This is a genomic window from Streptomyces sp. yr375 (assembly GCF_900110755.1).
Lineage (GTDB): Bacteria > Actinomycetota > Actinomycetes > Streptomycetales > Streptomycetaceae > Streptomyces.
In genome coordinates, this window is the sequence record NZ_FOFF01000041.1 from 1 (window position 1) to 56,746 (window position 56,746).

The following is a 56,746-nucleotide window of genomic DNA, read 5'->3' on the forward strand; positions in this document are numbered from 1 at the left end:
CTGGGTTTAGAACGTCGTGAGACAGTTCGGTCCCTATCCGCTGCGCGCGCAGGAATATTGAGAAGGGCTGTCCCTAGTACGAGAGGACCGGGACGGACGAACCTCTGGTGTGCCAGTTGTTCTGCCAAGGGCATGGCTGGTTGGCTACGTTCGGGAGGGATAACCGCTGAAAGCATCTAAGCGGGAAGCCTGCTTCGAGATGAGTATTCCCACCCCCTTTGAGGGGTTAAGGCTCCCAGTAGACGACTGGGTTGATAGGCCGGATGTGGAAGCCCAGTAATGGGTGAAGCTGACTGGTACTAATAGGCCGAGGGCTTGTCCTCAGTTGCTCGCGTCCACTGTGTTAGTTCTGAGGCAACGACTGTTGCCGGCTAGAGCTGGAAACAAGTAAAAAGTGTGCTTGTTCGCTCGAAACCATTAGGGTTTCGGTGGTCATAGCGTGAGGGAAACGCCCGGTTACATTCCGAACCCGGAAGCTAAGCCTTACAGCGCCGATGGTACTGCAGGGGGGACCCTGTGGGAGAGTAGGACGCCGCCGAACAATATTTGGAAAAGGACCCTCGGTCCCAGCGTTCAGCTGGGGCCGAGGGTCCTTTTTGTTTTTCCGGAGCGCGCCGGGTACCCGGGTGCGCGAGTATGTTTGCGGTACCGAAGACAGGAGTCACCCGATGTCCACCAACTCTCCCGACGACCGACCGGAGCGCGACCAGCGGCGACGGGACAATGGGGACCGCGGTGATCGCGGCGATCGCGGTGCCAGCCGCGGGGACCGTGGCGACCGTCCCGCCTTCCGGCGTGATGACAACCGTGGTGGTGGGGGCGGCGGTTACGGCCGGCGTGACGATCGTCGTGACGACCGTGGCCGTGACGACCGTGGGGACCGTCCCGCGTTCCGCCGCGACGACCGACGCGATGACCGTCGGGACGATCGGCGTGACGACAACCGTGGCGGTGGCGGCGGTGGGTTCCGGCGCGATGACAATCGTGGTGGAGAGCGTCCCGCTTTCCGGCGGGACGACAACCGTGGTGGTTCCGGTGACCGTGGTGGTTTCCGTCGGGACGATCGTCGTGATGACCGTCGTGAGGGTGATCGGGGTTCTCGTCCGGCGTTCCAGCGGGACGACCGCGACCGTGCGCCCCGTCGGGACGACCGGGGAGACCGGCCCCCCTTCCGCCGCGATGACAACCGTGGTGGTTCCGGTGACCGGGGTGGCTTCCGGCGTGACGATCGTCGTGACGACCGGGGCCGTGACGACCGTGGGGACCGTCCCACGTTCCGCCGTGACGACCGACGCGACGACAACCGTGGTGGAGAGCGTCCCGCCTTCCGCCGCGATGACAACCGTGGTGGGGACCGTCCCGCTTTCCGTCGGGACGACAACCGTGGTGGTTCCGGTGACCGTGGTGGTTTCCGTCGGGACGATCGTCGTGATGACCGTCGTGAGGGTGATCGGGGTTCTCGTCCGGCGTTCCAGCGGGACGACCGCGACCGTGGACCCCGTCGGGACGACCGGGGAGACCGGCCGCCCTTCCGACGCGACGACCGTGGCGAGCGGCCGCCCTTCCGGCGGGATGACAGGCGGGACGACCGACGCGATGACCGTCGGGATGATCGGCGTGACGACAGCCGTGGTGGGGAGCGTCCCGCTTTCCGTCGGGACGACAACCGTGGTGGCGGTGGGTTCCGTGGTCGGGATGACCGGGGTGCTCGTGGGCCGCGTCGGGATGACCGGGGTGGGCGGCCCGGTGGATTCCGGGGCCGGGATGGGCGCGATGACCGTCGGGACGACCGGCAGGGCGGTGGCGGCCGGTTCCGTGACGAGCGGGACCGTGACCGTGAGCCGATCAAGCGGCTGCCGATCCCGGAGGACGTCACCGGTGAGGAGATCGACAAGGACGTGCGGCAGGAGCTGATGAGCCTGCCCAAGACGCTTGCCGACGACGTCGCCAGGAACCTGGTGATGGTCGCCCGGCTGATCGACGAGGAGCCCGAGCAGGCGTACGCCTACTCCAAGATCGCCCTGCGGCTGGCCTCGCGCGTCGCCGCCGTGCGTGAGGCCGGTGGGTTCGCCGCGTACGCCAACCAGAAGTACAGCGAGGCGCTCGCCGAGTTCCGGGCCGCGCGGCGGATGAGCGGCGGTGTCGAGCTGTGGCCCGTCATGGCCGACTGCGAGCGTGGGCTCGGGCGGCCGGAGAAGGCGCTCGAGATGGCCGGCGCTCCCGAGGTGAACAAGCTGGACAAGGCCGGCCAGGTGGAGATGCGGCTCGTCGCCGCCGGGGCCCGGCGTGACCTGGGGCAACTGGACGCGGCCATCGTGACGCTGCAGAGCCCCGAGCTGGCCGCCAGCTCCGTCCAGCCGTGGACCGCGCGGCTGCGGTACGCGTACGCCGACGCGCTGCTCGCCGCCGGGCGCGAGGGCGAGGCGCGGGAGTGGTTCGCGAAGGCCATCGAGTCCGACAAGGACGGCAGCACGGACGCCTCCGACCGGCTCGCCGAACTCGACGGGGTGGACTTCGTCGACGCCCTCGACGAGAGCGAGACCGAGGCCGAGACCGAGGCCGAGGCCGAGGCCGAGAGCGACACCGAGAGCGACATCGAGACCGAGAGTGACGCGACCGTGGCTGAGGAGGCCGAGGTCGTGGTCAAGGTCGAGCGTGACGAGGACTGACCTGGTCTGACGCAGGTCTAGGGGCGGGATCCGGTGTCACCGGGTCCCGCCCCCCTTTTTTTTGTGCGTCGGGAGGTCAGATGTCGAGTGCGCGCAGGACCAGGCCCGAGGCCGGTTTCGGGCCGAACGACGTCGACTTGCGGGGCATCGTGACGCCCTGGCGGGCGAGGTCGCGGACGACGTCCTCGCGGACCGGGTGGAGCAGGACCGCCGTACCGCCGTCGCGTTCCGCCTTCGCCACCGTCGCGGCCGTGTCGTGGATGTAGGCGACGCGGGCGGGGTCGTCCTCGGGGATGTGCCACACGTGGTCGAGGAGCGTGGCGTGCAGGACCGTCGCGTCCAGGGTGCGCCAGGCCGCCGGGCGGTCGGCGGGGATCGTGCGGTCCAGGAGCGCCGGGTCCGGGCGGTCCACGAGGTGGAACGCGCCGTCGCCCGCCAGGAGGAACGCGTTGCCCGCGCAGGCCGCGTCCGCCAGGGCGTCGAGGGCCTCCGGGAGGGGGACCGTCAGGCGTTGGACGCGGAACCGGCCGTCGAGCGCGGCCAGGGCCTGGGCGACCGGCAGGCCGTGCAGGAGGCGGTGGATGGCGCGGACGCGCAGGGGGTAGCGGGCGGTGTCGACCAGGAGGACCAGGCCGTGGTCCCAGGGGCTGGGGGAGGGGTGCTCCGCGTGGAGGCGGAGATAGGTCGCCCAGCGGTGGTGGCCGTCGGCGATGAGGGCCTGGTGGCGGGCGAGGTCTGCCTGCACGCGGGCCGTCTCGGCGGGGTCGGTGATCGCCCAGAGGCGGTGGCCGTAGCCGTTCTCCGTGGTGGTGGACAGGAGCGGGGAGCGCTGCGCCGTGCGGTCCACGATCTCGGCCGCCGTGCCATTGCCGCGGTAAGTGAGCAGCAGGGGTTCGAGGTTGGCGTGCGTGGCGCGCATCAGGGCCGCGCGGTCGGCGACGATGTGCGGTATGACGTCCTCGTGCGGGAGGACGATCCCCTCCGACGGCTCCGAGACGCGCAGGGTGCCGATGAGGCCGCGTTGCAGCATGCCGTCCGCGTGCCGCTGCTCGTAGACGTACAGGGCGGGTTCGGCGTCGGCCGTCAGGATGCCCTCGGACAGCCAGCGGCGCAGGGTGCCGGCGGCCTGTTCGGTGCGGGCGGTGGAGGTCGTCGCCTGGGGGAGGATCAGGCGGACGATGTTGTACGGGTCCGCGTCCTGGAGTTGGTGCAGGCCGTCGGGGCGGACGACGACGTCGTACGGCGGGGAGGTGACGGCGGCGAGGCTGCCGACCCGGTCGGGGTCGTAGCGCAGGCCTCGGAACGGGGTGAGTTCCAGGCCTCGGCGCGCCGTTGCTTCCGAGTGACCTGCTGTGTTCATCCCGGCATCGTACGTGCGACCCGGGTGTCAGTGGCATGCGGGATGATCGGGGGAAAGCGGACCGAACGAGGAGCGATGTGCAATGAGCCGGACCGTCAGGACGCGGCCCGAGGCCAGTGGGCAGGCCCTGAGCGAGGCGTACGACACGGCGCTGCTCGACCTGGACGGGGTGGTCTACGCGGGCGGTGACGCGATCGCGTACGCCGTCGAGTCGCTGGCCACCGCCCGCGCGGGCGGGATGCGGCTCGCGTACGTCACCAACAACGCGCTGCGGACGCCGGACACCGTGGCCGGGCACCTCACCGAGCTGGGGATACCGACGGCGGCCGGAGAGGTCATCACGTCGGCGCAGGCGGTCGCGCGGCTGATCAGTGAGCAGGTGCCGGCGGGTGCGCGGGTGCTGGTGATCGGCGGGGAGGGGCTGCGGGTCGCGCTGCGCGAGCGCGGGCTCGAGCCGGTCGAGTCGGCGGACGACGATCCGGCGGCCGTCGTGCAGGGGTTCGGCGGGCCCGACCTGCCGTGGGGGCGGTTCGCCGAGGCGTCCTACGCGGTCGCGCGCGGGGTGCCGTGGTTCGCGTCCAACACCGACCTGACGATTCCCAGCGGGCGGGGCATCGCGCCGGGCAACGGGGCGGCGGTGCAGGTCGTACGGATCGCGACCGGCGCAGAGCCGCAGGTCGCGGGCAAGCCGCTGCCGCCCATGCACCGGGAGACGATCCTGCGGACGGGCGCGGAGCGGCCGTTGGTCGTCGGAGACCGGCTGGACACGGACATCGAGGGGGCGTTCAACGGGGAGGTCGACTCGCTGCTCGTGCTCACGGGGGTCACGGACGGCGCTCAACTGCTCGCCGCGCCGCCGCAGCACCGGCCGACGTACGTCGACCACGACCTGCGCGGGATGCTCACCGGGCAGCCGGAGGTCGGCCCGGCGGGCGACGGGTTCCGGTGCGGGGGCTGGACGGCGACCGCGCGGGCGGACCGGCTGGAGCTGGAGGGCGAGGGCGAGGCGCTGGACGGGCTGCGGGCGTTGTGCGCGGCGGCCTGGACGGCGGCGGGGGACGGGAGTTGCGGGCTGGACGGGGGGAAGGCGCTGGCGCGGCTGGGGTTGTGAGGCCGTCAGCCGTCAGCCGCCGGGCTCCGTGCGGTCCTGAACCTGTGAGCCCGGCGGCGGGCGTGACCAGGGAACGAGGAGAGATGGCAGGGTAGGCTAACCTAACTACGTGTTGGTCGACAGTGTTCCCGAGCAGTGCGCGGAGACCGCCCCCGCGCCCCCGAATCGCCAGGCGATACGGGTTGTTGGACTGTTCGCCGCCGTGGCGGTCCTGGCGTTGGTGGCGGTGGCGAGCATCGCCGTCGGGGCCAAGGAGCTGGCCGTCGGGCAGGTCTGGCACGGGCTGTTCGAGGACTCGGGGACGTACGCGGACGTCGTCGTCGACGAGCGGCTGTCGCGGACCGTGCTCGGGCTGCTCGTCGGGGCCGCGCTCGGGCTGTCCGGGGCCGTGCTCCAGGCGCTGACGCGCAATCCGCTGGCCGATCCCGGGCTGCTCGGGATCAACGCGGGCGCTTCGGCCGCCGTCGTCACCGCCATCACCTACTTCGGCGTCACGAGCCTGACCGGCTATGTGTGGTTCGCGTTCTTCGGGGCGGCCGCGGTCGGCGCGCTGGTCTGGTTCCTCGGCGGCAGCCGGGGGGCCACGCCGGTGCGGCTCGCGCTCGCCGGCACCGCGATCAGCGCCGCGCTCTACGGCTACCTCCAGGCCGTGATGATCATGGATGAGGCGGCGCTGTCCAGGATGCGCTTCTGGACGGTCGGTTCGCTGTCCTCGGCGACCGACGAGATCATCTGGCAGGTGCTGCCCTTCCTGGCGGTCGGCACGTTCCTCGCGTTCGCCCTCGCCCGGCCGCTGAACGCCGTGGCCATGGGCGACGACACCGCCAAGGCGCTCGGCGCGAACCTCAAGCGGACGCGCGCGCTGTCGATGCTCGCCGCGACCGTGCTGTGCGGAGCGGCGACCGCCGCCTGCGGGCCGATCGTGTTCGTCGGGCTGATGGTCCCGCACGTCGTGCGCTCGTTCACCGGCCCCGACCTGCGCTGGATCATGCCGTACGCGGCCCTCCTGTCGCCGGTGCTGCTGCTTGGCTCCGACGTCATCGGCCGGGTCGTCGCACGGCCGTCCGAGGTACAGGTCGGCATCATCACCGCGATCATCGGCGGGCCGGTCTTCATCTTTCTCGTACGACGGCGGAGGACGGCCCAGCTATGAAGACCGTGGACATTGCGGACAGTGGGCGGAAGACCTCTGGTCGTCCCCGTGCGCTGCGCATGCCGGGTGGGCTGTCCGTGCGGCTGGATCCCCGGGCGCTGGTCGTCGTCGTGCTGCTGGTGGTGGCCGCGCTCGCCGCGAGCGTGGTGCTGATCGGCACCGGCGACTTCCCGATCTCGTCCGGTGACGTCGTCCGGACACTGCTGGGCGACGGCAACGCCGGGCAGGAGTTCATCGTCAACGAACTGCGGCTGCCGCGCGTCCTGGTGGGGCTGCTCGTCGGCGCGTCGCTCGGGCTCGGCGGGGCGCTGTTCCAGGCCGTGTCGCGCAACCCGCTGGGCAGTCCGGACGTGCTGGGGCTCGGGCAGGGGGCGACCGCCGGGGCGCTCGTGATGATCGTGCTGTTCTCCGGGAGCGCCGCCCAGGTGACCCTCGGCGCGCTGGTGGGCGGGCTGGTGACCGGCGCGCTGATCTACCTGCTGGCGTGGCAGCGGGGCGTCCACGGGTACCGGCTGGTGCTCGTCGGCATCGGCGTCTCGGCCGTCGCGACGGCGGTCAACGGATACCTGCTCACCAAGGCCGACTTCGTGGACGCGGCCCGCGCGGTCGTCTGGATGACCGGCACCCTCGACGGCCGGGACTGGAAGCAGGTCTGGCCGCTGCTCGCCCTGGCCGGCGTGCTCGTACCGCTGGTCCTCGCCAACGCGCGCGGGCTGCGGATGATGGAGATGGGCGACGACGTCTCCCACGCGCTGGGCGTGCGCGTGGAGCGCGTACGGCTGCTGCTGATGGTGGCCGCCGTCCTGCTCACCGCCGCCGCCACCGCCGCCGCGGGCCCCGTCAGCTTCGTGGCGCTCACCGCGCCGCAGCTCGCCCGGCGGCTGACCCGGTCGCCCGGGCCGAACCTCGTGCCGTCCCTGTGCATGGGCGCGGCCCTGCTGGTCACCGCCGACTGGGCCTCGCAACGGCTCTTCGGCGACGGACAACTGCCCGTGGGCGTGGTCACCGGCGTGCTCGGCGGGGTCTACCTGCTGTGGCTGCTGGTCACCGAACGCAAGGCGGGCCGGATATGAGCACCACCGATCCGGACCTGAGCACCACCCCTGTCGAAAACCGCGGGTCGGACAACCGAAGGAGCACCGTGAACCGCCTCTCCGCCGAGAACGTCACCCTCGCCTACGACCAGCGGGTCATCGCCGAACAGCTCTCGGTGGAGATACCCGACAACTCCTTCACCGTGATCGTCGGCCCGAACGCCTGCGGCAAGTCGACGCTGCTGCGGGCGCTGTCGCGGATGCTGAAGCCGAGCCACGGCCGGGTGCTGCTCGACGGGCAGGTCATCCAGTCGATGCCGGCGAAGAAGGTCGCGCGGACGCTGGGGCTGCTGCCGCAGTCTTCCATCGCGCCCGACGGGATCACCGTCGCCGACCTCGTGGGCCGTGGCCGCTACCCGCACCAGGGCATCCTGCGGCAGTGGTCCTCCGAGGACGAGCGGGTCGTGCGGGAGTCCATGGCGCAGACCGGGGTCGCCGAGCTCGCCGACCGGTACGTCGACGAGCTGTCCGGCGGGCAGCGGCAGCGCGTGTGGATCGCGATGGCGCTGGCCCAGCAGACCCCGCTGCTGCTGCTCGACGAGCCGACGACCTACCTCGACATCCAGCACCAGATCGACGTCCTGGACCTGTGCGCGGAGCTGCACGAGGAGCAGGGGCGCACGCTCGTCGCCGTGCTGCACGACCTCAACCACGCCGCCCGCTACGCCACCCACCTGATCGCGCTGAAGGGCGGCGAGGTCATCGCGCAGGGCGCGCCGAACGACGTCGTGACGGCCGCTCTGGTGGAGGAGGTCTTCGGGCTGCGCTGCCAGGTCATCGACGACCCGGAGACGGGGACGCCGCTGGTGGTGCCGGCGGCCCGGAAGGCCCGCGCGCGCGAGACGGTCACGGCCGCTTCCTGAGGGCCGTCTACAGCAGCTTTCTGAGCTGGAACAGGTCCCGCAGACCGGCCTCCAGCTTCACCCGGCCCGAGCCCCACGCCTTCGCGAAGTTCAGCCCGCCGTCGACCAGCGCGACCAGGTCGTCGCCGCTCATGGTCAGCCTGATCTGGGCCTTCTCCCGAGGCGGCCCTTGCAGGGTGTCGTGCACGACGATCCGGCCGTCCGCCATGCGGCCGACGAACGTCACGTCCAGGTCGGTGATCCGGCAGCTCACCGAACGGTCCAGGGCCGCGGCCGCCCGGACGTCCCCTTCGGTGCTCTGCATGTTGTCCGAGAGCTTCTCGAGTGCGGCGCGGCACTCCTCGATCGTGGCCATCGTGATCGACGGTACCCCAGCGGTTCGAGGTAGCGTCTGGGCATGAGCGACACAGTGCCGGGGGAGGACGTGCCGGGGGCGGACGTGCCGGAGCACGACCCCGCCGCGCCCGCCCCGCTGGCCGTCCCCCGCGTCCCCACCGGCGACGCCGGGGTCGACGCGCAGGTGGCACGGCTCGCCGACGCCGACCACCTCGCCACCGAGGGGCACCTCGAGGTGTACGAGGATGTACACCGGGGGCTGCGCGACGCGCTCACCGCGCTCGACGCCCGCCCGGGAACTCCGGGGCTCCCGCCGTCGTATGGCAATTAGGCACTAGCAGCACGCAGCCCCCAACGGGCAACACGCAACAGGCAACACGCAATAGGCAATAGGAGCTGAACCGAACGTGGCAGGAGTCGCACGGCGCCGTCTGGACGCGGAGCTGGTCCGCAGGAAGCTCGCGCGGTCGCGTGAGCATGCCGGGCAGCTCATCGCCGCCGGGCGGGTCTCCGTCGGCAAGACCGTCGCGACCAAGCCGGCCACACAGGTGGAGACGGCGGCCGCGATCGTCGTCGCCGTCGACGGCGACGACCCCGACTACGTGTCCCGCGGCGGGCACAAGCTGGCCGGCGCGCTGGCCGTCTTCGTACCGCTGGGGCTCGCGGTGGAGGGGCGGCGGGCGCTGGACGCCGGGGCGTCCACCGGGGGGTTCACCGACGTGCTGCTGAGGGCGGGCGCCGCACATGTCGTCGCGGTCGACGTCGGATACGGACAACTCGCGTGGTCTCTCCAGAGCGATGAACGCGTCACCGTCAAAGACCGTACGAACGTACGCGAGTTGACGCTTGAAGCGATCGATGGGGAGTCTGTGGATCTTGTCGTGGGGGACTTGTCCTTCATCCCGCTCGGGTTGGTCCTGCCCGCCCTTGCGCGGTGCACCAAACCGGACGCGGACCTGGTGATGATGGTCAAGCCGCAGTTCGAGGTGGGGAAGGAACGGCTCGGCAGCGGAGGCGTCGTACGGAGTCCGCAGTTGCGGGCGGAAGCCGTGCGGGGCGTGGCCGGGAAGGCGTGGGAGCTCGGGCTCGGGGTGAAGGGTGTCACCGCCAGTCCGCTGCCCGGACCTTCGGGCAATGTCGAGTACTTTCTGTGGCTCCGGGCCGGGGCGCCTGCCCTGGACCCGGCCGATGTTGACCGTGCAGTGGCGGAGGGGCCGCGTTGACTCAGAACCGAGCTCGTACTGTTTTCCTGCTCGCCCACACCGGGCGGCCAGCGGCCATCCGCAGCGCCGAGCTGGTGGTCAAGGGGCTGCTGCGCGAGGGCATCGGGGTGCGCGTCCTGGAGTACGAGGCCGCCGACCTGCCGCTGCCGGACGAGGTGGAGCTCGTCTCCGAGGCCACCCCGCAGTGCCTGGAGGGGTGCGAGCTGCTCATCGTCCTGGGCGGTGACGGCACGCTGCTGCGCGGCGCGGAGTTCGCGCGGGCGTCGGGGGTGCCGATGCTCGGCGTCAACCTCGGCAGCGTCGGCTTCCTCGCCGAGGCCGAGCGCGACGACCTCGACAAGGTCGTCGACCGGGTGGTGACGAAGGCGTACGAGGTCGAGGAGCGGATGACCGTCGACGTCGTCGTGCATCGCAACGGGGACATCGTGCACACCGACTGGGCGCTGAACGAGGCGGCCGTGCAGAAGGCGGGCGCCGAGAAGCTGCTCGAAGTGGTGCTGGAGATCGACGGGCGGCCGGTCACCGGGTTCGGGTGCGACGGGATCGTCCTGTCGACGCCGACCGGGTCCACCGCGTACGCGTTCTCCGCCGGTGGGCCCGTGGTGTGGCCCGAGGTGGAGGCGTTGCTGATGGTGCCGATCAGTGCGCACGCGCTGTTCGCGAAGCCGCTGGTGACATCGCCGGACTCGGTGCTCGCGGTGGAGGTGCTGCCGCATATTCCGCCGGGCGTGCTGTGGTGTGACGGGCGGCGGACCGTCGAGCTGCCGGCCGGGGCGCGGGTCGAGGTGCGGCGAGGGGCGGTGCCGGTTCGGCTTGCCCGGTTGCATCACGCTTCGTTCACGGATCGGCTGGTGGCGAAGTTCGCGCTGCCCGTTTCCGGGTGGCGTGGGGCTCGGCACTAGCCTTCTGCGCTGTTTGCAGGGGGTGGTGGGGACTCGTGGCGGCTGCGGGTTAGTCGTGGCTTGTCGCGCCCACGCGGCGGAGCCGCATATCGATGCGGCCCGCGCCCCTCAGGCGAGTCCACTCGCCCGGGTGACAGGGCGCCTCGCACTTTGCCTCCCCGACCTCGTAAGGTTCGGGTCGTGTTGGAGGAGATGCGGATACGGTCGCTCGGGGTCATCGACGACGCGGTGGTCGAGCTGTCGCCCGGGTTCACCGCCGTCACGGGTGAGACGGGCGCGGGCAAGACCATGGTGGTCACCAGTCTCGGGCTGCTGCTGGGCGGGCGCGCCGATCCCGCGCTCGTGCGGATAGGCGCCGAGAAGGCGGTCGTGGAGGGGCGCATCGCGCTGCCCGCGGGCGCTTCGGTGGTCGTACGGGCCGAGGAGGCCGGGGCCGAGCTCGACGACGGCGCGCTGCTCATCAGCCGTACCGTTTCCGCCGAGGGGCGGTCGCGGGCGCACGTGGGCGGGCGGAGTGTGCCCATGGGCGTGCTCGCCGAACTCGCCGACGAGCTGGTGGCCGTGCACGGGCAGACCGACCAGCAGGGGCTGCTGAAGCAGTCCCGGCAGCGGCAGGCGCTCGACCGGTACGCGGGGGACGCGGTGGCCGTGCCGCTCGCCAAGTACACCGAGGCCTACCGGCGGCTGCGGGCCGTGGCCGTCGAGCTGGCGGAGATCGTCACCCGCGCGCGTGAACGGGCTCAGGAAGCCGACCTGCTGCGCTTCGGCCTCGACGAGATCGCCGCGGTCGAACCGCGCGCCGGGGAGGACGTCGAGCTGGCCGAGGAGGCCGAGCGGCTCGGGCACGCGGAGGCGCTGTCGTCCGCCGCGACGGTCGCGCACGCCGCGCTGGCCGGCAACCCGGAGGATCCCGAGGGCATCGACGCCGCCACGCTCGTCGCGGGCGCGCAGCGGGCCCTGGAGGCCGTCAGGTCGCACGATCCGGCGCTGGCCGCGCTCGCCGGGCGGATCGGGGAGATCGCGATCCTGCTGGGCGACGCGGCGGGCGACCTCGCGGGGTACGCCGACGACCTCGACGCCGATCCGCTGCGGCTGTCGGCCGTCGAGGAGCGGCGGGCCGCGCTCACCGGGCTCACCCGCAAGTACGGGCAGGACGTGAACTCCGTTCTCGCCTGGGCCGAGCAGAGCGCCGCCCGGCTCACCGAACTGGACGGCGACGACGAGCGCATCGACGAACTGACCGCCGAACGGGACGGTCTGCGGGCCGAACTCGGCGGGCTGGCGCAGGCGCTGACGGACGCGCGCACGGAGGCCGCCGAGCGGTTCGCCGCCGCCGTGACCGCCGAACTGGCCTCCCTTGCGATGCCGCACGCGCGCGTGTCGTTCGACATCCGGCAGACCGAGGACCCGGAGGGCGTCGAGGTCGGCGGCCGTACCGTGGTCTACGGACCGGCCGGCGCGGACGAGGTCGAGCTGCTGCTCGCCCCGCACCCGGGCGCTCCGGCGCGGCCCATCGCCAAGGGCGCGTCCGGCGGTGAGCTGTCGCGCGTGATGCTCGCCGTCGAGGTCGTGTTCGCTGGGACGGATCCGGTGCCGACGTATCTCTTCGACGAGGTCGACGCGGGCGTGGGCGGCAAGGCGGCCGTGGAGATCGGGCGGCGGCTGGCGCGGCTCGCCAAGACCGCGCAGGTCGTGGTCGTCACCCACCTTCCGCAGGTCGCCGCGTTCGCCGACCGGCAGTTGCTGGTGGAGAAGACCGACGACGGGTCGGTGACCCGGTCCGGCGTGAAGATCCTGGAGGGCGAGGACCGCATCCGCGAACTGTCCCGGATGCTCGCGGGCCAGGAGGACTCCGAGACGGCCCGCGCCCACGCGGAAGAGCTGCTGGCCACGGCCCGGGCGGACGGCTAGCGGCACCCATGCGAAGCGGACGGGGCACGGCTTTCGCGGCGGCGGCCGGGCTGACGCGGGCGACGGCGGCCGTGTTGCGCGGGGCGGCTCCTGGTGGGCGGGCGCGCTGGGAGCGCGAGAACCATGCGGGGCGGACGGTCGGGCTGTACGCCGGCCCCGCCGCCGCGCTGGCCGGCGCGGTCGTGGCCGGGCGGGTGGCTCCGGCCGCCGCGCTCGCCGTGGGCGTCGCCGGGATCTGCGGGGCGTACGACGACGTCGTCGGCGTCGGCGATCCGCGCCGGGGTTTCCGGGCGCATCTGGGCGCACTGCGGCACGGCGAGGTCACCAGCGGGGCCGTGAAGCTGTTCGGCATCTCGGCGGCCGGGCTGGTCGCGGGGGCGCTGCTCAAGGAACGGCCGCTGGACAAGGTGCTCGCCGGGGTGGTGATCGCCGGGGCCGCGCACTTCGTCAACCTCCTGGACGTACGCCCCGGGCGGGCCGCCGGCGCCGTACTCGCCCTCGGCGCGCCCGGTTTGCTGCGGGCGGGGATCGCCGGGGAACTGTCCGCGGCGGCGGTCGGCGCCGGTGCGGCCGTCCTGCCCGAGGACCTGGCCGGGCAGGAGATGCTCGGCGACACCGGGGCACACGCACTGGGCGCGCTGCTCGGGGCGGCGGTGGCGGCCGGCAACGGGCGCGCGGGGCTCGTCGCGCACGCGGCTGCTGTGGTGGCCGCCGCGGTGTGCGGGGAGCGGGTGAGTGGGGTGGCGAGGTCCGGGTTCGGGCGGTCGGCAACGGGCGCGCGGGGCTTGTCGCACACGCGGCGGCCGTCGTCGTGGCTGCCGTGGTGTGTGGGGAGCGGGTGAGCGGGCGGTGAGGGCTGGGTTCGGGCGGACGGGGCTCGGGTGGTCGGGACGCGGTCCATCGAGACTCGGGTGACCGAGAGTCGGGTGATGTAGGCCCGGGTAATGCAGGCCCGAGTGGTCCAGGCCCGGTCATTCAGGCTTGGGTAATCGAACGGAACCCTGTTTTTCTCACCCGTGTGGGTGATGCAGGGGGGCCTGTTGCCGGGTGCCGGGGTGCTCGGCGGCACGGAACACCCGTACGTGCTGGCATCCTTGGGCGGAGAACGTGGAGGAACGTCAGCGGTCCACCCCTCCGCCCGGCCCTTCAGTACGTTTCACCGTGACCGTCCGACGCCGAACCAGGAGCCCCGGCCACGTGAGCAGCCACTCACCGCACGGCCAGTCCGCGCTGCGCACCGTGCAGGTGCTGGGCGGCGGCAACGCCGGCAGCAGCGCACATGTGCGCTCCCTGGCCGCGGGGCTCGTCGCGCGGGGCGTGCGAGTGACCGTGTGCGCCCCCGTCGAGGCCGATCACGCCTACGACTTCACGGGCGCCGGCGCCGAACACGTGCACGTGCCGCGCAGCAGCGATCCGGGGTCCGTGGCGGCGCTCCGGGCGGCCTGCGCGGACGCCGACCTGGTCCATGCGCACGGGCTGCACGCCTCCTTCCGGGCCGTCCTCGCGCTCAGCGGCCGGCACACCCCGCTCGTCGTCACCTGGCACAGCCGGGCGCACGCCGAAGGGGCCCGCGCCCATCTGCTGCGGCTGCTGGAACGGCGGGTCGCGCGGACCGCCGCCGTGGTCCTCGGCACCACCTCCGACCTGGTGGACCGGGCCCGCCGCACGGGCGCCCGCGATGCCCGCCTCGCCGCCGTGGCGCTGCCCGAACCCCGCCGGGGCGAGGGCGAGGGACCCGAGGAGTCCGAGCAGCCGGGGTCCAAGCTGCGGGCCGAACTCGGCGCCATCGGACGCCCGTTGCTCGTGGCGGTCGGCTCCCTGGACCGCCACCGCGGCTACGACCTCCTGCTGGACGCCTCGCGCGCGTGGCGCGGGCTGGACGCCGTACCCCTGGTCGTGGTCGCGGGGGAGGGGCCGCAGCGGGCGGAGCTCCAGCGCCGTATCGAGGACGAGGAGTTGCCGGTCCGGCTGCTCGGGCGGCGGGACGACGTGAGCGAACTGCTCGCCGCCGCCGACCTCGCGCTGCTGCCGGGCGGCGAGGAGTCACGGTCGGTCCTGGCGCAGGAGGCGCTGCACGCGCGCGTGCCGCTCGTCGCGGTCCAAGCCGGCGGCATCCGCGAACTCGTCGGCGACGCCGCCGAATTGGTACCGCCCGGCGACGCGGAGACCTTCGCCGCCGCCGTCGTACGACTTCTCGGCGACCCCGAACGCTGCGAAGTCCTCCGGGACTTGGGCACCCGGCAGGCCGCCACCTGGCCCACCGAGGACGAGACCGTCGCCCAAGTCCTCAGCGTCTACGATGAGTTGACGCAGCTCCGGCCGATGATCTGACTCCTCAGAGCACATGCCGTCGGGCCTGGAGTGCCAGGCTCAACGCCAGGACCGTCTGCGGGTCGTCGAGGTCGGTGCCGAGCAACTCGCCGATGCGGGCGAGGCGGTTGTACAGCGTCTGGCGGTTCAGGTGCAGTTCGCGGGCCGTCTCCGCCTTGCGGCCCGCGTGCGCGAGGTAGGTCTCCAGGGTGGGCAGCAGGGCCGGCTTGGCACGGCGGTCGTGGTCGCGGACCGGGCCGATCGCACGGTCCACGAAGGCCGCCAGGTCGGGGTGTTCGCGCAGCCGCCACAGCAGCAGGTCGATGTCGAGGCGGCGGGCGTCGTACCAGGGGCGGTCCGGCAGGCCCTGCGCGGCGGTCGCCGTCTCCGCCGCGTGCCGCAGGCCCGCCGAGGCGGCCGCCCAGCCGCCCGCGACCCCGACGACCACCACCGGCGGCGCGGCCCCCGGCCGCCGCATCCCGGCCCGCTCCACGCCCGCCCGCAGCGCCGCCGCGACCCGGTCGGCCACCGCCGGCCGCTCCGCCTCCGCCCGCAGCCCCAGCAGCAGCGGCACCCGGCCCTCCACCGGCCGGACGCCCAGCAGCACCGGCACGCCCACCGACGCCAGCTCCTCGGCCACCGCCCGCGCGAGCACCGCCCAGCCGCCGCCGGGGGAGAGGCCCTCGCCCAGCCGCATCACGACCGGCAGCAGCGGGCCGTCCCCCGGTCTGAAGCCGAGGACGCGCGCCTGCGCCGGGGCGTCCTCGGCGGCGATCCGGCCCTCGCCGAGGTCGGTCAGGAAGTCGCCCCGGCCGCGCGCCGCGAGCTCCTCCTCCTGGCGGGCCTGCATCAGCACCACGGCCAGGATCCCGGCCGCCCGCTCGGCGGCGATCCGGTGCACCGGCGCGAGCGGGGCGCGCACGGGCAGCAGTACGAGCCGGGCGCGTACCGAACCCGCCCCCGGCCCGCCCCCGGGCACGTCCACCAGGACCGAACCGGCGGGCGGCGGCGCGTCCTTGTGCGGGCCGCGCAGCCCCTCCCACACCTGGAGCGGGTCCGCGCCCTCGGGTCCGGCCCCGGCCGCGTACAGGAGTTGGCCGTCGGTCGTCTCCAGGAACACCGGGTTGCCGCTGAAGTCGGCCAGGATGCCCAGTACGTGAGGGATCCCGCCGCCGCCGAGCAGGGCCTCCGTGCAGCGCCGGTGCACTTCCTCTGCCCGTTGGAGCAGCGCGTAGTGGCCGTTGACGATCTCGGTGTGGATCTCCTCGGTGACCGTCACGAAGGGCACCTCGCGGTGCAGTTGGACCAGCGGGAGGCCGCTCGCGCGGGCCGTCTCGACGAGGGCGGCGGGCAGCCGGGTGAAGCGCGGGCCCAGCTCGATCACCAGGGCCGTGATGCCCCGCTCGGCCAGTGTGCGGACGAACGCCCGCTGCTCGGCCGGCCGGGTGCCGAGGCCGTAGCCCGTGGTCAGCAGCAGTTCGCCGCCCTTGAGCAGTGAGGCGATGTGCGGGACCTCGCCCGCGTGCACCCAGCGCACGGCGCGCTCCAGCCGGTCGGCGCCCGCGAGGATCTCGGGCAGGCCGCTGCGCAGGCCGGGCAGCTCCAGCGCGCGCCGCACGGTGATGCCGGCGCCGTGGCTGTCGAGACGGTGGTCGGTGGGGCTGTCCATGCAGCGGACGGTACCCGCGCGGCCGCCCCGGCAGCATCAGCGGACCGGGTCGGACGGCCCGGCCACCGTCCTCGACGAGGGCGCGGCAGCCGGGTGGGCGATCAGATGGGCTTGATGTTGTGGTTGAAGCGGAAGACGTTGTCCGGGTCGTACCGTCGTTTCACCTGTCCGAGCCGTTGGGCGTTGTCGGCGCCCACGCCGGCCACCACCCGGTCGGTGCCCTCGTCGCCGATGAAGTTGAGGTAGACCGCGCCCGTGCTCCAGGGCCGTACGGCGGTGCGGACGTCCCGCACCCACTGGACGCACCGCTCGTCGTCCGCCGGGTCCTCCCACAGCCCGAAGGGGTGCACGGCCCACGGCGCGTCGCGGTAGGGGACGGGGTACTCGTGCGGCCCGGCGGCGATCGCGCCGCCCTGCGGGAACAGGGCGTGCATGGTGCCCGTCGGCACCGGCACCGACTCGCCGCTGGCGCAGAAGGCGTCCACCAGGTCGTCGGGGGCGTCCGTCAGGTACTCCGCCGACCAGTAGTTCCGCATCCCGGGCGGGTCGTCGAGCATGCACTGCACGTCGGCGTACGGCATCGCCCCGACGACCTCCGACTCGTGCGGCAGCGCCAGCAGCGGTTCGGCGAGCTTGCGCAGGTCCGCCTCGGTGCCGGCGTACGTCAGCAGCGCCGCGACCAGCCGGGTGCCGACCAGGTGCGGCGGGACGAACTCCGCGGGCGGCGCGGTCATGTAGAGGGCGGCGCCGCTCGCCTCGTCCGGGCCTGCCGCGATCACGTCACGGTAGGTGCGGGTGACCTCCCGGCCGTACTCCGGGAGGTACAGCAGCAGGGCGATGGAGAACTCGGGCAGCTCGTGCAGCTTCAGGGTGAGCGCGGTGGCGACGCCGAAGTTTCCGCCGCCGCCGTGCAGCGCCCAGAACAGGTCGGGGTTCTCGTCGCCGCTCGCGTGGATCCGCTCGCCGTCGGCGGTGACCAGCTCGACGCCCAGCAGGTTGTCGACCGCCAGCCCGCAGCAGCGGTCCAGCCAGCCGCTGCCGCCGCCGAGGACGAAGCCGCCGACGCCGGTCGTGGAGGCCCGCCCGCCGGTCGTGGCCAGCCGGTGCGGCTGGCAGGCGCGGTCCAGGTCGCTCATCGTGGCCCCGCCCGCGATCCGTACCGCCTCGGCCGCCGGATCGACGCCGACCGCGCGCATGTGACGCAGGTCCACGACCACGGCCCCGTCGCCCAGCGCCATGCCCGCCACACTGTGCCCGCCGCCGCGCACCGCGACGGGCAGGTCCAGATCACGGGCGAAGCGCACCGACCGGACGACGTCCGACTCGTCCACGCACTGGGCGATCACGGCGGGACGGCGGTCGATCATCGCGTTGAAGACCGCCCGGGCCTCGTCGTAGCCCGGATCCCCCGGGGCGAACACGTCGCCGACCAGATCCTCGCGCAACGCGGCAAGCGCCGCGCCCGCCTTCGACGGGGAGGCCATACGGCGCCCCCTTCCATGCAGGGGCTGCTGACCTTCCCAGCCTAGGCGTGCGCGGCGCCGCGGTCCTGTTCAGCGTCAGCCGCCGTATGCCCCCGACGCCGTCAGGCGCAGGGCCGTGTCGATCAGGGGGACGTGGCTGAAGGCCTGCGGGAAGTTGCCGACCTGGCGTTGCAGGCGCGGGTCCCACTCCTCGGCGAGCAGACCGAGGTCGTTGCGCAGGGCGAGCAGCTTCTCGAACAGCTTGCGGGCCTCGTCGACGCGGCCGATCATCGCGAGGTCGTCCGCCATCCAGAACGAGCAGGCCAGGAACGCGCCCTCGTCGCCGGGGAGGCCGTCGACGCCCTCGTCGCCGCCCGAGGTCGGGTAGCGCAGGATGAAGCCGTCCGTGGTGGACAGCTCGCGCTGGATCGCCTCGATGGTGCCGATGACCCGCTTGTCGTCCGGGGGCAGGAAGCCCATCTGCGGGATCAGCAGCAGCGACGCGTCCAGCTCCTTCGAGCCGTAGGACTGCGTGAACGTGTTGCGTTCCTTGTCGTAGCCCTTCTCGCACACGTCGCGGTGGATGTCGTCGCGCAGCTCGCGCCACTGCTCCAGCGGGCCGTCCGCGTCGCCCGACTCGATCAGCTTGATCGTGCGGTCGACGGCGACCCAGGCCATCACCTTGGAGTGCACGAAGTGCCGGCGCGGGCCGCGCACCTCCCAGATGCCCTCGTCCGGCTCGTCCCAGTGCTGCTCCAGGTAGCGGATCAGCTTGAGCTGGAGCAGGGAGGCGTAGTCGTTGCGGGCCAGGCCCGTCATGTGGCCCAGGTGCAGGGCCTCGGTGACCTCGCCGTACACGTCGAGCTGGAGCTGGTGGGCCGCGCCGTTGCCGACCCGGACCGGGCCGGAGTTCTCGTAGCCGGGCAGCCAGTCCAGCTCGGCCTCGCCGAGCTCGCGCTCGCCCGCGATGCCGTACATGATCTGCAGGTTCTCGGGGTCGCCGGCGACCGCGCGCAGCAGCCACTCGCGCCAGGCGCGGGCCTCCTCGCGGTAGCCGGTGCGCAGCAGCGAGGACAGGGTGATCGCCGCGTCGCGCAGCCAGGTGTAGCGGTAGTCCCAGTTGCGGACGCCGCCGATGTCCTCGGGCAGCGAGGTGGTGGGCGCGGCGACGATGCCGCCGGTCGGCGCGTACGTCAGGGCCTTCAGCGTGATCAGGGAGCGGATCACGGCCTCGCGGTAGGGGCCGTGGTACGTGCAGTGCTCGACCCACTCGCGCCAGAAGTCCTCCGTGGCCGTCAGCGACTGCTCGGGCTCCGGCAGCGCGGGCGGCTGCTTGTGCGAGGGCTCCCACGAGATGGTGAACGCGATCCGGTCACCGGGGGCGACCGTGAAGTCGGCGTACGTCGTGAGCGACTTGCCGTAGGTCTCGCAGTCGGTGTCGAACCACACCGAGTCCGGGCCCGCGACGGCCACCGTACGGCCCTCGTGCTTGTGCACCCAGGGGACGACCCGGCCGTAGGAGAACCGCATCCGCAGGGCCGAGCGCATCGGGACGCGGCCCGAGACGCCCTCGACGATGCGGATCAGTTGCGGCGCGCCGTCCCGAGGGGGCATGAAGTCGATCACCCGGACCGTGCCGCGCGGGGTGTCCCACTCGGACTCCAGGATCAGCGAGTCGCCCCGGTAGGAGCGCCGGGCGGCGCGCGGCGGCGGCGCGTCGGAGGCGTGCGCGGGGCCCAGCCGCCAGAACCCGTGTTCCTCGGTGCCGAGCAGACCGGCGAAGATCGCGTGCGAGTCGAAGCGGGGCAGGCACAGCCAGTCGACTGTGCCGTCCCGGCAGACCAAGGCGGCGGTCTGCATGTCTCCGATGAGTGCGTAGTCTTCGATGCGCCCGGCCACGTGCAACTCCAGTCGAACGGCCACGTCACCCCCATGCGATACGGGGGCTGTCGCTAGTGCGGTCAAGGGGTCGTTTGTCATGCGTCGTTTAGCGCTGAAGCAAAGCAGTCGGCCGGCCATCTAGGCAAAACGCCGATTCTTGCTCAACGAACTGACGAGGTCTCGTTGTTCCGGTGGGATACGGGCGGGGGTGTGCCGTCTTTCCGACCGGACTCGGCAGCGAGTGTCCGAGCAGGATACGACGCACGTAGATGATCTGCGTGCCGCTCCGGACAACCAGGGTGGGCCGAACGGGTGAGCGGCGGGTGAGGAACCGGTGCGGGAGCCGCCGTCCGTGTCGGGCTGTGCGCGGAGCGTGGCCGGAAGCCAGGTCTCCGAGGCGCTGATACCCTGGTAGCCCGTGGACCGGTGGTCTCGAAGCCCCCGAACCGCAACCCCAAATAGCGACCACGGGAGCCCCCTCTTGGCCATGACGCCCACTGCTTTTCGATCTGGCACAGCCACGACGACCAAGCACATCTTCGTCACCGGGGGTGTCGCCTCCTCGCTCGGCAAGGGTCTGACGGCCTCCAGCCTCGGCATGCTGCTCAAGGCGCGCGGTCTGCGCGTGGTGATGCAGAAACTCGATCCGTACCTGAACGTCGACCCGGGCACGATGAACCCCTTCCAGCACGGTGAGGTGTTCGTCACCAACGACGGCGCCGAGACCGACCTGGACATCGGCCACTACGAGCGTTTCCTCGACCGCGACCTCGACGGCTCCGCGAACGTCACCACCGGCCAGGTCTACAACACGGTGATCGCCAAGGAGCGGCGCGGCGAGTACCTGGGCGACACCGTCCAGGTCATCCCGCACATCACCAACGAGATCAAGCACCGCATCCGCCGCATGGCGACGGACGAGGTCGACGTCGTGATCACCGAGGTCGGCGGCACGGTCGGCGACATCGAGTCGCTGCCGTTCCTGGAGACGGTCCGCCAGGTCCGCCACGAGGTCGGCCGGGACAACGTGTTCGTGGTGCACATCTCGCTCCTGCCGTACATCGGCCCCTCGGGCGAGCTGAAGACCAAGCCGACCCAGCACTCGGTCGCGGCCCTGCGCAACATCGGTATCCAGCCGGACGCGATCGTGCTGCGCTGCGACCGCGAGGTGCCGACCGCGATCAAGCGCAAGATCTCGCTGATGTGCGACGTCGACGAGTCCGCGGTGGTCGCCTGCCCCGACGCCAAGTCGATCTACGACATTCCCAAGACCGTGCACGGCGAGGGCCTGGACGCCTATGTCGTCCGCAAGCTGGACCTGCCGTTCCGCGACGTGGACTGGACGACGTGGGACGACCTGCTCGACCGCGTCCACAACCCGGACCACGAGATCACCCTCGCGCTGGTCGGCAAGTACATCGACCTGCCCGACGCCTACCTCTCGGTCACCGAGGCGCTGCGCGCCGGCGGCTTCGCCAACAAGGCCCGCGTGAAGATCAAGTGGGTCACGTCGGACGACTGCAAGACCCCGGCGGGCGCCAGGGCGCAGCTCGAGGACGTCGACGGGATCTGCATCCCGGGCGGCTTCGGCGACCGCGGGGTGCTCGGCAAGGTCGGCGCCATCCGCTACGCCCGCGAGCACAAGGTCCCGCTGCTGGGCCTGTGCCTGGGCCTGCAGTGCATCGTGATCGAGGCCGCGCGCAACCTGGCCGACATCCCCGACGCCAACTCCACCGAGTTCGACTCGGCCACCGGCCACCCGGTCATCTCCACCATGGCCGAGCAGCTCGACATCGTCGCCGGCGACGGCGACATGGGCGGCACGATGCGGCTGGGCATGTACCCGGCCAAGCTGGCCGAGGGCTCGATCGTGCGCGAGGTGTACGACGGCAAGGAGTACGTCGAGGAGCGCCACCGGCACCGTTACGAGGTGAACAACGCCTACCGCGCGGAGCTGGAGAAGAAGGCGGGCATCCTGTTCTCCGGCACCTCGCCGGACGGCAAGCTCGTCGAGTACGTCGAGTACCCGCGCGACGTCCACCCCTACCTGGTCGCCACGCAGGCGCACCCCGAGCTGCGCTCGCGGCCCACGCGTCCGCACCCGCTGTTCGCCGGCCTGGTGAAGGCGGCGGTCCGGCGGAAGGTCGAGGCGACGGCCGAGGTCACGGCCGGGGCGGCGGTCGAGGCGGGGAAGGCTTCGAAGTAACACACCAGTTGTACGGTGGCCGGGGCGCGGATCTTCAAAGGTCGGCGCCCCGGTTTCTCGTTTGCGCACGTGGCATGTGGAAGGACAGGCATGACGATCAAGGACACCCCCGAGGCGTGGGAGATCCGGGCCACCGAGACCCCCTTCGTGGGCAACAAGACCTCGGTCCGCACCGACGACGTGGTCATGCCCGACGGCTCGGTGGTCCGCCGGGACTACCAGGTCCACCCCGGCTCGGTCGCCGTCCTCGCCCTCGACGACGCGGGCCGGGTGCTGCTCATCAAGCAGTACCGCCACCCCGTGCGGCAGAAGCTGTGGGAGATCCCGGCCGGCCTGCTCGACGTGCCCGGCGAGAACCCGCTGCACGCCGCCCAGCGCGAGCTGTACGAGGAGGCGCACGTCAAGGCCGAGGACTGGCGGGTGCTGACCGACGTGTACCCGACCGCGGGCGGCTGCGACGAGTCCGTGCGCGTCTTCCTGGCCCGCAACCTCTCCGAGGCCGACGGGGAGCGCTTCGCGGTGGAGGACGAGGAGGCCGACATGGAGCACGCGCGCGTGCCGGTCGACGAGCTGGTCCGGGGCGTGCTCGCGGGCGACGTGCACAGCAACTGCCTCGTCGTGGGCGTCCTTTCGCTGATCGCCGCGCGCGCCGGCGACGGACTCGACGCGCTGCGCCCGGCGGACGCGCCGTGGCCGGCCCGCCCGTTCGAGTCCTGAACGCGACAGGCTGGAACCGGCCAGATGCGAGTGCACCCGATCGTCGGCGGTGTGACGATCGGCTGATCCGATCGGGGGACGTCCCGGTCGTGCCCCGCCGTACTCCTCCCGGAACGTCGCAGAGCGTGAACTAGGCTCTGGAATCACCCGATCCGGAGTCCCGGCGGGCTTGCGTGTGCGGTGGGACGGGAGTGTGGCCCGTGACGGATCAGGCGGTGGACACAGGCGGCGTGCGGCTGTCGGGACACGCTGCGCCAGAGGGCCATTTCCTGGGCCGTACCCGGGAGTTGAAGGAACTGCGCGCCGACATCGAGCGTGCCGGGCTGGACACCATCTCCGGGAAGAAGGCCCCCCGCGCGCGCGTGCTGCTCATCGCGGGCCGGGCCGGCTCCGGGCGTACGGCGCTCGCCGAGGAGCTCGTCCGCCAGCTCGCCGACCGCTACCGGGACGGCGTGCTGCGCGCCCGCCTCGCCGAGCCCGACGGCACCCCCGTACCGGTCGAGCGCGCCGCCCGCACCCTGCTCGCCGCGCTGGACGTGCCGACCCCGCCCGGCGCCGACGAGGACGACCTCGCGGCCCTCCTGCGCGAGGCCCTCGCCGAACGGCGCGTGCTGCTCCTGCTCGACGACGCGGCCGGCGCCGAACAGGTCGACGCGCTCCTCCCGGACACCCCGGAGTGCCTGCTCGTCGCCGTCTCCGCCGGACCGCTCACCGGCATCGCGGACGTCCGCCCGTGCACCCTGGGCGGCCTGGACACCAAGTCCGCCCTCGACCTGCTGACCCGGTTCACCGGCTCGGTCCGCATCACCGTCGACCCGCGCTCCGCCGAGGGCCTCGTGGAGGCATGCCAGGGCCAGCCCGCCGCGCTGATCCTGGCGGGCGGCTGGCTCGCCGCCCGCCCCCAGGCGGCCGTCGCCGACCTCGCCAAGCAACTGCACGCCGAGGGCGACGAGGGCACCCCGCTCAGCCGCGTCTTCCGGCTCGTGCACGCCGCGCTGCCGGCCCCCGCCGCCCGGATACTGCGACTGCTGTGCCTCGCCCCGGCCGGCCTCGCCGACCCGCACACCGCCTCCGCGCTCGCCGGCTGCTCGGTGGGCGCCGCCCACACCACCCTGGACGACCTCACCGCCCTCGGCCTGCTGCGGGCCGTGGACTCCCCGCTGCCGCAGTACGAGGTCCCCGGCTGCCTGCACCCCCTGCTGCGCGCCGCCGCCGAGACCCACGACCGCCCGGCCGAGCTCCAGTTGGCCCGCGCTCGCATGCTGGAGCGGACCGTACGGCTGCTGCACTCCTGCCGGGCCATCACCGAGACCGACAACCCGCAGGCCCGCGAGAAGCTCCAGGGCCTGCCCCGCGCCCTGCGCTTCCCCACCCCGCGCGCCGCCGCCGACTGGCTGCGGGTGCGCCGTCCGGCGCTGCTCGCCTCGGCCCGCCTCGCGGTCGCCGACGGCGAGCTGGACACCCTGGCCCGCCGTCTGATGTCCCAGTTGGTCAGGGCGATGGTCGCGCACTTCGGCACCCAGGAGGCGGCGCCCGACCTGTACGGCGTCCACCAGCTCGTCCTGGACGTGGCCGAGCGCCGCGACCTGCCCCGCGAGAAGGCCGCCGCCCTGCTGAACCTGGCCGACGTGGACGCCAGGACCGGCCGCACGGCGGAGGCGCTGGTGCGCTACCGGGCCGCGCTGGACGCCGGACGCGCGGCGGGCGACCCGTACGCGATCGGCCGCGCGATGGAGTCCGTGGGCGGCGCGCATCTCGAGCTCGGGGACTACGACCGGGCCGCCGACTGGTTCGGCCGGGCCCTCGCCCAGCGCCTGGCCCGCGACGAGCGCGCGGACGCCGCCCGCCTCTACGGCCGTATCGCCACCGCGCACACCTACGCGGGCCGCTACGGCGACGCGCAGCGGGCCTGGCGGGCCGCGGCGGCCGGGCACCGCAAGAACGGCGATGTGGGCGCGCACGCCCGGGCGTTGAGCGAGCTGGCCCGGGTCCAGGAGTACGCGGGCCGCCCCGAGGAGTCGCTGCGGACCTGCCAGGAGGCGGTGGAGTGGGCCCGGCGCGCCGAGGACACGCGGCTGCAGGCCGCCGTGCAACTGCGGCTGGCCGACACCCTGGAGCGCCTCGGCGACCCGGTGGCGGCGGGCCTGCACCGGGGCGCGGCCGAGCGCATCCTGGGAGAGGAGCTCCCGGGTCTCCAGGGGCACGAGGGTCCCCCGGAACACCCGGGCCGTACGGGCCGTCCGGGGCATCCGCAACGCCCGGATCACCGCGATACAGAGCCGGAACGGCCGGAACACGGAGCTAACACCTGCGAAATCCGCAGTACATCCGCTGAAGATTGATGCAATGAAAGGCTAGACAGCGGGAACACCTTCATTAGACTGGCTCTGCCGCACGTTGTCCTGCGGTGTATCCGGACATGCCCCGTACCTCCAGGTATGTCTTCTTCGCTGTGCTCCCACACCCTCTGAGCCAAGGACCGTGATCGACGTGAAGGTCGGTATCCCCCGCGAGGTCAAGAACAACGAGTTCCGGGTGGCCATCACCCCCGCCGGCGTGCACGAGCTGGTGCGCCACGGCCATCAGGTCGTCGTCGAGCGAGGCGCCGGCGTCGGCTCGTCGATCCTGGACGCCGAGTACGTGGCCGCCGGTGCGCGGATCCTGGACACGGCCGACGAGGTGTGGGCCACCGCCGACCTCCTGCTGAAGGTCAAGGAGCCCATCGCCGAGGAGTACCACCGCCTCCGCAAGGACCAGACGCTCTTCACCTACCTGCACCTGGCCGCCTCCAAGGAGTGCACGGACGCCCTCATCGGGTCCGGCACCACGGCGATCGCCTACGAGACCGTCGAGCTGCCGAGCCGCGCGCTGCCGCTGCTCGCCCCGATGTCCGAGGTGGCCGGCCGGCTGGCCCCCCAGGTCGGCGCCTACCACCTGATGCGCGCCAACGGCGGCCGCGGTGTGCTGCCCGGCGGCGTCCCCGGCGTGCTGGCCGCCCGGGCGGTCGTCATCGGCGGCGGTGTCTCCGGCTGGAACGCGGCGCAGATCGCCATCGGCATGGGCTTCCACGTGACCCTGCTCGACCGGGACATCAACAAGCTCAAGGAAGCCGACAAGATCTTCGGCACCAAGATCCAGACGGTCGTCTCCAACGCCTTCGAGCTGGAGAAGGCGTGCCTGGAGGCCGACCTCGTGATCGGCGCCGTCCTCATCCCGGGCGCCAAGGCCCCGAAGCTGGTCACCAACGAGCTGGTGTCCCGGATGAAGCCGGGAAGTGTCCTTGTCGACATCGCGATCGACCAGGGCGGCTGCTTCGAGGACTCCCGTCCGACCACCCACGCCGAGCCGACCTTCGCGGTGCACGACTCGGTCTTCTACTGCGTCGCCAACATGCCCGGCGCGGTCCCCAACACCTCCACCTACGCGCTCACCAACGCCACGCTGCCCTACATCGTCGAACTGGCCGACCGCGGCTGGGTGGAGGCGCTGCGCCGCGATCCCGCGCTGGCCAAGGGCCTCAACACCCATGACGGCAAGGTCGTTTACCGCGAGGTCGCGGAGGCGCACGGCCTGGAGCACATCGAGCTGGCGGCCCTGCTCGGCTAGCCGTTCCGGCACCTCGTGGAGCACCCGTAGACCACCTCGTACGGCCAAGTCGGCGTTCCGCAAAAGGCGATACGTCAACACGGGTCGTCAACCTCGCGCACCCGGCCGGACCTTGCCCGACAAGGTCCGGCCGGATGTGTGTATGGTCACTTTGCGGCTCTCGGTCAACTCGCCTCGAACGTAACCCTTCGACCGATTCGTTCACCGGTGAAGCCTGCCGTGCGACGGCCGTACGCCCTTGACAGAGGGATGTTTCATTGCCGACACATCGGGCCGGGTCCGGCGGATTGTGTTGCTGCGGACGCCCGACACGCCATAGAGTCGCCAACCGTCGGCATGGTGCCACGCTGACCTTGTCTAGAAGTTTCCTGGTCACCAAGGAGGTAAGACGACTTGTGAATGAGTCGACATTTTCTCCCGGGGGTGGTCATCCAGGAATGCTTACGCGGGGCGCGGGTTCCGCGGGGCTCGAGGCTGTCGGCTCCGTCGCTGTCCGAACCTTCGCAGCCCATCAGAGCCAGACCAGCCCCCTACTGGCTCAGACAGCACCCCAGAGCATGGATGGCCATCACGTGAACGCCATGGCCGGCGACGGAAGTGGCGCGCCCCACAACCACTTCGCCGACTACGACGAACTGCCCGACGGGCATTTCTACGACCCCGATGCCGAGTACGAGCCGGACCCGGAGTACGCGGCCACGCTCGCGCCCGACGCGGCCCGACAGCGCCGTGAGCGCGTCGGTCCGACCGGACGCCCGCTGCCGTACTTCCCGATCCCGGGCCCGCTGACCCAGCACGGCCCCGCGACGATCATCGCGATGTGCAACCAGAAGGGCGGCGTGGGCAAGACCACGTCGACCATCAACCTGGGTGCCGCGCTCGCGGAGTACGGCCGCCGCGTGCTGCTCGTGGACTTCGACCCGCAGGGCGCGCTGTCGGTCGGTCTCGGCGTCAATCCGATGGAGCTCGACCTCACCGTCTACAACCTGCTCATGGAGCGGGGCATGGCGGCGGACGAGGTGCTCCTGAAGACGGCGGTCCCCAACATGGACCTGCTGCCCAGCAACATCGACCTGTCGGCGGCCGAGGTCCAGTTGGTCTCCGAGGTCGCGCGCGAGTCCACGCTCCAGCGTGCGCTCAAGCCGTTGCTGCCCGACTACGACTACATCGTCATCGACTGTCAGCCCTCGCTCGGTCTGCTCACGGTCAACGCCCTCACGGCGGCGCACAAGGTGATCGTGCCGCTGGAGTGCGAGTTCTTCGCCCTGCGAGGCGTGGCACTGCTGACCGAGACCATCGAGAAGGTCCAGGAGCGGCTGAACCCGGAGCTGGAGCTCGACGGGATCCTCGCCACGATGTACGACTCGCGCACCGTGCACAGCCGTGAGGTGCTCGCGCGGGTGGTCGAGGCGTTCGACGACCACGTCTACCACACGGTCATCGGGCGCACGGTCCGCTTCCCGGAGACCACGGTCGCCGGTGAGCCGATCACCACGTACGCCTCCAACTCAGTGGGCGCCGCCGCCTACCGTCAGCTCGCCAGGGAGGTGCTCGCCCGGTGTCCCGCCGAGTGAGTCTGCCGGGGGCCGACGAACTCTTCCGTACGACAGGGGGAATGGCGCTTCAGCCGTCCGCGGCCCGGCGCTCCGCCAATGGCGACGCCCGGGTGCCCGGGCCGGCCGGCGAGAGCGACGGCGCGGCGGCCGGCGGTGCGCAGGACGCGCCGCAGGCCGTGCCAGCCCAGGGCGGCGACGGCGAGGGCGCCGAGCACGCGGCGGCCGAGGCGGGTCAGACCGCCGCCGGGGAGTCCCGCACCAGGGGCGCCGTCGGGGAGCGCCCGGAGCGCCGTCAGGGCGTGCAGGAAGGTTCTGCCGCGGACGGCTCGGGCGAGGCCCCGTCGCGCAAGCGCGGCCGGGCCCCGTCCCGTCGGCCCAGCGGCCGGGAGCGGCACGACGAGAAGATCACTGTCTATGTCTCCGCCGAGGAGCTCATGGACCTGGAGCACGCCCGGCTGGTGCTCCGTGGCGAGCACGGGCTGGCGGTGGACCGGGGGCGCATCGTCCGCGAGGCGGTCGCCGTGGTCCTCGCCGACCTGGAGAGCCGCGGCGAGGCGAGCATCCTCGTACGACGACTGCGCGGGCGCTAGCGGTAGCCTGCGGGGGCCATGACCTCGAACGACGTCCCAGCCCCCGGCCCCGCCCCGGTCCCCGGCCCCGGCACGGCAGCCGGACGCCGGCGCGCGCTGGGGCGGGGGCCGGGGGCGGCACCCGATCCGCCGCCTCCGGAACCCGCCGGGGAAACCCTGGAGGACGTCCCTGAGAACATCCCCGGGGACATCCCTGCGAGTGTCCCTGAGGACGTCCCCGACGGTGTCTTCAAGGTGCGGCTCGCCAACTTCGAGGGCCCTTTCGATCTGCTGCTCCAGCTCATCTCCAAGCACAAGCTGGACGTCACCGAGGTCGCGCTGTCGAAGGTCACCGACGAGTTCATGGCGCACATCCGGGCGATGGGCCCGGACTGGGACCTCGACCAGACGACCGAGTTCCTGGTCGTGGCCGCCACGCTGCTCGATCTGAAGGCGGCCCGGCTGCTGCCCGCCGCCGAGATCGAGGACGAGGCCGACCTCGCGCTGCTGGAGGCCCGGGACCTGCTGTTCGCCCGGCTCCTCCAGTACCGGGCCTACAAGCAGGTCGCCGACGTCTTCACGCACCGGCTGGAGCGCGAGGCCCGCCGCTACCCCCGTACCGTCGGCCTCGAACCGCACCACGCCGAGCTGCTGCCCGAGGTGGTCATCAGCATCGGCGCGGAAGGCTTCGCGAGGCTCGCGGTCAAGGCGATGCAGCCCCGGGCCGCGCCGCAGGTGTACGTCGACCACATCCACGCGCCGCTGGTGAGCGTGCGGGAGCAGGCCGGGATCGTCGTCGCGCGGCTGCGGGAGCTGGGGGAGGCGAGCTTCCGGGTGCTCGTCCAGGACACCGACGACACCCTCACCGTCGTCGCCAGGTTCCTGGCGCTGCTGGAGCTGTACCGGGAGAAGGCCGTCGCGCTCGACCAGGAGACCGCGCTCGGGGAGCTGCTGGTGCGCTGGACCGGCGGGGACGGGGACGCGCAGCCGACGGTCACGGACGAGTTCGACCGGCCGCCCGAGCCGCCCGAGGAGCCCGAGCAGCCCGGGAAGTCCGGAGAGGAGAAGAACACGTGAGTGGCGTGCGTGGTGTGAGTGAGGAGAGCGTCGCCGGGCTCGATCTCAAGCCGGCGCTGGAGGCCGTCCTGATGGTCGTCGACGAGCCCGCGACCGAGGAGCACCTCGCGAAGATCCTCCAGCGGCCCCGCCGGCAGGTCGCCGGCGCGCTGCGCGAGCTGGCCGACGAGTACACCGCGCAGGGGCGCGGCTTCGAGCTCAGGCTCGTCGCGGGCGGCTGGCGGTTCTACACGCGGCCCGAGTACGCGGCGGCCGTCGAGGGCTTCGTCCTGGACGGGCAGCAGGCCCGGCTCACCCAGGCGGCGCTGGAGACCCTGGCGGTCGTCGCGTACCGCCAGCCGGTCAGCCGCAGCAGGGTCTCCGTGGTGCGCGGAGTCAACTGTGACGGTGTCATGCGCACGCTGCTCCAGCGGGGTCTGGTCGAGGAGGCGGGCGCGGAACCCGAAACAGGTGCGATCCTGTACAGGACGACGAACTACTTTCTGGAGCGGATGGGCCTGCGCGGCCTGGACGAGCTCCCGGAGCTCGCGCCCTTTCTCCCCGAGGCGGAGGCGATCGAGGCCGAGACGCTGGAAGGGGTCCCGTCGTTCGATCCGGACGCACCGGACGCAGATGCAGACGACACGACGACGACGGAACTTTGATGCGAAGCAGTGGCAGTGGTAGCGGCAGTGGCAGGAACAGCGGGCGCGGCAAGCCCCGGGGAACCGGTGGGGGCGCTGGCCCCCGCGGGACCGGCGGTGGCGGCAACTCCCGCGGGACCGGTGCCGGCGGCAACTCCCGTGGGAGCGGCTCCCAGCCGACGGGCGGGGGCGGGCGCGACCGCGACGACAGGCCGAAGCGCGCCGGCAAGCCCCGTCCCGAGGAGCGCCGCTACGACGTAGGGCCGGGCGGGAACCACGAGGGCCCCAAGTCCGGGCGCGGCGCTTCCGCGCGCGGCGGCGCCAAGGGCGGGCCCAAGCAGAGCCAGGGCACCGGCCGCGGCCGTTCGGTTCCGGCGACCTCCCGTGAGTACGAGGCGCGGGCCGAGGAGCGCAACCGCGAGCGGTACGCGGGCAAGAAGGACGTCAAGCTGCCCAGGACCTTCCCGGGCGCGGAGCAGGAGGGCGAGCGGCTGCAGAAGATCCTCGCGCGCGCGGGCTACGGCTCCCGGCGGTCCTGCGAGGAGCTGATCGAGCAGGCGCGGGTCGAGGTCAACGGCGAGATCGTGCTCGAGCAGGGCAAGCGCGTCGACCCGGAGACGGACGAGGTCAAGGTCGACGGTCTGACCGTCGCGACCCAGTCGTACCAGTTCTTCTCGCTGAACAAGCCGGCCGGTGTCGTCTCCACGATGGAGGACAACGAGGGCCGGCAGTGCCTCGGCGACTACGTGACCAACCGTGAGACGCGGCTGTTCCACGTGGGCCGGCTCGACACCGAGACCGAGGGCGTCATCCTGCTCACCAACCACGGCGAGCTGGCGCACCGGCTGACCCACCCCAAGTACGGCGTGAAGAAGGTCTACCTCGCGCACATCGTGGGCCCGATCCCGCGCGACCTGGGCAAGCAGCTCAAGGACGGCATCCAGTTGGAGGACGGGTACGCGAAGGCGGACCACTTCCGGGTCGTCGAGCAGACCGGCAAGAACTACCTGGTCGAGGTCACCCTGCACGAGGGCCGCAAGCACATCGTGCGCCGGATGCTGGCCGAGGCCGGCTTCCCGGTCGACAAGCTGGTGCGCGTCTCCTTCGGCCCGATCACCCTGGGCGACCAGAAGTCGGGCTGGCTGCGCCGCCTGTCCAACACCGAGGTCGGCATGCTGATGCAGGAAGTCGACCTCTAGGGATGCGGGATTCCTGATCTTTAGGGATTCCTGAGGATCCGAGGGCTTGTGCGCGACGCACCCCCTTTTTATAGTCGTGATGACTATAAAGAGGGGGTGTTCGTCATGTGGGGCCACGGCAACGACGCCTACGACAAGCATGCCTACGAGCCCTTCGCCGTCACCGTCGACCTCGCCGTCCTCACGCTGCGCGCGGGCGCCCTGCACGTGCTGCTCATCGAGCGCGGCCACGAGCCGTACGCCGGACACTGGGCGCTGCCCGGGGGCTTCGTCCTGCCGGACGAGTCCGCGGAGACGGCCGCCCGGCGCGAACTCGCCGAGGAGACCGGCCTGAAGGACGTCTCCGGGCTCCACCTGGAGCAGTTGCGCACCTACAGCGAGCCCGACCGCGACCCCCGGATGCGGGTCGTGTCCGTCGCCTTCGCCGCCCTGCTGCCCGACGCCCCCGAGCCGACCGGCGGCGGCGACGTGGCGCAGGCGCGCTGGCTGCCGTACGACGGGGTCGAGCCGCTCGCCTTCGACCACGACCGGATCCTGGCCGACGCCCACGACCGGGTCGGCGCCAAGTTCGAGCGCACCGGCCTCGCGACCGCGTTCTGCCCGCCGGAGTTCACCCTCGGGGAGCTCCAGCAGGTCTACGAGTCGGTGTGGGGGACCGCGCTCGACCGCCCCAACTTCCGGCGCAAGGTGCTCGCCACCCCCGGCTTCGTCGAACCCGTGCCCGGCGCCGCCCGGCTGACCGGCGGCCGCGGCAAACCCGCCGCCCTCTACCGCGCGGGCACCGCCACCACACTCCACCCGCCCCTGCTGCGACCGCCCCCGGAAGGACGCCCCGCATGACCACCTCGACCACCGCCGTCCGCAAGCGCGCCACCGGCTCCCTGCTGGGGCTCGCGCTGGGGGACGCGCTCGGGTTTCCGACCGAGTTCAACGACGTCCCGTCGATCCTCGCCAAGTGCGGGCCGTGGCGCGAGATGGAACTGCCCACGCGCGCCTTCGTCTCCGACGACACGCAGATGACCCTCGCGGTGGGGCGGGCCATGCGCACCGCCATGGACCGGGGGCTGCTCACCCCCGAGGGCATGGCGCAGCCGCTGCGCAAGGAGTTCGTCGACTGGAACCGCTCGCCCGACAACAACCGGGCCCCGGGCCAGACCTGCCTGACCGCCTGCGACCTCCTCGAGGACGACAAACGCCGGTGGCAGGACGCCAGCCAGATCGGCTCCAAGGGCTGCGGCGCCAACATGCGCGTCGCGCCGCTGGGCCTCGCCCCCGGGCTCAGCGACGAGCAGCGCGCCGGGGCCGCCCAGCTCCAGTCCGCCCTCACCCACGGCCACCCCACCGCGCTCGCCGCCTCCGACCTCACCGCCCACGCCGTACGGCTGCTCACCCAGGGCGCCGACCCGGCCGCGCTGGTCGGGCTGCTGCGCACGTACGCCCTCGACAACCGCACCCACTACCACCACCGCTGGCTCGGCGACCTGTGGACCGGCAGCCAGGACCCCGACCCGGAGCACTTCATGGCGCGCGGCTGGGACGACTGCCTGGGCGTGCTGGACCGGCTCGAGGAGGCGCTGCGCGACCCGTCGCCCGAGACCGACCCGTGCCTGGCGACGGGGGCGGGGTGGATCGCCGAGGAGGCCATGGCCTCCGGCCTGCTGTGCTTCCTGCTCTTCCCCGACGAACCGGTGACCGTGCTGCGCCGGGCCGCCTGCTCGTCGGGGGACTCCGACTCCATCGCCTGTCTGGCGGGCGCGTTCGCGGGCGCGTACGCCGGGGCGGACGCCTGGCCGACCGCGTGGGCCGACCGGATCGAGTACCAGGGGGAACTGGTGACGCTCGGGGCGCTCTGGGACCAGTGAGCCGCTGATCCGTCGGGGTCGGCACATCGGTGACGGGGGCGGCTCAGGTCAGTTTGATCGTGCTGCCCTCGACGGTGATCTGCTTCGCGGGCAGCGGCTTGGGCGCCGGGCCGTGGGCCACCGAGCCGTCGGCGATGTGGTACTTGCTGCCGTGGCAGGGGCAGTCGATGGTGCCGTCGGCGACGCTGCCGACCGTGCAGCCCAGGTGCGTGCAGATCGCCGAGAACGCCTTGAAGTCGTCCTTGGTCGGCTGGGTGACGACGACCTTCTCGGCCCCGAAGATCTTGCCTCCGCCCAAGGGGATGTCGGTCGTCTTCGCCAGCTCCTGGCCGGCCGCGGCCGACTTCTCGGACGAGGACGAGGACGACGAGTTGTTGTCGCCGTAGTTGCTGCAGGCCGCCGTGAGCGCCGCTGCCGCGCCGCCCGTCGCCAGGAGAACCGTGCGCCGTGTCGCGGGGAGAGTCATGTCGTCACTCCGAAAGTGCGGAAGAACCAGAAGGCCGAGGTCAGCCAGATGATCGTGAGCGTGGCGAAGACGAGTCCGCCGACGATCGGCAGCAGCCAGCCGGGGAGTCGCTCCGAGCGGAGCAGCAGCATCTTGGCACTGAAGGCGCCGAAGAAGAAGCAACCCAGGACGGAGTGCCACAAAACACGCGTTTCATATGTCTGATAGCCAAGCGCGTACAGGCAGTGCACCGCAACCGGGACGGCGATCAGAAACGCCGCGCGGCCCGACCAGCGGTGCAGCGTGCCCGACCAGGCGGGGCCCGGCAGCTTCCCGTAGAGCATCAGCGCCGAGACGACCTGGACCAGGGCGAAGAAGATCGCGGCCGTCGCCAGCCACGACTTCACCGCGCCCGTACTGCTGAAGCCGGCCAGGTTGAACGCCGTCCCGGCCGGGTCGTGGACCTTGCCGTACGCGCCGAGGGCGACGGCGACCGCGGCGGCGACGAGCGCCGGGACCAGGTAGCGGGCGGGGTGCGGGCCGCGCCGCGCGGGCTCGGGGGCGGGGAAACCCTGGGTGGCGGCGTTCGGGTCCACGGTCATGACAGCTCCCTGCTCGAAGGGGGTCAGGGGGTCAGGGGGTTGCGGGGCGGGCGGTGAGCTGCTGTCCGTCGACCGTCACCGCGCCGGTGGCCGGGTCGATGCGGGGTGCGGGGGAGGGCTCGCCGTCGCGGGTGACGATGCCGACCTGGGTGCCGTCCTTCAGGACGATCCAGCCGGCGTCGATCTTCGCGGAGCGCACGGTGGCCGTCGCCCGCCACAGCCCGGACGGCTTCGTCGCCCGGTCCGCGGTGAACGCGTGGTGGCCGCCGCCGACGTCGACCGTGCCGTCGATCCGCTTGCCGTCCCGCAGCGTGCCGTCCAGCTTCGCGCCGTTCTTCCCGGTGAGCTTCAGCGTGCCGTCGCCGCGCACGTCGCCCTTGAGCCAGGACTCCCGGGTGTGGCCGTCGCAGAAGTACGCGATCGCCCTGCCGTCACGGACGGAGACGGCGATCGCCGCCGCGTCGTCGGCGGTACGACCGGCGTAGTCGGCGTCCGTGGCCGTGGCCGGGGTGCGGGAGGGGGTGGACGTGGGTGCGGGGGAGGTGGTGGTCGGGCTCGGTGACTTCTCCTGCTGCTTCTCCTGCTGGGTGGACGAGACGGTCTTCGTCCCCGTCGTCACGTTGAGCGTCAGCAGGAACAGGCCGAGCACCAGTCCCGCCAGAAGGGTGAGCAGGGGTCCTGGACGCTTCATGCCGGGCCTTCCCCGATGCGGGTGTCCTGCCGTCAGAGTGCCATGAGAGCGCAGGCCGCACCCGCCGTAAAGGGCGTACGGGCGCACTCCGTCTCGGCACGCGGGCGGCGCGCACCGGACCGCCGCGGGCTGACTACGCTTGATGCGTCATTGCATCGCAGCACATGCATCACCTGCATCACCAGATCAGCGAGGAGCAGCGCCGTGGCGGTACGAGCGGTCCGGGGAGCCGTCCAACTGGAGCGGGACGAGGCCGGGCACATGGACGAGCAGGTCGGGGCCCTGCTCACCGCCGTCCTGGAACGGAACTCCCTCAGCGCCGACGACCTGATCAGCATCTGGTTCACGGCCACGCCCGACCTGCACAGCGACTTCCCGGCGGCCGCCGCGCGCAAGCTGGGCATCGTCGACGTGCCGTTGATCTGCGCCCAGGAACTCGACATCGAGGGCGCCATGCCGCGCGTCGTCCGCATCCTGGCGCACGTCGAGTCCGACCGGCCGCGCGCCGAGATCAGCCACGTCTACCTCGGCACCGCCGCCGCCCTGCGCAAGGACATCGCCCAGTGAGGACCGCGCTCGTCATCGGAACCGGGCTGATCGGCACGTCCGCCGCGCTGGCCCTCGCCCAGCGGGGCGTCGTCGTCCACCTCGCCGACCACGACCCCGGGCAGGCCCGGACGGCCGCCGCGCTCGGCGCCGGCACCGACGAGGCGCCCGAGGGCCCGGTCGACCTCGCGATCGTCGCCGCCCCGCCCGCCCACGTGGCCGGGGTGCTCGCCGACGCGATGCGCCGGGGGGCGGCCCGCGGCTACCTCGACGTGGCCAGCGTCAAGGGCGGGCCGCGCCGAGAGCTGGAGGCGCTCGGCCTCGACCTGTCGGCGTACATCGGCACGCACCCCATGTCGGGGCGGGAGAAGTCCGGGCCGCTGGCCGCGACCGGTGATCTGTTCGAAGGGCGACCCTGGGTCCTCACGCCGACCCGGGACACCGACACCGAGGTGCTGAACCTCGCCCTGGAGCTGGTCTCGCACTGCCGGGCCGTCCCGGTGGTCATGGACGCCGACGCCCACGACCGCGCGGTGGCGCTCGTCTCCCACATGCCCCACCTGGTGTCCAGCATGGTCGCCGCGCGCCTGGAGCACGCCGAGGAGGCCGCCGTACGGCTGTGCGGGCAGGGCATCCGGGACGTCACCCGGATCGCCGCCTCCGAGCCCGCGATGTGGATCGACATCCTGTCCGCGAACCCCGGGCCGGTCGCCGACCTGCTCACCGACGTCGCCGCCGACCTGGCGGAGACGGTGCAGGCGCTGCGCGCCCTGCAGTCCTCCGACGACGCCAAGCGCGACGAGGGCGTCGGCGGCATCCAGGACGTCCTGCGCCGCGGCAACGCGGGCCAGGTGCGGGTGCCCGGCAAGCACGGGGCCGCGCCGCGGGTGTACGAGGTGGTCGCCGTGCTGATCGACGACCAGCCGGGGCAGTTGGCCCGGATCTTCGCGGACGCGGGGCAGGCGGGGGTCAACATCGAGGACGTCCGCATCGAGCATGCGACGGGGCAGCAGGCGGGGCTGGTGCAGTTGTGGGTCGAGCCGAAGTCCGCGGTGGTTCTTTCTTCGGCGTTGCGTGAGCGAGGGTGGAGTATCCGGCAGTAGGCACCCGGTGTTGGTGTGGGCGTCGCTGGGGGCTGCCGCCCCCAGGCCCCCGCTTCGGCCCTTAAGGGGCCTCGTCCTCAAGCGCCGGACGGGCTGGTTGATGCGCACCTCGGCCGGAAGGGTGACTGGTGCCCGGTAACCTTGTGCGGGGCACGATCGTGTCCCGTGCATCCACCGCCTCGCACCAGGAAGGTGTCCCCCCGTGGAAAACGGCGCCACCCAGCCCGTGATCGTCGCCATCGACGGCCCCTCCGGCACGGGCAAGTCGAGCACGTCCAAGGCCGTGGCCGCCCAGCTCGGGCTGAGCTACCTGGACACCGGTGCCCAGTACCGGGCGATCACGTGGTGGATGGTGAGCAACGGGATCGACGTCGAGGACCCCTCGGCGATCGCCGCCGTCGCCGGCAAGCCGGAGATCCTGTCCGGCACCGACCCGGCCGCGCCGACCATCGAGGTCGACGGCTTCGACGTGGCCGGCCCGATCCGCACCCAGGACGTCACCTCCAAGGTCAGCGCCGTGAGCGCCGTACCGGAGGTGCGGGCCCGGATCACCGAGCTGCAGCGCGCGCTGGCGGCCTCCGCCGAGCGGGGCATCGTCGTCGAGGGGCGCGACATCGGTACGACCGTGCTGCCCGACGCCGATCTGAAGATCTTCCTCACCGCCTCGCCGGAGGCCCGCGCCGCCCGCCGCAGCGGTGAGCTGAAGGGCGCCGACGTGCACAGCACCCGCGAGGCGCTGATCAAGCGGGACGCGGCCGACTCCTCCCGCAAGACCTCACCGCTCGCCAAGGCGGACGACGCCGTCGAGGTGGACACCACCGAGCTGACGCTGACCCAGGTCATCGAGTGCGTCGTCACCCTCGTCGAGGAGAAGCGGGCCGTGCGGTGAGCCTTGCGTCCGTGCCCTCCGAGCGGGGCGCCGAGGTCGGGCGGCGGATCGGCGTCGGCCTGATGTACGGGCTGTGGCGGCCACGCGTGCTGGGCGCCTGGAAGGTGCCCGCGAGCGGCCCGGTGATCTTCGCCGTCAACCACTCCCACAACGTCGACGGCCCGATGGTCATCGGCGTCGCGCCCCGGGCCTCGCACTTCCTGGTCAAGAAGGAAGCGTTCATCGGCCCGCTCGGCCGGTTCATGACCCGCGTCGGCCAGATCGAGGTCGACCGGGGCACCGCCGACCGCACGGCCATCACCCGCGCGCTGGGCGTGCTGGAGAACGGCGGGGTCCTGGGCATCTTCCCGGAGGGCAGCCGGGGCGAGGGCGACTTCGCCGCCCTGCGCGCCGGGCTCGCCTACTTCGCCGTCCGCAGCGGGGCGCCGATCGTGCCCGTCGCCGTGCTGGGAAGTTCCGAGAAGCGCGGACGGTTGATAAAGGCGCTGCCGCCGCTGCGCTCCCGCGTCGATGTCGTCTTCGGCGACCCGTTCGAGGCGGGCGACGGCAGCGGACGCCGTACCCGCAAGGCACTGGACGAGGCGACCGAACGCATCCAGAAGCATCTGGCCGCCCACCTGGAAAACGCCAGGCGCCTCACCGGGCGCTGAGCGACACTGAAAACCGACTTGACCGACTTGACCGAGTAAAACCGGTAAACCGAATAACCGAGTAGTGGATCAACCCGGACGGATCGGGTGCTCCACCGATCACCACGAATGAACGACGAGGGACGCACTTCATGAACGACCACACCCAGCCCGACGGCTCGGACGGCTTCGAGCACGATCACGGGGCGCTCGGCGACGCCGAGTACGCGGAGTTCATGGAGCTCGCCGCCGTCGAGGGCTTCGACATCGAGGACGTCGAGGGGGCGATCGAGGCCGCCGGGCACGGGCCGCTGCCGGTCCTCGCCATCATCGGCCGCCCGAACGTCGGCAAGTCGACGCTCGTCAACCGGATCATCGGGCGGCGCGAGGCGGTCGTCGAGGACAAGCCCGGCGTCACCCGCGACCGTGTCACCTACGAGGCCGAGTGGGCGGGCCGCCGCTTCAAGGTCGTCGACACCGGCGGCTGGGAGCAGGACGTCCTCGGCATCGACGCCTCCGTGGCCGCGCAGGCCGAGTACGCGATCGAGGCGGCCGACGCCGTCGTCTTCGTCGTGGACGCCAAGGTCGGCGCCACCGACACCGACGAGGCGGTCGTCCGGCTGCTGCGCAAGGCCGGCAAGCCCGTCGTGCTCGCCGCCAACAAGGTCGACGGCCAGAGCGGCGAGGCCGACGCGTCCTACCTGTGGTCCCTGGGCCTGGGCGAGCCGCACCCGATCTCCGCGCTGCACGGCCGCGGCACCGGCGACATGCTGGACGCCGTCCTGGAGGCGCTGCCCGAGGCGCCCGAGCAGACCTTCGGCACCGCCGTCGGCGGTCCGCGCCGTGTCGCGCTCATCGGCCGCCCGAACGTCGGCAAGTCCTCGCTGCTGAACAAGGTGGCGGGCGAGGAGCGCGTCGTCGTCAACGAGATGGCGGGCACCACCCGTGACCCGGTCGACGAGCTGATCGAACTCGGCGGCATCACCTGGAAGTTCGTCGACACGGCGGGCATCCGCAAGCGCGTCCACCTCCAGCAGGGCGCCGACTACTACGCCTCGCTGCGCACCGCGGCCGCCGTCGAGAAGGCCGAGGTGGCGGTCATCCTGATCGACGCCTCCGAGTCCATCTCGGTCCAGGACCAGCGGATCGTCACCATGGCCGTCGACGCGGGCCGTGCGATCGTCCTCGCCTTCAACAAGTGGGACACCCTCGACGAGGAGCGCCGCTACTACCTGGAGCGCGAGATCGAGACCGAGCTCGCCCAGGTCGCGTGGGCGCCCCGGGTGAACGTCTCGGCGCGCACCGGCCGGCACATGGAGAAGCTGGTTCCGGGCATCGAGACCGCCCTCGCCGGCTGGGAGACCCGCGTCCCCACGGGCCGCCTCAACGCCTTCCTCGGCGAGCTGGTGGCGGCCCACCCGCACCCGGTCCGCGGCGGCAAGCAGCCCCGCATCCTCTTCGGCACCCAGGCCGGCACCAAGCCCCCGCGCTTCGTGCTGTTCGCCTCCGGGTTCATCGAGGCGGGCTACCGGCGCTTCATCGAGCGCCGGCTGCGCGAGGAGTTCGGCTTCGACGGGACCCCGATCCACATCTCGGTGCGGGTGCGCGAGAAGCGCGGCGCCAACAAGAAGAAGTAGCAGCAGAAGCGGAACGAGCGGTCACATGGTTGAGGGCGGCACCCGTGACGGGTGCCGCCCTCAACCATGATCAGAAGGTCCTGCGGGGCGCCGGCGGGAGCGCCGCGGGGAGTGCCGCCGGGATGTGGTGCATCGCGGTGGGCGGGTGCGGCTGGCCGAGCTGCCCGACCCGCTGCCACTGGGACTGCTGCCCGATCCCGTGCCGCGCGCTCTGCGCGCCCGCGCTGTAGGCGCTGTAGGAGCTGCTGAACGATCCCGGGCGGGGCGGCGCGCACGAGCCCGTGCTGTGCGGGATGTTCCCGAAGGCGGTGAACCCCAGGTCGTCCTCGCCGCTGCGGTCGCCCGGCAGCGAGCGGAACGTCTTGACGTACTCGGAGTAGAGCGCGTCGTAGATCGGCGTGGCCGATGGGCCGCCCTGGGAGTCCTGGGCCGGTCGCGCGGACGGGATCGACTGGTAGGACGGGCGGCGGGGAACGTCGTAGGTGTGCACGTATGTCCAAACGACGCGGTACGGGAAGGGATGCGGTTGTGCGGCGCGCGCGCAGGGGCGCGGGGCCGCACCTGCGTGCGGCCCCGCGCCGTGCGTGGACTCAGGTGCCGGCGAGCGGCAGTGCCGCGCCCACCAACTGCCCGTTCGCCGCGGACTTGTCGAGCGCGTCCCGCAGCAGGTCCTCCCGGGGCTGGCGGCCGATCGAGCCCACCGGCGCCGCGAACATCAGGACCTGCTGGTGCTTGTTGGCGGCGGCCCGCCAGCCCTCCGTCACCTGCAACGGCTGATGCGCCTGCCACCAGGCGACCGGCTGCCCGCCGTTGGCCGACGGCTGCAGTACGGCGTGTAGTTGGCCCATCGCGAGCAGTACGGACCAGCCGTGCTGCACCGGCGGGACCTCGGTGAGCTGGCTCAGCGGCATGAAGCCCTGCTCGATGAGGAGGGGCAGGAAGTCGTCGCCGGCGCCGGTGGTGCCGGGCCGCACGATGGGCGCGGTCGGCTCGACGACCAGGGCCGGGTGCAACTCTCCGGCGATCAGGACGAGTCCGCTGGTCACGCCGAGCACGGCCTGCTCGGGGATGACCTTGGCGGGGTCCAGGTCGACGGTGTCGCCGCTGATGGAGCGGACCGCGCCCTGGAGTTGCTCCTCGGTGACCTGGACGACCTGCGAGGGCAGGCAGGTGGAGTGGGCGAAGGCGAGGACGGCGGTCTCGTCGCCGATGAACAGGACGGTGCTGGTGCGTTCGTTCTCGGAGTCGCCCGGGGTGCGGCAGGACGTGCAGTCGTAACTGCCCGGGGCGTTGTCTCCGGCGAGCAGCCGGTCGGCTTCTTCGTCGCCGATCTCGGCGCGTACCTCGTCGCTGACGTCGAGCATGCGCGGCACGGGTGACTCCCTCGGATGCGGTGCTTGGGCGAGGCCGGGGTGGGCTCCGGCTCGTGGTCCGGGTGGGTCCCCGGCTCATGAAGAAGACAACGGGCGAGCTGTGGCGGGAGTCACGCTGCACGGCCGACGTAATCGAACCATCCTGCGCACGTGATCACGCTGCGTGCGGAATCGGACACTCCATGTCAAGTAACAGGGAGATTACGGAACTTGGTCCGGTGAACTGACTCACAGTTTGTTCGAGTGGCTGGTCGACAAAACGCGAAATGGGCGGATGAAGTAGGTGGCCGGAATTCGCCGCTACCAACGGTAACCAGTAACTGGCCTGGGAGAACAGGTAGTTGGTTGATAACGGGTCGTCAGGGTCCCTAGATTGCTCCGCCGTGTGCAGCTTGCACCGCTCGGGTACGTCCGCCGGCCGCGCGGAGTCCGGACACAGAGTCCGGAGGACGCGCAGTACGACCGCCGGTGGACGGGGCGGAGCGCCACGACCGCGTGCTTGCGCGGCCGAAGCGCTCCGGCCAGGGGGAAGCCCGGGTCCGTAGAGAGGGATCCACATGTCCGAATGTGCCGATATCCACACCCGCACGTCGTCACGCAGGGCGGCGGTCCTCGCCGGGGCGATACTCCTCGCCCCCCTCGGACTGCTCTCCGCGACCGGCAACGCCGCGGCGGCCGACGGCGGGGTGTGGGACCGCATCGCCCAGTGCGAGAGCGGCGGCAACTGGTCCATCAACACCGGCAACGGGTACTACGGCGGACTGCAGTTCTCCGCCGGCACCTGGCGCGCATACGGCGGCACCGCCTACGCGTCCACCGCCGACAAGGCCAGCAAGGCACAGCAGATCTCCATCGCCGCCAAGGTGCAGAACGCGCAGGGGTGGGGCGCGTGGCCGACCTGCTCGGCGCGCGCCGGAGCGTACGGCAGCGCACCGACGAACGGGTCGAGCGGGACGGGCAGTTCGTCCTCCGGTACGTCGGGTTCCACCGAGTCGAGCTCCTCGAAGTCCTACTCCGGCTCGTCGAAGTCGGGTTCTTCCAGGTCGAGTTCCTCGAAGGGGACGGAGGCGTCGGAGTCGTCGCAGTCGTCGGAGCGCTCGACGAGCGAGACCTCGCGCGGTACGTCCCGCGGTACGTCGCATGGTGACTACACCGTCCGGCAGGGCGACACCCTCAGCACCATCGCGGACCGGCACGGGCTCACCTGGCAGCGGGTGTACGCCGCGAACAAGGCCGTCGTCGGCGGCGACCCCGACCTGATCGTGCCCGGCCAGCGCCTCATGCTCTGACCGTTTCCCCCCCGCGGGACGAGGCGGCCCCATCCGGTGCGGCGACCGGGTGGGGCCGCCGCGGTTGTGCCGGGGGCGTACGGAGGACGTGTGGGGGAGCCGTGCATTTCCTATGGTCCGTCAGGTCGCGCGATCTTGCGTGGATTCGGAATGCGGCGAGGGTCGGGGGAGGTTCTCCGGGCGCTTTTCGGCCGGTTATTCGAGGCCATCGGACGACACGCGGGAATTGCGTTCGAATACGCGCGTAAGGCGTACGAAACCGCTCGTACGTGTGATGGAGTTCGACGAAACGCGTGTCGTGATCCTGTGACAGAAGTGTGACCGGAGTGATCCGCGGCACCGGTCCGGGGGCCGGGGTTCCGAGAGCGCGGCTCGCGGCCTAGCGTGGCCGTATGGCACCGAATCCCACTCCGCCAGCGGAGCCCCAGGACAGTCCGGACGGGTACGTCGGCCTCGAGGCCGCACGGGCCGAGCGGCTCGCGCGTGAACGGGGATGGTCGACGGTGCGCGCGTTGGCGCCCGGCACGATCATCACCATGGAGTACCGCTTCGGGCGGCTGAATTTCGAGGTACGGGACGGACATGTGGCCCGCGCCTGGAAGGGCTGACAGGCAATCCCCGTAGGCGCTACAGGCGCTACGGCTGCTAGAGGTACTCGGGTACGGCGAAGGCCCCGGTTCCTGGAATTCATTGCTCCAGGGGCCGGGGCCTTTCGGGTGCGGGACCGGGTTGTGCGTACCGGGGTCCCGCCGTTGTGGGGCAGGGTTCGTGCAGGTCAGCCGCCGGTCAGGGGGCGGGCCGGGGCCGGGGTCGGTGCCGTGCGCGGGAGGCGGTCGGCGTGCGGTGGGCGGCGGCTGCCGACCGGGGTGACCGGCGTGCGCTCCGAGCGGGTCGTGTGCGGGCCGGGGGCCAGATACACCGGCGCGCGCGGCGCACGGGCCGGAGCGACCGGCTCATGGGCGGCCGGAGCTTCCTCCTGGACCATCGCGCGCGGCTTGAGCGACACGGGTACGGCGACCGGAGCGGGGGCGGGAGTGGGGGCCGCCGGAACCGGGACAGGGGCCGTGGCGGAGCGGCGCTCGCGCCGGCGGTCGCGGAGGGCGAAGATCGAGACCTCGGCGCGGGCGATCAGCGGCTCGCACCAGGGCAGCGCAAGCAGGACCAGCAGACCAGCCGCCCAGCCGAGCACCACGTCGCTCAGCCAGTGCGTACCGAGGTAGACGGTGGTGAGGCCGACGCCGAGCGAGACCACCGCGGACACCGCGGACAGCCAGCGGCGAGCCCTCGGCGTGGAGGCCAGATACGCCAGGATTCCCCAGGTCACGACGGCGTTGGCGGTGTGGCCGCTGGGAAATATATCGCCGCCCAGGCCCATCTCGTTCGAACCGATGGTCGTCGCGTAGTGCGGGCCGAGCCGGCCCATGCCGAGCTTCGCCGCGCCGACGGTGATGTTCAGCAGCAGCAGCGACGCGCCCAGGGTGAGCATCGGGCGCAGGGTGTGCTGCCGCCAGGAGCGCCAGCCGAGCCAGGCGGCGACCATCACGGCGGTCGGGCCACGCTGGCCCAGCACCACGTAGTAGTCGAGGAACGCGTGGATCTCGGGCCACTGCTGGTACGGCCGGAAGAACATGACCTGCCAGTCGAAGCGCACGAGCCACGAGGTGATCACCACGAGCCACACGATCGCCAGGTAGAAGGCCAGGGTCAGGGCGAGCAGGGCGACCCGGTGCCTGCTCATCTTCGGCACATCGATGTGGGCCGGTCGTTCCGGCTCACGGTCGAGCCTCGCGAACACCCGGTCCAGACGGGTGAGGTTTTGTTCGGTACGCACCTAAACGACGTTACAGCGAGTGAGCTCAGGACCCGGCCGATTCCGCCGCTTTGTGATGACGATGTGATGTGGGATTGCTCTCAGAACGGTGTTTATCCCTCTGGAATCATTATTCGTCGAACGCCGTTTCCTTCAATTCCTTTGATCATTCCAGGGGATAGTTTTAGGGAACTTATGAAAGGTTTCACTGAAAAGCAGGAGTCCTCTTACGGAGGACCGGAGCCGTTCAGCCACCACGCGCCGTACCCGGCCGAGGCCACCGCGACACACCCCAGCAGCAGCGCCGCCCTGGACGTCCGCAGCCGGGCCAGGGCCAGAGCGGCGGGCAGCAGCAGCGGGAACGCGGGCAGCAGCAGGCGCGGCTTGGAGCCGAAGTAGCTCGACGCGCACAGGGCCAGCGCGAGGACGACACCCCCGTACACGAGCAGCGGGAGCGGCTGACGCTGCCGTACGCAGGTGACGTACAGCCACAGCAGCAGGGCGACGCCGACGACGAGTCCGAGGCCGGCGAGGGCCGACGGGAAGGACGTGAACTTGGCGGCGACGAAGCGGGCGAAGGCGTACCCGCCGTCGAAGCCGTTGCGCCAGCCCGCCTGGACGTCGAGGTAGCCGAGCGGACCGTGGCCGGTGCGGTGGCCGACCCACAGGACGTAGCCGGCCGCGCCGAGGGGGGCGAGGAGCATGCCGAGGGCGCGCCGGTGGGAGGGTGCGCCGGGTGTGGACGTCGCGGAGGAGTTCCCGTCGCGGAGGGAGGGCGTCATGGCGGCCGCCCATACCGCCGCGACGACGGCGAGTCCCACCGGGCGGGTCAGGCCGGACAACGACGCGAGGGTTCCCGCGGTCACCCAGCGGTCGGTGAGCACGGCGTACAGCGACCAGGCGGCCAGCGCGGTGAACAGCGACTCGCTGTACGCCATCGACTGGACGATCCCGACGGGCAGGACGGCCCACACCAGCACCGCGCACACCCCGGCCCGGCGCCCGTAGACGTGATCGGCGACCGCGAAGATCCCCCAGGCCGCGGCGAGCGAGGCGAGCAGGGACACGACGAAGCCGGCGTCGGCGTACGACAGCGGGGTCGCCGCGTGCAGGAGCCGTTCCAGCCAGGGGAGCAGGGGGAAGAAGGCGAGGTTGGAGTGGATGTCGCCGTTCGGCAGCCGTACCTCGTAGCCGTATCCCAGCTCGGCGACCCGCGTGTACCAGAGGGCGTCCCAGCGGGCGGTGAGCAGGGTGAACGCGTTCTTGTCGCGGGCGGCGCTCCACAGGGCGAGGGCCAGCAGGCCCAGGGCGCGCACGGCCGCGTACCCCAGAAGGGCGGGGGCCGCCCGGCGCAGGGTCGCGGAGCCGGGGGGCGTCGCGCGTGTCTCAAGATCGGTCACAGGCTCGATTATCGGCGGGGACCGACGGAGCGTGTGGGGCGCGTGCGGGGGCGCGTGTGAAGAGCGGTGCGTGGAGTGCCGGGGGAGTGTCTGGGGTGCGTCTGGAGTGTGTCTGGGCAGTGGTGTACGCCACATGGGTTGCCCGTGGGGTGTGAGAGGTCCGCCACGTGGCCCAGGCGCGAACTCGCGTACGCTGCGTTCCACTCGTGTTCGTTTGCGCGGGCCGGAGACCACCGCTCCTCTCCGGCCGAGTCGCGGGGAGTCCCCACCCCGTGAGCCCGCCGGACCGAGGGATCACCTGGGAGGTACGTACATGTCCTGGACGACCACGGCCGCCGTTCTCGGGTTGCGCCGTCGGGCGGCCGGGGCCGGTGCCAACCGGTGGGTCGTCCTGGTGGTGCTGTGCGTCAGCCTGCTCCTGGTCGCCGTCGACGCGACCGTGCTGCATGTGGCGGTGCCCGCCGTCACCGAGGACCTGCGGCCCGGCGCGATCGAGCTGCTGTGGATCGTGGACACGTATCCGCTGGTCTGCGCCTCGCTGCTGATCCTGTTCGGCACGCTCGGCGACAAGGTGGGCCGCCGCCGGATCCTGCTGCTCGGGTACGCGCTGTTCGGCGTCGCCTCCGCGTTGGCGGCGTTCGCCGGGAGCGCGCAGACGTTGATCGTGGCGCGGGCGCTGCTGGGCGTGGGCGGCGCGATGATCATGCCGGCGACGCTGTCGATCCTGCGGCAGGTGTTCCCGGACCGGCGTGAACGGGCGCTGGCGATAGGCATCTGGAGCGCGGTGGCCGCGGTCGGCGCGGCGGTGGGTCCGCTGCTGGGCGGCTTCCTGCTCGAACACTTCTGGTGGGGCTCGGTCTTCCTCGTCAACATCCCGCTGATGCTGGTCAGCCTGCCGGTGGGGCGGCTGCTGCTGCCCGAGTCGCGCGGCGCGGGGGACGGCCCGTGGGACGTGGTCGGCGCGCTGACGGCGGCGGCGGGACTGTTCGCCGTCGTGCTGGGCGTGAAGCGGCTGGGCGGCGGCGAGCTGGGGCCGTTCACGATGGTGCCGCTGCTGGTGGGCGCGGTGCTGATCGTGTTGTTCGTACGACGTCAGCGGCGGCGCGTGCATCCTCTGGTGGACCTGCGGATGTTCGGGCGGCCGGCGTTCAGTACGTCGGTGGGGTGCATCGTGCTGGCGATGCTGGCGCTGGTCGGCCTGGAGCTGATCGCGGCGCAGTACTTGCAGTTGGTGCTGGGTCTTTCTCCCCTGGAGACGGGGCTACGACTGCTGCCGCTGACGATCGCCGCGATGGCGGCGGGGCTGGCGGGGGCGCGGCTGCTGCGGCGGTTCGGGCCGCGGCGGATGGTGTGCGGGGGGTTCGTGCTGACCGCGGTCGCGGTGCTGACGCTCACCGCGATGGGCGGGTCGGACAACGCCGGGCTGTTGCTGTTCGGGTTCGTGCTGCTGGGCTTCGGGCTGGAGACGACGTTGTTCGCGGCGTACGAGTCGATGCTGAGTGAGGCTCCGCCGGAGCAGGCGGGTGGGGCGGCGGCGATCGGGGAGACGTCGTACCAGTTGGGGGCGGGGATCGGGATCGCGTTGCTGGGCAGCGTGATGAACGCGGCGTACGTGCCTGGGCTCGCGTCGGTGCCGGGGGTGCCGGCGTCGGCGTCGGCCGCGGCGGGGCATTCGCTGGGCGAGGCTTACGAGGTTGCCGGGCGGCTCGGGGGGCCGGCGGGGGGTGCCCTGCGTCGGGCGGCGCGGGATTCCTTTGTGCACGGATTGCATGTGACGTTGCTGGTGAGTGCGGGGTTGTTGTTGCTGGGGGCGGTGATGGCGGTGCGGTTGCCGAGGGCGATGCAGGGTGAGGCCGCGTCCGTGGAGGTGCCGGTCCCGGGGCCCAGGGAAGTCACAGAGTCCCGCGTCTCGGTGTAAATCTCCCACCCACGCACCACCCGTGACTGTTGGACGAGAGGTGAGCGTTGCCCGCGGCGGCGCGCCACCGTTCGCGGCTCGCGGCTCGCGGCTCGCGGCTCGCGGCTCGCGGCTCGCGGCCTGCGGCCTGCGGGGCCGAAGGGGAGTGAAGGGGGGGTGAGGTGTGTGTTGGGCGTGTGTCGGACTGGGGGTATGAGGCGTGCCTGGCGTGGCAGGCACGGACCTGGCGTGGCGTGGCGGGTCGGCGTGGGCTGGTGTGTTGGGCGTGTGGGACTGGGGGTGTGGGGCGCAGGCCCGGTCTGGTGGGTGCGGGCCTGGCGTCGTGGGCCCGTGTGGGTCTGGTGGCGTGGGTGTGCACTCGGCGTGTGCCGGGCTGGGTGTGTGGGGTGTGGGCCCGGCGGGGCTGGCGTGGGTCTGGCGTGGCAGGGTCGGCGTGGGCCTGGCAGGTGGTGGGCTGGTGGGGGTGGCGTGTGCTGGGCGTGGTTCGGGTGTACTGGACGTTGGCGTTGGTGGGTCGTAACGTCGGGTGGGATATTTGACTAACGGTGCTAGTTTTTGGTTTCTGTCGGAGGATCTTTTTATGTCCGCGTCCTCGAAGTTGCCGGCCTTCGATCCCGTTGATCCGCTGGGGATCGACGATCTGCTGGAGCCGGAGGATCTTGCGGTCCGGGATACCGTGCGGCGGTGGGCGGCGGACCGGGTGTTGCCGTATGTCGGCGAGTGGTACGAGAGCGGGGAGTTGCCGGTCATCCGGGAGCTTGCGCGGGAGCTCGGGGGGATCGGGGCGCTCGGGATGTCGCTCGACGGGTACGGATGCGCGGGCGCGAGCGCCGTGCAGTACGGGCTGGCCTGTCTCGAGCTGGAGGCCGCCGACTCCGGCATCCGCTCCCTCGTCTCCGTGCAGGGCTCCCTTGCCATGTACGCCATTCACCGCTTCGGCAGCGAGGAGCAGAAGCAGGCCTGGCTGCCGCGGATGGCCGCCGGTGAGGTCATCGGGTGCTTCGGGCTCACCGAACCCGACCACGGCTCCGACCCCGCCGGCATGCGGACGTACGCCAAGCGGGACGGCTCGGACTGGGTGCTCGACGGCCGCAAGATGTGGATCACCAACGGGTCCGTCGCCGGCGTCGCCGTCGTGTGGGCGCAGACGGAGGGCGGCATCCGCGGCTTCGTCGTGCCCACCGACACCGCCGGGTTCAACGCCCCCGAGATCAAGCACAAATGGTCCCTGCGGGCCAGCGTGACCAGCGAACTCGTCCTCGACGGCGTGCGGTTGCCCGCCGACGCCGTGCTGCCGGAGGTCACCGGGCTGCGCGGGCCGCTGAGTTGTCTGTCCCACGCGCGCTACGGGATCGTCTGGGGAGCGATGGGCGCGGCCCGCTCGTGTTTCGAGACCGCGGTCGAGTACGCGAAGACCCGGGAGCAGTTCGGGCGGCCCATCGGCGGATTCCAGCTCACTCAGGCCAAGCTCGCCGACATGGCGGTCGAACTGCACAAGGGCATTCTGCTCGCCCATCATCTGGGGCGGCGGATGGACGCCGGCCGCCTGCGCCCCGAGCAGGTCAGCTTCGGCAAGCTCAACAACGTACGGGAGGCGATCGAGATCTGCCGGACCGCCCGCACCATCCTCGGGGCGAACGGGATCTCGCTCGAATACCCCGTCATGCGGCACGCGACCAATCTCGAGTCGGTCCTCACCTACGAGGGCACGGTCGAGATGCATCAGCTCGTGCTGGGCAAGGCGCTCACCGGACTCGACGCCTTCCGCTGACCCGGCCCAGGGCCGAGGCAGGGCCGGTGAGCGGCCCTGCCTCAGCTCTGGTTGAAGAAACCGTCCGCCCGATGCGCGGACGGGTCTCCGTTCACGATCTCCGTGTTGGCGGGGGTCAGCAGGAACACCCGCGTCGACACCCGCTCGATCGAACCCCGCAGGCCGAAGATCAGCCCGGCCGCGAAGTCGACGACGCGCTTGGCGTCGCCCGCCTCCATGGCGGTGAGGTTCATGATGACCGGCACGCCCTCGCGGAACAGCTCACCGATCGCCCGTGCGTCCCGGAAACTGTCCGGGGTGACGGTGCCGATCCGGCGGCCCTTCTCCTCGGCCGTGTCCGTGGCCACCTTTACCCGAGGGTCGGTGACCCAGGCGTCCCCGGAGTCGGTCCCCTCGGAATAGTCGTCGTCGTAGTAACGCTCGTCATCGTTGTCGTCGACGAGGCCAAGCCAGGCACTCGCCTTGCGCACCGATCCCATGGACGCCTCCTCTCACAGCGGTCACAGCGGTCTTTCTGCTATCCGCATTCCCCATGGTCGTCCATGATGCGGAGGTCGCGCCAAGTGGATAGACGCCGCGCGGGGGGTTTGTGACGGTACTGGTGCACAGCGAATACGTCGAGAGCCCGCGCCCCCCAAGGGTCGTGCAGCGTACGGCTGCTGACTGTGAGTGAAATATGATTCTTTGTGGCGGATGGGTGACGTACGGTGCGTCCGGGTGAACCGAACACCTCCTTACGGCCTCCTTCCGGCCTGACAATCGGTCGATAACATGCGGCAGCTCAATGTCCCAAGGACGACGGGGGTTGTCGTGTTCGGAATCGTCAGGCCGTGCGGTCATCGGCTCGGTGCGGGTCTCAAGACCCAGTGGATGGCGCACTTGTGCGGGCTCTGTCTCGCGCTGCGCGGCGACCACGGGCAGTTCGCGCGGGTCGTCACCAACTACGACGGGCTGCTCATATCGGTTCTGACGGAGGCTCAGGCCGAGCGGACCGCGGCCGACGGGTGGCGGCGCACGGCCGGACCGTGCCCGCTGCGCGGGATGCGCACCGCGTCCGTCGCGCAGGGCGAGGGCGCGCGGCTCGCCGCCGCCGTCTCACTGGTGCTCGCCTCGGCCAAGGTACGCGACCACGTCGCCGACCGGGACGGGCTGCTGGCGCGGCGGCCGGTCGCCGTCGCCGCGCGCAGGGTCGCCGCGCGCTGGGGGCGGGCCGGGGAACGCGGCGGGGCCGCCGTCGGGTTCGACACCGCCGTCCTCGTCGACGCCGTGGAGCGGCAGACCGGCGTCGAGGCGCTCGCCGGTCCCGGCACCTCGCTGCGAACCGTCACCGAGCCGACCGAGACCGCCACCGCCGCCGCGTTCGCGCACACCGCGGTCCTGGCGGGCCGGCCCGGCAACGTCGTGCCGCTCGCCGAGGCCGGCCGCCTCTTCGGACGGCTCGCGCATCTGCTGGACGCGGTCGAGGACCGGGCGGCGGACGCGGCGGCCGGTGCCTGGAACCCGCTGACGGCCACGGCCACCCCGCTCACCGAGGCCCGGCGCATCGCCGACGACGCCCTGCTCGGCATCCGGCTCGCCCTGCGCGACATCGAGTTCGAGGACGGCAGGCTGGCACATCTGCTGCTCGCCCACGAACTGGAGCGGTCGGTGGACCGGGCGTTCGGCACGTCCTCGTGTGGCCACGCGCACGCCCCCGGGCCGCAGGGAGCCTTCGGGCCGCCACCCACCGGGCCGTACGTCACCCAGGGACCTCAGGGACCTCAGGGACCCCAGGGGCCCCATGAGCCTCAGGGGCCCGGGGGTCCGAACGTGCCCGGCAAGCGGGGCTTTCTGGCCGGGTGTGCGGTCGCGCTCGGGCTGTGCTGCACCTGCCAGGTGTGTTGCGCCGACGAGTTCGAGGGGCCGTGGTCGAGGAAGAAGCGTGAGGGATGGTGCCGCGACGGCTGCGACTGTGACTGCGGCTGCTGTGAAGCGTGTGAGTGCTGTGAGTGCTGCGCCTGTGACTGCTCGTGCTGACGCGCCGTCATATGCCGTGCGTACGGGCTCATCACGTGCCGTGTGTAGGCGCTCATCGTCCGTGGCGGGCGTCGGCGTGGTGAGCGGTGGGCCGCCCGGGGACGTATCTCCCGGAGAGGACGCGGATGTGCGAAAGGACACGGATCATGCCCGGTCGCTCTGACAACATCGTGCCGCTTGCCGTGAAGATCGTGGTGAGCGGGGGGCTCGGGGTCGGCAAGAGCACGTTCATCGGGGCCGTCTCCGAGATCGAGGGGCTCGACACGGAGGCGGCGATCACCCAGGTGTCGGTGGGGATCGACTCGCTGGAGGGCGTCGAGTCCAAGACGGCGACCACCGTCGCGCTCGACTTCGGGCGGATCTCGTTCGACCGGTCCATCGCGCTGTACCTGTTCGGGACGCCCGGCCAGGACCGCTTCTCGTTCCTGTGGGACGACCTGGTGGAGGGCGCGCTGGGCACCGTGGTCCTCGCGGACACCCGGCGCATCGAGGACAGTTTCCCCGCCGTCGACTACTTCGAGTCCCAGGACGCGCCGTTCGTCCTCGCCGTGAACCGCTTCGACGGGGCCGAGCGGGTCGAACTGGACGAAGTCCGGGAGGCTTTGGGGCTCAGCGCCGACGTGCCGGTGCTGGAGTGCGACGCGCGGGAACGGGGCTCGGTGCGCGATGTGCTGGGTGCCCTGATGGACCGGGTGGTCGGGGCGCGCGCCGTGCCCGGGCGTCGGGCGGCGGTGGCACCGGGCTGAGGGATGACGCTGGGGACGGGGATGGGGGTGGGTGCGAGGGGAGGGGGTGCGTGAACGTGCGGGTGTGAAGGCGGAACTGGTGAGGGAGAACGCGAAAAGGCGCCCGGAACGCGGGCGCGCAGTGGGTCAGCTCAACAGGAACAGGACCACACACGACCGAAGTCGATGTGGGAGCGGGTGACCAGCCACTGCTGCGCATACATGCGCCCAGTGGAACAGGTCTTCGGATACCCGTCAACCGATGTGAGACCGACGGCCCACAGTCCGGACAGCTCACAGTCCGGACAGCCTTGACAGTGCGGGGAAACCCCCGCGTACTCTCGCTGCACGGCCCTGCTGAGGGGCTCGGCCGTGATCTCCCGCCGTGCGAAACCGTGCGAACCGTGTGCAAGGCACCCACCCGTGTCACGGAGTCTTCGCATGCCTTCCGAGCCCCCTGCCCCGGCCGCCCCGGCAGTCCACCCGACGAGACGGTCTCTCGTGATCGTCGGAGCCGGGCCGCGCGGGACCGGTCTCATCGAGCGGATCGCCGCCAACGCGCCCGAGCTGTACGCCGGTTCGGGCCTCGACATCCATCTCGTCGACCCGTATCCGCCGGGCGCCGGGCGCATCTGGCGGGCGGCCCAGTCGCCGCTGCTGTGGATGAACTCGCACGCCGAGGACGTCACCATGTTCACCGACGACACGGTGCGGATGGACGGACCCGTGCGACCCGGCCCCACGCTGCACGAGTGGGCCGGCCTCGCCGGGCGTACCTTCGCCGACCGGCAGTTCCAGGGCTCCTACCTGCGCTGGGTGCACGAACAGGCCGTCGCCGCCCTGCCCCCGTCCATCGCCGTCCGGCACCACCCATGCCGCGCGCTGCGGGTGAGCGGCTCCCGCGAGGGACGTCAGCAGGTGTGGCTGGAGGGCCGCGCCCGGCCCCTGCCCGCCGACCTCGTCGTCCTCGCCCTCGGCCACCTCGACGCCGAACTCGACGACGAGCAACGTGCGTTGGCGGCGCACGCGCGGGAGCACGGCCTCGTGCATCTCCCGCCGGACTTCACCGCCGACAGCGACCTGTCCGCGCTGCGGCCGGGCGAACCCGTCCTGGTGCGCGGCTTCGGGCTCGCCTTCGTCGACCTGACGGTGCTGCTCACCGAGGGGCGCGGCGGACGCTACGACGGGGACGGCACCTACCTGGCCTCGGGGCGGGAGCCGGTGCTGTACGTCGGTTCGCGGCGCGGAGTGCCGTACCACGCGAAGATCGGCTACGACTGGACGGGGGAACGGCCGCCGCTGCCCCGGTTCCTGGGGCCCGCCGAGATCGACGGGCTGCTCGCGCGGCCCGGCGGCGTCGACTTCCGGCGGGACGTGTGGCCGCTGGTGGAGAAGGAGTTGGGCTTCGCCCACTACCACCGGCTGTTCACCGCGCACGCCGAGCGGACCGCGATGGCCTGGACCGACTTCGAGGAGAAGTACGCGGCCGCGTCCGGGGGAGTCGAGCGGGAGGCGCTGGTCGCGTCCGCCGTGCCCGACCCCCGCGACTGGCTCCAACTGGGCGCGCTCGACCGGCCGTTGACCGGGGTGACGTACCAGTCCTTCGAGGAGTTCCAGGAGGGCCTGCGCGGGTACGTCGAGGATGATCTGAGTCGCCGTCACGATGCCGACCACAGTTCGGACTTGGCCGTGTTTCTCGGACTGCTGTCCGTCTACGGGCAGTTGATCCGGCTCGGAGGCATCGGGTCGTGGTGGCACGGGTTCTTCAGCTACCTGGCCTCCGGGCCGCCCGGGCCCCGGCTGCGGCAGTTGCTCGCGCTGTCGCGGGCGGGGGTGGTGAAGTTCGTCGGCGCGGACATGGCCGTACGCGCCGAGGACGGTGTGTTCCGGGCGTCGAGTGCGACCGTGCCGGGGTTCTTCGTCGAGGCGCGGGCGCTGGTGGAGGCCCGGCTGCCCGCGCCGACGGTGCGGCGCGCCCTCGACCCGCTGGTGCGTGAACTGCACGCCGACGGCGCGGGCGAGACCCCGGACGGGCTGCTGCGGGTGGACCGCGCCGACGGGCGGGTCCTGGACCGGGCCGGCCGCCCGCACCCACGGCGCTTCGCGCTCGGGCCGCACACCGACGCGCGTACGCCGGGCGCTTTCACCCGGCCGCGCACGGGCGGGCCCGCGTTCCGGCAGAACGACGCCACCGCGCGGGCCGCCCTGGTGTTCCTGCGGGACCTGGGCACCGACGCCGTCGGGTGAATCCCCTCCACTTCGAAGCGTCACAGAAAGGGTTCTCCCATGACCTCATCGCCCGGCCGGGGCCTGCTGCATCTGGCCGCCGCCGTCGACCAGCCAGGGGTGCACGACTCCGGTGCCGACGCTGACGCCGGTGCCTACGTCGAGGCGGCGCGGCTCGCGGAGCGCGGCGGGCTCGACTTCGTCACGCTGGACGACACCCTCGCCCGGTCAGGGACGGAGAGACGGGCCGGTGCGGCTGCCGTGCTCGCGCGGGTGGCGTCGGTCACGCACCGGGTCGGGCTGGTGCCCCTGCTCACCGTCACCCGCGCCGAGCCCGTCCGCGTGCCGGCCGCGATCGCCGGCCTCGACCGGGTCAGCCGGGGCCGGGCCGGCTGGCGGATCGACGTCTCCGACGGTGCGGGGGCGGTGTGGCAGGAGGGGGAGACCGGTGAAGTCGCCGATGTGGCGGGGCAGTTGTCGGGCGGTCGGGAGGGCGGTGCCCAGGCCGGATCTCCGCAGGGGCACCCGGTGCGGGTCGTCGGCGCTGCCGAGGGAGCCGCTCTGGCCGCCGCCCGGTACGCCGACGTGGCCCTCGTCCGGGCGACGAGCCTGGCGCAGGCCCGTGCCGTCCGTGACCGGTTGCGGTCCGACGCGGCCGGGTGCGGGCGCGACCCCGACTCCCTGCGGGTTCTGGTGAGTCTGCTGATCGACCTCGGCGACGGTGAGTGCGCCGCCGTACCCGGCCACGGCGGAGGCGGCCCCCGGCAGACCGTGCGAGGCCCGCTCTACCGCGGCGGGCCGGTCGACCTCGCCGACCTGATCGCCGCCTGGCACCGGGGCGGGGCCGCCGACGGCTTCCACCTCACCCCCGTCGAACCCCGCCGCGACCTGGAACGCCTGGTCAACGGCACGGTCGCGCTGCTGCAACACCGTGGCCTGTTCCGCACCTTCTATCCCGGCAGCACACTCCGCGAACACCTGGGGCTGGGCCGGCCCGCCGAACGGTACGCGGGGGGAGCGGCATGACCTCCCCCGGCACCCCGCCGCCCCGGTCCGGCGTCGCCGCCCGTTCCGTCCTCGTTGCTCCAGGCGTGTGGCGTGTCCGTACGGCATTCGAGGGAACTGTTGCGCGCTCGCTCGAACGGTGGCGGGCGGACTGTCCGGACGGTCGGCTTCCGGACAGGCGGTGTTCCGCGCCCCGGCGCACCCGCCGCGGACGGATGCACGACGCCTCTCTTCGCGCTGTCTCTTCCCGTCGCCGGGGAACACCTGTGACGTGGTGGTCGAGGCAGAGAGGCGGAGCCTGGTCTGAGCTGGGGCGAGAGGAGTGCACGAGGGTCGTGGGCGGGCTCAAGTCGCGCGGTTCGTTCACGGTCTGACGGCCGAAAGGCGCCCTTGCGCCGACCGTCCGTTCGGCCGAATACTCCCCCTCAGCGCTTGTCAGGGCCACGGCGTGTCCGGAATTTCGGGCGAACGTCGGTCCTGGCTGCGCCTCACCGGCCCCGACCCCACACGACGGGCCCCCGACTTCCCCTGGGAGGGAACGAAACGTGAGGATCAAGCGCACCACCCCCACCACCCCCACGCGTGGCATCTCGAGACGGACCCGGCTGACCGCCGTCGTCACCGGACTCGTGGCCGCCGCCGCCATCGCGACCCCCCACGCGAGCGCGGCCGACGACACCGCCACCTTCAGTACCGCGCAGCTCAAGAGCGCGAGCGCCGCGGTGCTCGCGGCGGACGTCCCGGGCACCGCCTGGGCCGTCGACAGCAAGAGCGGGCGTCTTGTCGTCACGGTCGACAGCACCGTGTCCGACACGGAGATCGCGCAGATCAAGGAGCAGGCGGGCAGCAACGCCGGCGCGCTCACGATCAAGCACACGCCCGGCAGGTTCAACAAGCTGATCGCCGGCGGCGACGCCATCTACGGCGGCGGCTACCGCTGCTCGCTCGGCTTCAACGTGGTCAGCGGCAGCACCTACTACTTCCTCACCGCCGGCCACTGTGGCGAGGTCGCGTCGACCTGGTACTCCAACTCCGGGCAGTCGACCACGCTGGGCACGAACGTCAGCTACAGCTTCCCGACCAACGACTACGCGCTGGTCCGGTACACCAACACCTCGGTCACCAAGTCCGGTACCGCGGGCAACACGGACATCACCAGCTCGGGCACGCCCAGCGTCGGCACCACGGTCTACCGTGACGGCTCGACCACCGGCATCCACAGCGGGCGCGTGACCGCGCTGAACGCGACCGTCAACTACGGCAGCGGTGACATCGTCTACGGCATGATCCAGACCAACGTCTGCGCCGAGG

General features: G+C 72.0%; 50 protein-coding genes and 2 rRNA genes (1 of these 52 cut by a window edge). 39 read left to right on the plus strand and 13 right to left on the minus strand.

Going from position 1 to position 56,746, the window contains the following annotated elements:
- From BMZ82_RS29785 to BMZ82_RS41360, 4 genes are all read left to right on the plus strand, one after another.
- Positions 1–323, plus strand: a 23S ribosomal RNA gene (locus BMZ82_RS29785); the annotation flags it as partial.
- 101 nt (positions 324–424) lie between these two features.
- Positions 425–541 (plus strand): 5S ribosomal RNA (rrf, locus tag BMZ82_RS29790).
- Between the two features lie 194 nt (positions 542–735).
- Entirely contained in the window at positions 736–1,914 is a 1,179-nt protein-coding gene (locus tag BMZ82_RS42835; protein WP_218159059.1) for a hypothetical protein, read from the plus strand.
- Positions 1,899–2,669, plus strand: coding sequence for a tetratricopeptide repeat protein (locus tag BMZ82_RS41360; RefSeq protein ID WP_218159060.1), 771 nt, complete (start codon positions 1,899–1,901; stop codon positions 2,667–2,669). Before BMZ82_RS42835 ends, BMZ82_RS41360 begins: the two co-directional genes overlap by 16 nt.
- A 76-nt stretch (positions 2,670–2,745) precedes the next feature.
- Here BMZ82_RS41360 and BMZ82_RS29800 read toward each other — a convergent pair whose 3' ends face one another.
- On the minus strand, positions 2,746–4,029 hold the full coding sequence (locus tag BMZ82_RS29800) for a DUF1015 domain-containing protein (protein WP_093780505.1): 1,284 nt from the start codon (positions 4,027–4,029) through the stop codon (positions 2,746–2,748).
- 82 nt (positions 4,030–4,111) lie between these two features.
- On the opposite strand from BMZ82_RS29800, the gene BMZ82_RS29805 reads away from it, so the two are divergent.
- The 4 genes from BMZ82_RS29805 to BMZ82_RS29820 all read left to right on the plus strand — a co-directional run bounded on the left by BMZ82_RS29805 (position 4,112) and on the right by BMZ82_RS29820 (position 8,250).
- Positions 4,112–5,140, plus strand: coding sequence for an HAD hydrolase-like protein (locus BMZ82_RS29805; protein ID WP_093780506.1), 1,029 nt, complete (start codon positions 4,112–4,114; stop codon positions 5,138–5,140).
- Between the two features lie 109 nt (positions 5,141–5,249).
- Positions 5,250–6,293, plus strand: a complete 1,044-nt coding sequence (locus BMZ82_RS29810) for a FecCD family ABC transporter permease (RefSeq protein ID WP_093780507.1) — start codon at positions 5,250–5,252, stop codon at positions 6,291–6,293.
- The gene (locus BMZ82_RS29815) at positions 6,290–7,366 is read left to right on the plus strand and encodes a FecCD family ABC transporter permease (protein WP_093780508.1); all 1,077 of its coding nucleotides are present in this window, start codon (positions 6,290–6,292) and stop codon (positions 7,364–7,366) included. Before BMZ82_RS29810 ends, BMZ82_RS29815 begins: the two co-directional genes overlap by 4 nt.
- Positions 7,363–8,250, plus strand: coding sequence for an ABC transporter ATP-binding protein (locus BMZ82_RS29820; protein WP_093780509.1), 888 nt, complete (start codon positions 7,363–7,365; stop codon positions 8,248–8,250). The genes BMZ82_RS29815 and BMZ82_RS29820 overlap by 4 nt, the downstream gene beginning before the upstream one ends.
- A gap of 7 nt (positions 8,251–8,257) precedes the next feature.
- On the opposite strand, the gene BMZ82_RS29825 is transcribed toward BMZ82_RS29820, so the two are convergent.
- A complete protein-coding gene (locus BMZ82_RS29825) occupies positions 8,258–8,605 on the minus strand; it encodes an SCP2 sterol-binding domain-containing protein (RefSeq protein WP_093780510.1) in 348 nt (115 codons plus the stop codon).
- Between the two features lie 42 nt (positions 8,606–8,647).
- On the opposite strand from BMZ82_RS29825, the gene BMZ82_RS29830 reads away from it, so the two are divergent.
- From BMZ82_RS29830 to BMZ82_RS29855, 6 genes are all read left to right on the plus strand, one after another.
- Positions 8,648–8,917 (plus strand): hypothetical protein, encoded by a 270-nt coding sequence (locus BMZ82_RS29830; RefSeq protein WP_093780511.1) that lies wholly within the window; start codon positions 8,648–8,650, stop codon positions 8,915–8,917.
- 76 nt (positions 8,918–8,993) lie between these two features.
- Entirely contained in the window at positions 8,994–9,809 is an 816-nt protein-coding gene (locus BMZ82_RS29835) for a TlyA family RNA methyltransferase (RefSeq protein ID WP_093780512.1), read from the plus strand.
- A complete protein-coding gene (locus tag BMZ82_RS29840) occupies positions 9,806–10,711 on the plus strand; it encodes an NAD kinase (protein ID WP_079663221.1) in 906 nt (301 codons plus the stop codon). Before BMZ82_RS29835 ends, BMZ82_RS29840 begins: the two co-directional genes overlap by 4 nt.
- Before the next feature lie 192 nt (positions 10,712–10,903).
- Positions 10,904–12,622, plus strand: a complete 1,719-nt coding sequence (gene recN, locus BMZ82_RS29845; protein ID WP_093780513.1) for a DNA repair protein RecN — start codon at positions 10,904–10,906, stop codon at positions 12,620–12,622.
- An 8-nt stretch (positions 12,623–12,630) separates the two neighbouring features.
- Positions 12,631–13,464, plus strand: a complete 834-nt coding sequence (locus BMZ82_RS29850) for a hypothetical protein (RefSeq protein WP_256252182.1) — start codon at positions 12,631–12,633, stop codon at positions 13,462–13,464.
- A gap of 355 nt (positions 13,465–13,819) precedes the next feature.
- Positions 13,820–14,953, plus strand: coding sequence for a glycosyltransferase family 4 protein (locus BMZ82_RS29855; protein WP_093780514.1), 1,134 nt, complete (start codon positions 13,820–13,822; stop codon positions 14,951–14,953).
- Positions 14,954–14,957: 4 nt separating this feature from the next.
- Here BMZ82_RS29855 and BMZ82_RS29860 read toward each other — a convergent pair whose 3' ends face one another.
- The 3 genes from BMZ82_RS29860 to BMZ82_RS29870 form a co-directional block, all read right to left on the minus strand.
- Positions 14,958–16,601: a PucR family transcriptional regulator gene (locus tag BMZ82_RS29860; protein ID WP_093780515.1), complete on the minus strand. Its 1,644-nt coding sequence runs from the start codon at positions 16,599–16,601 to the stop codon at positions 14,958–14,960.
- Positions 16,602–16,702: 101 nt separating this feature from the next.
- Positions 16,703–18,085: an FAD-binding oxidoreductase gene (locus BMZ82_RS29865; RefSeq protein ID WP_093780516.1), complete on the minus strand. Its 1,383-nt coding sequence runs from the start codon at positions 18,083–18,085 to the stop codon at positions 16,703–16,705.
- 75 nt (positions 18,086–18,160) lie between these two features.
- A complete protein-coding gene (locus BMZ82_RS29870; protein WP_093780517.1) occupies positions 18,161–19,963 on the minus strand; it encodes a glycoside hydrolase family 15 protein in 1,803 nt (600 codons plus the stop codon).
- Positions 19,964–20,432: 469 nt separating this feature from the next.
- Between BMZ82_RS29870 and BMZ82_RS29875 the strand changes: the two genes are divergently transcribed.
- From BMZ82_RS29875 to BMZ82_RS29925, 11 genes are all read left to right on the plus strand, one after another.
- On the plus strand, positions 20,433–22,151 hold the full coding sequence (locus tag BMZ82_RS29875; protein WP_093780518.1) for a CTP synthase: 1,719 nt from the start codon (positions 20,433–20,435) through the stop codon (positions 22,149–22,151).
- A 90-nt stretch (positions 22,152–22,241) separates the two neighbouring features.
- Entirely contained in the window at positions 22,242–22,868 is a 627-nt protein-coding gene (locus BMZ82_RS29880; RefSeq protein ID WP_093780519.1) for an NUDIX domain-containing protein, read from the plus strand.
- A 200-nt stretch (positions 22,869–23,068) separates the two neighbouring features.
- A complete protein-coding gene (locus tag BMZ82_RS29885; RefSeq protein WP_093780520.1) occupies positions 23,069–25,210 on the plus strand; it encodes a tetratricopeptide repeat protein in 2,142 nt (713 codons plus the stop codon).
- A gap of 139 nt (positions 25,211–25,349) precedes the next feature.
- Positions 25,350–26,474 (plus strand): alanine dehydrogenase, encoded by a 1,125-nt coding sequence (gene ald, locus BMZ82_RS29890; protein ID WP_177244720.1) that lies wholly within the window; start codon positions 25,350–25,352, stop codon positions 26,472–26,474.
- 437 nt (positions 26,475–26,911) lie between these two features.
- Positions 26,912–28,048, plus strand: coding sequence for a ParA family protein (locus BMZ82_RS29895; RefSeq protein WP_093780521.1), 1,137 nt, complete (start codon positions 26,912–26,914; stop codon positions 28,046–28,048).
- Entirely contained in the window at positions 28,033–28,620 is a 588-nt protein-coding gene (locus BMZ82_RS29900) for a hypothetical protein (RefSeq protein ID WP_093780522.1), read from the plus strand. The genes BMZ82_RS29895 and BMZ82_RS29900 overlap by 16 nt, the downstream gene beginning before the upstream one ends.
- Positions 28,621–28,638: 18 nt before the next feature.
- Entirely contained in the window at positions 28,639–29,676 is a 1,038-nt protein-coding gene (locus BMZ82_RS29905; protein ID WP_093780523.1) for a segregation and condensation protein A, read from the plus strand.
- Positions 29,677–29,747: 71 nt separating this feature from the next.
- Positions 29,748–30,320, plus strand: coding sequence for an SMC-Scp complex subunit ScpB (gene scpB / locus BMZ82_RS29910; RefSeq protein ID WP_256252184.1), 573 nt, complete (start codon positions 29,748–29,750; stop codon positions 30,318–30,320).
- Positions 30,320–31,498, plus strand: coding sequence for a pseudouridine synthase (locus BMZ82_RS29915; protein WP_093780525.1), 1,179 nt, complete (start codon positions 30,320–30,322; stop codon positions 31,496–31,498). Before scpB ends, BMZ82_RS29915 begins: the two co-directional genes overlap by 1 nt.
- A 105-nt stretch (positions 31,499–31,603) precedes the next feature.
- Entirely contained in the window at positions 31,604–32,338 is a 735-nt protein-coding gene (locus tag BMZ82_RS29920) for an NUDIX hydrolase (protein ID WP_093780558.1), read from the plus strand.
- Positions 32,335–33,360: an ADP-ribosylglycohydrolase family protein gene (locus tag BMZ82_RS29925; RefSeq protein ID WP_093780526.1), complete on the plus strand. Its 1,026-nt coding sequence runs from the start codon at positions 32,335–32,337 to the stop codon at positions 33,358–33,360. Before BMZ82_RS29920 ends, BMZ82_RS29925 begins: the two co-directional genes overlap by 4 nt.
- Before the next feature lie 43 nt (positions 33,361–33,403).
- On the opposite strand, the gene BMZ82_RS29930 is transcribed toward BMZ82_RS29925, so the two are convergent.
- From BMZ82_RS29930 to BMZ82_RS29940, 3 genes are read right to left on the minus strand one after another with little or no spacing between them, the layout of a single operon-like run.
- On the minus strand, positions 33,404–33,826 hold the full coding sequence (locus tag BMZ82_RS29930; protein WP_093780527.1) for a Rieske (2Fe-2S) protein: 423 nt from the start codon (positions 33,824–33,826) through the stop codon (positions 33,404–33,406).
- Positions 33,823–34,407 (minus strand): DUF6529 family protein, encoded by a 585-nt coding sequence (locus BMZ82_RS29935; protein ID WP_093780528.1) that lies wholly within the window; start codon positions 34,405–34,407, stop codon positions 33,823–33,825. Before BMZ82_RS29935 ends, BMZ82_RS29930 begins: the two co-directional genes overlap by 4 nt.
- 31 nt (positions 34,408–34,438) lie before the next feature.
- Positions 34,439–35,098, minus strand: a complete 660-nt coding sequence (locus BMZ82_RS29940) for a hypothetical protein (protein ID WP_093780529.1) — start codon at positions 35,096–35,098, stop codon at positions 34,439–34,441.
- 204 nt (positions 35,099–35,302) lie between these two features.
- Between BMZ82_RS29940 and aroH the strand changes: the two genes are divergently transcribed.
- The 5 genes from aroH to der all read left to right on the plus strand — a co-directional run bounded on the left by aroH (position 35,303) and on the right by der (position 39,902).
- On the plus strand, positions 35,303–35,665 hold the full coding sequence (gene aroH, locus BMZ82_RS29945) for a chorismate mutase (RefSeq protein ID WP_093780530.1): 363 nt from the start codon (positions 35,303–35,305) through the stop codon (positions 35,663–35,665).
- Entirely contained in the window at positions 35,662–36,747 is a 1,086-nt protein-coding gene (locus tag BMZ82_RS29950; protein WP_093780531.1) for a prephenate dehydrogenase, read from the plus strand. Before aroH ends, BMZ82_RS29950 begins: the two co-directional genes overlap by 4 nt.
- A gap of 202 nt (positions 36,748–36,949) precedes the next feature.
- Positions 36,950–37,636, plus strand: coding sequence for a (d)CMP kinase (gene cmk, locus BMZ82_RS29955; RefSeq protein ID WP_093780532.1), 687 nt, complete (start codon positions 36,950–36,952; stop codon positions 37,634–37,636).
- Complete coding sequence (locus tag BMZ82_RS29960) at positions 37,633–38,286, plus strand: lysophospholipid acyltransferase family protein (RefSeq protein ID WP_177244721.1); 654 nt, start codon at positions 37,633–37,635, stop codon at positions 38,284–38,286. Before cmk ends, BMZ82_RS29960 begins: the two co-directional genes overlap by 4 nt.
- Before the next feature lie 131 nt (positions 38,287–38,417).
- Positions 38,418–39,902 carry a ribosome biogenesis GTPase Der gene (gene der, locus BMZ82_RS29965; RefSeq protein WP_093780533.1) on the plus strand — a complete coding sequence of 495 codons (1,485 nt, stop codon included), beginning with the start codon at positions 38,418–38,420 and terminating at the stop codon, positions 39,900–39,902.
- A gap of 70 nt (positions 39,903–39,972) precedes the next feature.
- Here the strand turns inward: der and BMZ82_RS29970 are convergent, their stop codons facing one another.
- Together BMZ82_RS29970 and BMZ82_RS29975 are read right to left on the minus strand one after the other, a co-directional pair.
- Positions 39,973–40,392, minus strand: coding sequence for a hypothetical protein (locus tag BMZ82_RS29970; protein ID WP_093780534.1), 420 nt, complete (start codon positions 40,390–40,392; stop codon positions 39,973–39,975).
- A 100-nt stretch (positions 40,393–40,492) separates the two neighbouring features.
- Complete coding sequence (locus BMZ82_RS29975) at positions 40,493–41,275, minus strand: hypothetical protein (RefSeq protein WP_093780535.1); 783 nt, start codon at positions 41,273–41,275, stop codon at positions 40,493–40,495.
- Between the two features lie 557 nt (positions 41,276–41,832).
- Between BMZ82_RS29975 and BMZ82_RS29980 the strand changes: the two genes are divergently transcribed.
- Positions 41,833–42,564 carry a LysM peptidoglycan-binding domain-containing protein gene (locus BMZ82_RS29980; protein ID WP_093780536.1) on the plus strand — a complete coding sequence of 244 codons (732 nt, stop codon included), beginning with the start codon at positions 41,833–41,835 and terminating at the stop codon, positions 42,562–42,564.
- A gap of 392 nt (positions 42,565–42,956) precedes the next feature.
- A complete protein-coding gene (locus BMZ82_RS29985; RefSeq protein WP_093780537.1) occupies positions 42,957–43,172 on the plus strand; it encodes an I78 family peptidase inhibitor in 216 nt (71 codons plus the stop codon).
- Positions 43,173–43,339: 167 nt separating this feature from the next.
- On the opposite strand, the gene BMZ82_RS29990 is transcribed toward BMZ82_RS29985, so the two are convergent.
- Together BMZ82_RS29990 and BMZ82_RS29995 are read right to left on the minus strand one after the other, a co-directional pair.
- Positions 43,340–44,395 carry a phosphatase PAP2 family protein gene (locus BMZ82_RS29990; RefSeq protein WP_093780538.1) on the minus strand — a complete coding sequence of 352 codons (1,056 nt, stop codon included), beginning with the start codon at positions 44,393–44,395 and terminating at the stop codon, positions 43,340–43,342.
- Between the two features lie 206 nt (positions 44,396–44,601).
- On the minus strand, positions 44,602–45,774 hold the full coding sequence (locus BMZ82_RS29995) for a glycosyltransferase family protein (protein WP_177244722.1): 1,173 nt from the start codon (positions 45,772–45,774) through the stop codon (positions 44,602–44,604).
- A gap of 313 nt (positions 45,775–46,087) precedes the next feature.
- On the opposite strand from BMZ82_RS29995, the gene BMZ82_RS30005 reads away from it, so the two are divergent.
- A complete protein-coding gene (locus BMZ82_RS30005; protein WP_093780540.1) occupies positions 46,088–47,692 on the plus strand; it encodes an MFS transporter in 1,605 nt (534 codons plus the stop codon).
- 580 nt (positions 47,693–48,272) lie between these two features.
- Positions 48,273–49,463, plus strand: coding sequence for an acyl-CoA dehydrogenase family protein (locus BMZ82_RS30010; RefSeq protein ID WP_093780541.1), 1,191 nt, complete (start codon positions 48,273–48,275; stop codon positions 49,461–49,463).
- 41 nt (positions 49,464–49,504) lie between these two features.
- Here BMZ82_RS30010 and BMZ82_RS30015 read toward each other — a convergent pair whose 3' ends face one another.
- Positions 49,505–49,942, minus strand: coding sequence for a cell division protein SepF (locus tag BMZ82_RS30015; RefSeq protein ID WP_093780542.1), 438 nt, complete (start codon positions 49,940–49,942; stop codon positions 49,505–49,507).
- A 331-nt stretch (positions 49,943–50,273) separates the two neighbouring features.
- On the opposite strand from BMZ82_RS30015, the gene BMZ82_RS30020 reads away from it, so the two are divergent.
- The 5 genes from BMZ82_RS30020 to BMZ82_RS30040 all read left to right on the plus strand — a co-directional run.
- Complete coding sequence (locus tag BMZ82_RS30020; RefSeq protein ID WP_177244723.1) at positions 50,274–51,479, plus strand: DUF5685 family protein; 1,206 nt, start codon at positions 50,274–50,276, stop codon at positions 51,477–51,479.
- A 146-nt stretch (positions 51,480–51,625) separates the two neighbouring features.
- Positions 51,626–52,225, plus strand: coding sequence for a GTP-binding protein (locus BMZ82_RS30025; RefSeq protein ID WP_093780544.1), 600 nt, complete (start codon positions 51,626–51,628; stop codon positions 52,223–52,225).
- A gap of 420 nt (positions 52,226–52,645) precedes the next feature.
- Positions 52,646–54,451: an FAD/NAD(P)-binding protein gene (locus BMZ82_RS30030; protein WP_093780545.1), complete on the plus strand. Its 1,806-nt coding sequence runs from the start codon at positions 52,646–52,648 to the stop codon at positions 54,449–54,451.
- A 39-nt stretch (positions 54,452–54,490) separates the two neighbouring features.
- Entirely contained in the window at positions 54,491–55,456 is a 966-nt protein-coding gene (locus BMZ82_RS30035) for an LLM class flavin-dependent oxidoreductase (protein WP_093780546.1), read from the plus strand.
- Between the two features lie 524 nt (positions 55,457–55,980).
- Positions 55,981–56,746 carry the 5' portion of a S1 family peptidase gene (locus BMZ82_RS30040; RefSeq protein WP_093780547.1) on the plus strand. It continues 149 nt past the right edge of the window, so the window shows 766 of its 915 coding nt (coding positions 1–766); it begins with the start codon at positions 55,981–55,983; its stop codon lies off the right edge, out of view.

Bases quoted from the DNA above. Each gene is read 5' to 3' on its own strand.
- BMZ82_RS30010 (WP_093780541.1), top strand. From the start codon at position 48,273: ATGTCCGCGTCCTCGAAGTTGCCGGCCTTCGATCCCGTTGATCCGCTG.
- BMZ82_RS29805 (WP_093780506.1), top strand. From the start codon at position 4,112: ATGAGCCGGACCGTCAGGACGCGGCCCGAGGCCAGTGGGCAGGCCCTG.
- recN (WP_093780513.1), top strand. From the start codon at position 10,904: ATGCGGATACGGTCGCTCGGGGTCATCGACGACGCGGTGGTCGAGCTG.
- BMZ82_RS30035 (WP_093780546.1), top strand. From the start codon at position 54,491: ATGACCTCATCGCCCGGCCGGGGCCTGCTGCATCTGGCCGCCGCCGTC.
- BMZ82_RS29980 (WP_093780536.1), top strand. From the start codon at position 41,833: ATGTCCGAATGTGCCGATATCCACACCCGCACGTCGTCACGCAGGGCG.
- BMZ82_RS29860 (WP_093780515.1), bottom strand. From the start codon at position 16,601: ATGGACAGCCCCACCGACCACCGTCTCGACAGCCACGGCGCCGGCATC.
- BMZ82_RS30005 (WP_093780540.1), top strand. From the start codon at position 46,088: ATGTCCTGGACGACCACGGCCGCCGTTCTCGGGTTGCGCCGTCGGGCG.
- BMZ82_RS30015 (WP_093780542.1), bottom strand. From the start codon at position 49,942: ATGGGATCGGTGCGCAAGGCGAGTGCCTGGCTTGGCCTCGTCGACGAC.
- BMZ82_RS29865 (WP_093780516.1), bottom strand. From the start codon at position 18,085: ATGGCCTCCCCGTCGAAGGCGGGCGCGGCGCTTGCCGCGTTGCGCGAG.
- BMZ82_RS29820 (WP_093780509.1), top strand. From the start codon at position 7,363: ATGAGCACCACCGATCCGGACCTGAGCACCACCCCTGTCGAAAACCGC.
- BMZ82_RS29880 (WP_093780519.1), top strand. From the start codon at position 22,242: ATGACGATCAAGGACACCCCCGAGGCGTGGGAGATCCGGGCCACCGAG.
- BMZ82_RS29940 (WP_093780529.1), bottom strand. From the start codon at position 35,098: ATGAAGCGTCCAGGACCCCTGCTCACCCTTCTGGCGGGACTGGTGCTC.
- BMZ82_RS29920 (WP_093780558.1), top strand. From the start codon at position 31,604: ATGTGGGGCCACGGCAACGACGCCTACGACAAGCATGCCTACGAGCCC.
- der (WP_093780533.1), top strand. From the start codon at position 38,418: ATGAACGACCACACCCAGCCCGACGGCTCGGACGGCTTCGAGCACGAT.
- BMZ82_RS29830 (WP_093780511.1), top strand. From the start codon at position 8,648: ATGAGCGACACAGTGCCGGGGGAGGACGTGCCGGGGGCGGACGTGCCG.
- BMZ82_RS30025 (WP_093780544.1), top strand. From the start codon at position 51,626: ATGCCCGGTCGCTCTGACAACATCGTGCCGCTTGCCGTGAAGATCGTG.
- scpB (WP_256252184.1), top strand. From the start codon at position 29,748: ATGGTCGTCGACGAGCCCGCGACCGAGGAGCACCTCGCGAAGATCCTC.
- BMZ82_RS29905 (WP_093780523.1), top strand. From the start codon at position 28,639: ATGACCTCGAACGACGTCCCAGCCCCCGGCCCCGCCCCGGTCCCCGGC.
- BMZ82_RS29930 (WP_093780527.1), bottom strand. From the start codon at position 33,826: ATGACTCTCCCCGCGACACGGCGCACGGTTCTCCTGGCGACGGGCGGC.
- BMZ82_RS29895 (WP_093780521.1), top strand. From the start codon at position 26,912: ATGCTTACGCGGGGCGCGGGTTCCGCGGGGCTCGAGGCTGTCGGCTCC.
- BMZ82_RS29935 (WP_093780528.1), bottom strand. From the start codon at position 34,407: ATGACCGTGGACCCGAACGCCGCCACCCAGGGTTTCCCCGCCCCCGAG.
- BMZ82_RS29915 (WP_093780525.1), top strand. From the start codon at position 30,320: ATGCGAAGCAGTGGCAGTGGTAGCGGCAGTGGCAGGAACAGCGGGCGC.
- BMZ82_RS29850 (WP_256252182.1), top strand. From the start codon at position 12,631: ATGCGAAGCGGACGGGGCACGGCTTTCGCGGCGGCGGCCGGGCTGACG.
- BMZ82_RS29985 (WP_093780537.1), top strand. From the start codon at position 42,957: ATGGCACCGAATCCCACTCCGCCAGCGGAGCCCCAGGACAGTCCGGAC.
- BMZ82_RS29800 (WP_093780505.1), bottom strand. From the start codon at position 4,029: ATGAACACAGCAGGTCACTCGGAAGCAACGGCGCGCCGAGGCCTGGAA.
- BMZ82_RS29825 (WP_093780510.1), bottom strand. From the start codon at position 8,605: ATGGCCACGATCGAGGAGTGCCGCGCCGCACTCGAGAAGCTCTCGGAC.
- BMZ82_RS29925 (WP_093780526.1), top strand. From the start codon at position 32,335: ATGACCACCTCGACCACCGCCGTCCGCAAGCGCGCCACCGGCTCCCTG.
- BMZ82_RS29815 (WP_093780508.1), top strand. From the start codon at position 6,290: ATGAAGACCGTGGACATTGCGGACAGTGGGCGGAAGACCTCTGGTCGT.
- BMZ82_RS29875 (WP_093780518.1), top strand. From the start codon at position 20,433: ATGACGCCCACTGCTTTTCGATCTGGCACAGCCACGACGACCAAGCAC.
- BMZ82_RS30030 (WP_093780545.1), top strand. From the start codon at position 52,646: ATGCCTTCCGAGCCCCCTGCCCCGGCCGCCCCGGCAGTCCACCCGACG.